The 49,335-nt window shown below is 41.8% G+C and carries 45 protein-coding genes; 20 read left to right on the plus strand and 25 right to left on the minus strand.

Going from position 1 to position 49,335, the window contains the following annotated elements; translation table 11 throughout:
* Positions 1-105: 105 nt before the first annotated feature.
* The 5 genes from WA1_RS22470 to WA1_RS22490 all read left to right on the plus strand — a co-directional run bounded on the left by WA1_RS22470 (position 106) and on the right by WA1_RS22490 (position 4,017).
* A complete protein-coding gene (locus tag WA1_RS22470) occupies positions 106-1,107 on the plus strand; it encodes a DUF4351 domain-containing protein (protein ID WP_066612971.1) in 1,002 nt (333 codons plus the stop codon).
* 93 nt (positions 1,108-1,200) lie between these two features.
* A complete protein-coding gene (locus WA1_RS22475; protein WP_017750213.1) occupies positions 1,201-1,419 on the plus strand; it encodes a hypothetical protein in 219 nt (72 codons plus the stop codon).
* Between the two features lie 130 nt (positions 1,420-1,549).
* On the plus strand, positions 1,550-2,383 hold the full coding sequence (locus WA1_RS22480; RefSeq protein ID WP_066612973.1) for a CHAT domain-containing protein: 834 nt from the start codon (positions 1,550-1,552) through the stop codon (positions 2,381-2,383).
* Positions 2,384-2,707: 324 nt separating this feature from the next.
* A complete protein-coding gene (locus WA1_RS22485; protein WP_066612975.1) occupies positions 2,708-3,721 on the plus strand; it encodes a DUF4351 domain-containing protein in 1,014 nt (337 codons plus the stop codon).
* Positions 3,722-3,813: 92 nt separating this feature from the next.
* Complete coding sequence (locus WA1_RS22490) at positions 3,814-4,017, plus strand: hypothetical protein (RefSeq protein WP_017744437.1); 204 nt, start codon at positions 3,814-3,816, stop codon at positions 4,015-4,017.
* A 22-nt stretch (positions 4,018-4,039) separates the two neighbouring features.
* Here the strand turns inward: WA1_RS22490 and WA1_RS22495 are convergent, their stop codons facing one another.
* The 7 genes from WA1_RS22495 to WA1_RS22525 form a co-directional block, all read right to left on the minus strand.
* Entirely contained in the window at positions 4,040-4,846 is an 807-nt protein-coding gene (locus WA1_RS22495; protein WP_017744436.1) for an Rpn family recombination-promoting nuclease/putative transposase, read from the minus strand.
* A gap of 314 nt (positions 4,847-5,160) precedes the next feature.
* Positions 5,161-7,212, minus strand: coding sequence for a CHASE2 domain-containing protein (locus WA1_RS22500; protein WP_017744435.1), 2,052 nt, complete (start codon positions 7,210-7,212; stop codon positions 5,161-5,163).
* Positions 7,209-8,663, minus strand: coding sequence for a hypothetical protein (locus WA1_RS22505; RefSeq protein ID WP_272819202.1), 1,455 nt, complete (start codon positions 8,661-8,663; stop codon positions 7,209-7,211). The genes WA1_RS22500 and WA1_RS22505 overlap by 4 nt, the downstream gene beginning before the upstream one ends.
* Entirely contained in the window at positions 8,650-9,588 is a 939-nt protein-coding gene (locus tag WA1_RS22510) for an AAA family ATPase (protein ID WP_017744433.1), read from the minus strand. The genes WA1_RS22505 and WA1_RS22510 overlap by 14 nt, the downstream gene beginning before the upstream one ends.
* The gene (locus WA1_RS22515) at positions 9,573-10,553 is read right to left on the minus strand and encodes a hypothetical protein (protein WP_017744432.1); all 981 of its coding nucleotides are present in this window, start codon (positions 10,551-10,553) and stop codon (positions 9,573-9,575) included. The genes WA1_RS22510 and WA1_RS22515 overlap by 16 nt, the downstream gene beginning before the upstream one ends.
* A 377-nt stretch (positions 10,554-10,930) precedes the next feature.
* The gene (locus tag WA1_RS22520) at positions 10,931-11,929 is read right to left on the minus strand and encodes a hypothetical protein (protein WP_017744431.1); all 999 of its coding nucleotides are present in this window, start codon (positions 11,927-11,929) and stop codon (positions 10,931-10,933) included.
* Between the two features lie 180 nt (positions 11,930-12,109).
* Positions 12,110-12,298, minus strand: coding sequence for a DUF6887 family protein (locus WA1_RS22525; protein ID WP_026134767.1), 189 nt, complete (start codon positions 12,296-12,298; stop codon positions 12,110-12,112).
* A 97-nt stretch (positions 12,299-12,395) separates the two neighbouring features.
* Here WA1_RS22525 and WA1_RS22530 point away from each other — a divergent pair, with 97 nt between their 5' ends.
* The gene (locus WA1_RS22530) at positions 12,396-13,412 is read left to right on the plus strand and encodes an SDR family oxidoreductase (RefSeq protein WP_017744429.1); all 1,017 of its coding nucleotides are present in this window, start codon (positions 12,396-12,398) and stop codon (positions 13,410-13,412) included.
* A gap of 121 nt (positions 13,413-13,533) precedes the next feature.
* Here WA1_RS22530 and WA1_RS22535 read toward each other — a convergent pair whose 3' ends face one another.
* The gene (locus WA1_RS22535) at positions 13,534-13,749 is read right to left on the minus strand and encodes a hypothetical protein (protein WP_017744428.1); all 216 of its coding nucleotides are present in this window, start codon (positions 13,747-13,749) and stop codon (positions 13,534-13,536) included.
* A gap of 135 nt (positions 13,750-13,884) precedes the next feature.
* On the opposite strand from WA1_RS22535, the gene WA1_RS22540 reads away from it, so the two are divergent.
* Complete coding sequence (locus WA1_RS22540) at positions 13,885-14,913, plus strand: DNA cytosine methyltransferase (protein WP_017744426.1); 1,029 nt, start codon at positions 13,885-13,887, stop codon at positions 14,911-14,913.
* On the opposite strand, the gene rtcA is transcribed toward WA1_RS22540, so the two are convergent.
* From rtcA to WA1_RS22565, 5 genes are all read right to left on the minus strand, one after another.
* Positions 14,914-16,053: an RNA 3'-terminal phosphate cyclase gene (gene rtcA / locus WA1_RS22545; protein ID WP_017744425.1), complete on the minus strand. Its 1,140-nt coding sequence runs from the start codon at positions 16,051-16,053 to the stop codon at positions 14,914-14,916.
* Positions 16,053-16,661: a 3-isopropylmalate dehydratase small subunit gene (leuD, locus tag WA1_RS22550; RefSeq protein WP_017744424.1), complete on the minus strand. Its 609-nt coding sequence runs from the start codon at positions 16,659-16,661 to the stop codon at positions 16,053-16,055. The genes rtcA and leuD overlap by 1 nt, the downstream gene beginning before the upstream one ends.
* Positions 16,662-16,810: 149 nt before the next feature.
* Positions 16,811-18,217: a 3-isopropylmalate dehydratase large subunit gene (gene leuC / locus WA1_RS22555; protein ID WP_017744423.1), complete on the minus strand. Its 1,407-nt coding sequence runs from the start codon at positions 18,215-18,217 to the stop codon at positions 16,811-16,813.
* Between the two features lie 165 nt (positions 18,218-18,382).
* Positions 18,383-19,051: a class I SAM-dependent methyltransferase gene (locus tag WA1_RS22560; RefSeq protein WP_017744422.1), complete on the minus strand. Its 669-nt coding sequence runs from the start codon at positions 19,049-19,051 to the stop codon at positions 18,383-18,385.
* 216 nt (positions 19,052-19,267) lie between these two features.
* Complete coding sequence (locus WA1_RS22565) at positions 19,268-20,629, minus strand: FAD-binding oxidoreductase (RefSeq protein WP_017744421.1); 1,362 nt, start codon at positions 20,627-20,629, stop codon at positions 19,268-19,270.
* A 477-nt stretch (positions 20,630-21,106) separates the two neighbouring features.
* On the opposite strand from WA1_RS22565, the gene WA1_RS22570 reads away from it, so the two are divergent.
* From WA1_RS22570 to WA1_RS22585, 4 genes are all read left to right on the plus strand, one after another.
* Positions 21,107-21,397, plus strand: coding sequence for a nucleotidyltransferase family protein (locus WA1_RS22570; RefSeq protein WP_017744420.1), 291 nt, complete (start codon positions 21,107-21,109; stop codon positions 21,395-21,397).
* A complete protein-coding gene (locus WA1_RS22575) occupies positions 21,394-21,735 on the plus strand; it encodes a HepT-like ribonuclease domain-containing protein (RefSeq protein WP_017744419.1) in 342 nt (113 codons plus the stop codon). The genes WA1_RS22570 and WA1_RS22575 overlap by 4 nt, the downstream gene beginning before the upstream one ends.
* 272 nt (positions 21,736-22,007) lie before the next feature.
* Positions 22,008-23,873: an aminopeptidase P family protein gene (locus tag WA1_RS22580; RefSeq protein ID WP_017744418.1), complete on the plus strand. Its 1,866-nt coding sequence runs from the start codon at positions 22,008-22,010 to the stop codon at positions 23,871-23,873.
* Between the two features lie 255 nt (positions 23,874-24,128).
* Positions 24,129-25,787, plus strand: coding sequence for a hypothetical protein (locus WA1_RS22585; RefSeq protein WP_017744417.1), 1,659 nt, complete (start codon positions 24,129-24,131; stop codon positions 25,785-25,787).
* 132 nt (positions 25,788-25,919) lie between these two features.
* Here WA1_RS22585 and WA1_RS22590 read toward each other — a convergent pair whose 3' ends face one another.
* The 6 genes from WA1_RS22590 to WA1_RS22615 form a co-directional block, all read right to left on the minus strand.
* On the minus strand, positions 25,920-26,444 hold the full coding sequence (locus WA1_RS22590; RefSeq protein ID WP_017744416.1) for a DUF2141 domain-containing protein: 525 nt from the start codon (positions 26,442-26,444) through the stop codon (positions 25,920-25,922).
* Positions 26,445-26,736: 292 nt separating this feature from the next.
* Positions 26,737-26,973, minus strand: a complete 237-nt coding sequence (locus WA1_RS22595) for a hypothetical protein (RefSeq protein WP_017744415.1) — start codon at positions 26,971-26,973, stop codon at positions 26,737-26,739.
* 329 nt (positions 26,974-27,302) lie between these two features.
* Positions 27,303-28,085 (minus strand): methyltransferase domain-containing protein, encoded by a 783-nt coding sequence (locus WA1_RS22600; protein WP_017744414.1) that lies wholly within the window; start codon positions 28,083-28,085, stop codon positions 27,303-27,305.
* A gap of 27 nt (positions 28,086-28,112) precedes the next feature.
* Positions 28,113-29,450: an ATP-binding protein gene (locus tag WA1_RS22605; protein WP_017744413.1), complete on the minus strand. Its 1,338-nt coding sequence runs from the start codon at positions 29,448-29,450 to the stop codon at positions 28,113-28,115.
* A gap of 71 nt (positions 29,451-29,521) precedes the next feature.
* Positions 29,522-30,799 carry a tellurite resistance TerB C-terminal domain-containing protein gene (locus WA1_RS22610; RefSeq protein ID WP_017744412.1) on the minus strand — a complete coding sequence of 426 codons (1,278 nt, stop codon included), beginning with the start codon at positions 30,797-30,799 and terminating at the stop codon, positions 29,522-29,524.
* 52 nt (positions 30,800-30,851) lie between these two features.
* Positions 30,852-32,165, minus strand: coding sequence for an ATP-binding protein (locus tag WA1_RS22615; RefSeq protein WP_017744411.1), 1,314 nt, complete (start codon positions 32,163-32,165; stop codon positions 30,852-30,854).
* A 184-nt stretch (positions 32,166-32,349) separates the two neighbouring features.
* On the opposite strand from WA1_RS22615, the gene WA1_RS22620 reads away from it, so the two are divergent.
* Positions 32,350-32,670 (plus strand): TMEM14 family protein, encoded by a 321-nt coding sequence (locus tag WA1_RS22620; protein ID WP_026134764.1) that lies wholly within the window; start codon positions 32,350-32,352, stop codon positions 32,668-32,670.
* Between the two features lie 127 nt (positions 32,671-32,797).
* Here the strand turns inward: WA1_RS22620 and WA1_RS22625 are convergent, their stop codons facing one another.
* Positions 32,798-33,637, minus strand: coding sequence for a prephenate/arogenate dehydrogenase (locus WA1_RS22625; protein WP_017744409.1), 840 nt, complete (start codon positions 33,635-33,637; stop codon positions 32,798-32,800).
* Positions 33,638-33,786: 149 nt separating this feature from the next.
* Here WA1_RS22625 and WA1_RS22630 point away from each other — a divergent pair, with 149 nt between their 5' ends.
* From WA1_RS22630 to WA1_RS22640, 3 genes are all read left to right on the plus strand, one after another.
* A complete protein-coding gene (locus WA1_RS22630) occupies positions 33,787-35,352 on the plus strand; it encodes a pentapeptide repeat-containing protein (RefSeq protein WP_017744408.1) in 1,566 nt (521 codons plus the stop codon).
* A gap of 35 nt (positions 35,353-35,387) precedes the next feature.
* Complete coding sequence (locus WA1_RS22635; protein WP_017744407.1) at positions 35,388-35,981, plus strand: DUF1517 domain-containing protein; 594 nt, start codon at positions 35,388-35,390, stop codon at positions 35,979-35,981.
* A gap of 71 nt (positions 35,982-36,052) precedes the next feature.
* A complete protein-coding gene (locus WA1_RS22640) occupies positions 36,053-36,946 on the plus strand; it encodes a hypothetical protein (protein ID WP_017744406.1) in 894 nt (297 codons plus the stop codon).
* 99 nt (positions 36,947-37,045) lie between these two features.
* Here WA1_RS22640 and aroF read toward each other — a convergent pair whose 3' ends face one another.
* From aroF to rpsO, 3 genes are all read right to left on the minus strand, one after another.
* Positions 37,046-38,104, minus strand: coding sequence for a 3-deoxy-7-phosphoheptulonate synthase (gene aroF, locus WA1_RS22645; protein ID WP_026134763.1), 1,059 nt, complete (start codon positions 38,102-38,104; stop codon positions 37,046-37,048).
* Between the two features lie 174 nt (positions 38,105-38,278).
* Positions 38,279-38,761, minus strand: coding sequence for a PAM68 family protein (locus WA1_RS22650; RefSeq protein ID WP_017744403.1), 483 nt, complete (start codon positions 38,759-38,761; stop codon positions 38,279-38,281).
* Between the two features lie 12 nt (positions 38,762-38,773).
* Entirely contained in the window at positions 38,774-39,043 is a 270-nt protein-coding gene (gene rpsO / locus WA1_RS22655; protein ID WP_017744402.1) for a 30S ribosomal protein S15, read from the minus strand.
* A gap of 232 nt (positions 39,044-39,275) precedes the next feature.
* Between rpsO and WA1_RS22660 the strand changes: the two genes are divergently transcribed.
* The 5 genes from WA1_RS22660 to WA1_RS22680 all read left to right on the plus strand — a co-directional run bounded on the left by WA1_RS22660 (position 39,276) and on the right by WA1_RS22680 (position 46,481).
* Positions 39,276-41,702 (plus strand): response regulator, encoded by a 2,427-nt coding sequence (locus tag WA1_RS22660; RefSeq protein WP_017744401.1) that lies wholly within the window; start codon positions 39,276-39,278, stop codon positions 41,700-41,702.
* A 157-nt stretch (positions 41,703-41,859) separates the two neighbouring features.
* Positions 41,860-45,066: a PAS domain S-box protein gene (locus WA1_RS22665; protein WP_017744400.1), complete on the plus strand. Its 3,207-nt coding sequence runs from the start codon at positions 41,860-41,862 to the stop codon at positions 45,064-45,066.
* Positions 45,038-45,415, plus strand: a complete 378-nt coding sequence (locus WA1_RS22670; RefSeq protein ID WP_017744399.1) for a response regulator — start codon at positions 45,038-45,040, stop codon at positions 45,413-45,415. Before WA1_RS22665 ends, WA1_RS22670 begins: the two co-directional genes overlap by 29 nt.
* Positions 45,416-45,652: 237 nt before the next feature.
* Positions 45,653-46,090 carry a hypothetical protein gene (locus WA1_RS22675; RefSeq protein WP_017744398.1) on the plus strand — a complete coding sequence of 146 codons (438 nt, stop codon included), beginning with the start codon at positions 45,653-45,655 and terminating at the stop codon, positions 46,088-46,090.
* Positions 46,091-46,193: 103 nt separating this feature from the next.
* Positions 46,194-46,481: a Mo-dependent nitrogenase C-terminal domain-containing protein gene (locus tag WA1_RS22680; RefSeq protein ID WP_017744397.1), complete on the plus strand. Its 288-nt coding sequence runs from the start codon at positions 46,194-46,196 to the stop codon at positions 46,479-46,481.
* A gap of 18 nt (positions 46,482-46,499) precedes the next feature.
* Here the strand turns inward: WA1_RS22680 and WA1_RS22685 are convergent, their stop codons facing one another.
* Together WA1_RS22685 and WA1_RS22690 are read right to left on the minus strand one after the other, a co-directional pair.
* Positions 46,500-48,167 carry an alpha-amylase family glycosyl hydrolase gene (locus WA1_RS22685; protein WP_026134762.1) on the minus strand — a complete coding sequence of 556 codons (1,668 nt, stop codon included), beginning with the start codon at positions 48,165-48,167 and terminating at the stop codon, positions 46,500-46,502.
* A 109-nt stretch (positions 48,168-48,276) separates the two neighbouring features.
* Entirely contained in the window at positions 48,277-49,131 is an 855-nt protein-coding gene (locus tag WA1_RS22690; protein ID WP_017744395.1) for a cyanophycinase, read from the minus strand.
* Between the last annotated feature and the right edge of the window lie 204 nt (positions 49,132-49,335).

Here is a 49,335-nt window from a genome sequence, read left to right on the forward strand (position 1 = left end):
TCCCCGCCCGTACTGACCAAAAATGCTTCCTGTGGAAATGCCAGTTAAAATTACAATTTCTGAGAACTTTTTATTAGAATAGATGTTCTGTATAGCAATTGAATTATGACCTCAAAAAGAAAAAGAGCCGATAATGATTCACCGTGGAAAGAAATTTTAGAAGCATACTTTCCCCAAGCCATGCAATTTTTCTTTCCAGAAATAGCAGTATTAATTAACTGGGAACGTCCCCACGAATTTCTAGATAAGGAATTTCAGCAAATCGCACGTGATGCAAAACAAGGTAGGCGATATGTAGATAAATTAGTCAAAGTTTGGCAACTTCAAGGAGAAGAAATGTGGTTGCTGATACACGTAGAAGTCCAAGCCAAATCGGAAGACGACTTTGCACAAAGGATGTTTTCTTACAATTTGCGGATTTTTGACAAATTTGCGCAACCAGCCATCAGTTTGGCGATTTTGTGCGATTCCGACCCCTCATGGCGACCAAACCAATATAGTTACAGCTACCCCAAGACCAAGCTAAACTTTGAATTTGGAATCGTCAAGCTTCTGGATTACCAAAACCGTTGGACAGAATTAGAAGCCAGCGACAACCCATTTGCAACAGTGGTCATGGCACATTTAAAGACACAACAGACAAATAAAAAACCTCGAGAACGGAAAAGTGGGAAATTTAGCTTGATGCGACGATTGTATGACTTAGGATTGAAAGAAAGCGATATTCGTAACTTATATCGATTTATTGATTGGGTTATGATATTACCAAAAGGATTAGAAGCAGAGTTGTGGGAAGAATTTAAGCAATTTGAACAGGAGCGGAGTATGAGTTATATTACCACAGGTGAGCGCATTGGTTATGAACGGGGAAAGGTGGAAGGAAAGCTTGAAGGAAAGCTTGAAGGAAAGCTTGAAGGAAAGCTTGAAGGTGAACAGAAACTTATCCTACGGCAATTACAAAGACGGGTAGGAAAGTTACCACAATCGGTGATAGAAAGCATTCAAACCCTTTCAACAAAACAATTAGAAACACTTGGTGAGGGTTTGTTAGATTTTAGAGCGATTGAGGACTTACTGAACTGGTTGGCAGCAAATCAAACAGCATAAGGTAAGCTTTTGGAAGGTTCCACTTCATGTAGCAGCAGATTGTCAAGAACTGTGAGAACATGAGAGGAAGCGATCGCAATCCTTTAGATTCAGATGAACATAGCTGACTTATTACCCACTTTGCAAAAGCTGTCTCGCGCAGACAAACTGAAAGTGATGCAGTTTTTAGTTCAAGAAATGGCAACTGTTGAAGAAATATTGTCGCTGCAACCTGGTAAAACTTATCATGTAGGGTCACCATACAACTCTCATGAGGCAGCTCAAAAATTAGCTACACTGCTAGAAGAAGATAAACACACAAGAGATGCTTAATTCTCAAAGATTCCCCTTTGTTGAAGGTCGTGATGTATTTGGAGACATAGATTTCGTACCACAATTACCTTTGATATTAGGCGATCAAAATTCTACCTAGGCGGTATTGCTTTGTGGAAGGATGAGTGATATGGTAACAGAGTATCAAAAGCGTCGATGGTCACAAGAAAAAAATTCTCTCGAAAAACTGCACGGACTTCAAAGTGAGAAAATCGAAAGAATACGAAAGGCTTTGATTGTAGAAACAGATCCATCACGTAAGTTTCAGTACGAACAGCAAATTCAAGAAGAGGAACGGGAACTTCAAGAGTTGAGCGATCGCATAGACGAAATTGAGCAGCAACTGCAACCAGTTTTACCTACCCCAGTCAAGTCGGAAACGCAAAGAAAAAATCAAAAAATATTGATTTTAGCAGCTATTCCGCAACCTGATAATTTACCGTTAGATAAAGAGATTCGGGAAATTAGAGCAGCGATTGAACGAGCGGTAAAACGAGATTTATTTGAAGTGGAGACCAGAACTGCTGTGCGTCCTCAGGATATTCGCAGGGCGATCGCGGAAATACGCCCTCAAATTGTTCATTTTTGCGGTCATGGGACAGAGGATGGGAGTTTGGTGCTAGAGGATGATGGCGGGAACCACAAACTCGTACCAGCAGAAGGGTTGGCTGCATTGTTTAAATTACACGCAGAATATGTAAACTGTGTACTACTCAATGCTTGTTATTCAGAAAAAGCAGCAGGGGCGATTAGTCAGTATATTAACTATACTATTGGCATGAATCAGCCCATTGAAGATCGAGCAGCAATTGTGTTTGCTCAGGGGTTTTATGATGGTTTGGGGTATGAGAGTTTAAAGAGTCAAAGTCTTTTTCAAAGGGCTTTTGATGAGGGTATGGTTGCGGTTCAAATGGACAACGTTGTAGACGGACAAATACCAGTTTTCTTTACAGGAGTGTCCTAAGTCTAGAACCACACCGTACTCTTGTGAATCTTATGGCCTTACCCTCTCCTAGTACTCTGGAGATAAAATAATTGAGGCGAATAGAATTCGCGGCTATATAAACAAAGTCCGCCTTCGCGGACTAACCGGAAAACAAAGTTTCAAATTTTCTTTTGGTCTTTTGTGATTCTTGAGACTCTTGTGATTCTTGAAAAGATTGTAGCTCTTGTGGTATGAGCGTCCCCGCCCGTACTGACCAAAAATGCTTCCTGTGGAAATGCCAGTTAAAATTACAATTTCTGAGAACTTTTTATTAGAATAGATGTTCTGTATAGCAATTGAATTATGACCTCAAAAAGAAAAAGAGCCGATAATGATTCACCGTGGAAAGAAATTTTAGAAGCATACTTTCCCCAAGCCATGCAATTTTTCTTTCCAGAAATAGCAGTATTAATTAACTGGGAACGTCCCCACGAATTTCTAGATAAGGAATTTCAGCAAATCGCACGTGATGCAAAACAAGGTAGGCGATATGTAGATAAATTAGTCAAAGTTTGGCAACTTCAAGGAGAAGAAATGTGGTTGCTGATACACGTAGAAGTCCAAGCCAAATCGGAAGACGACTTTGCACAAAGGATGTTTTCTTACAATTTGCGGATTTTTGACAAATTTGCGCAACCAGCCATCAGTTTGGCGATTTTGTGCGATTCCGACCCCTCATGGCGACCAAACCAATATAGTTACAGCTACCCCAAGACCAAGCTAAACTTTGAATTTGGAATCGTCAAGCTTCTGGATTACCAAAACCGTTGGACAGAATTAGAAGCCAGCGACAACCCATTTGCAACGGTGGTCATGGCACATTTAAAGACACAACAGACAACTAAAAAACCAGGAGAACGGAAAACTTGGAAATTTAGCTTGATTCGACGATTGTATGACTTAGGATTCAAAGAAAGAGATATTCGTAACTTATATAGATTTATTGATTGGGTTATGATATTACCAAAAGGATTGGAAGCAGAGTTGTGGGAAGAATTTAAGCAATTTGAACAGGAGCGGAGTATGAGTTATATTACCACAGGTGAGCGCATTGGTTATGAACGGGGAAAGGTGGAAGGAAAGCTTGAAGGAAAGCTCGAAGGAAAGCTCGAAGGAAAGCTCGAAGGAAAGCTCGAAGGCGAACAGTTAATTATCTTACGGCTACTACAAAGACGGGTAGGAGAGTTACCACAATCGGTGATAGAAAGCATTGAAACCCTTTCAACAAACCAATTAGAAGCACTTGGCGAAGCTTTGTTAGATTTTACAGCTATTGAGGACTTACTTAACTGGTTGGAAGCCAATCAAACAGCGTAAGGTAAGCTTTTGGAAGGTTCCACTTAACGTAGGGGCGGGTTGTAAAGAACTGTCAGGACATTAAGGGAGCGATCGCAATCCTTTAGATTCATATGAACATAGCTGACTTATTACCCACTTTGCAAAAGCTGTCTCGCGCAGACAAACTGAAAGTGATGCAGTTTTTAGTTCAAGAAATGGCAACTGTTGAAGAAATATTGTCGCTGCAACCTGGTAAAACTTATCATGTATGGTCACCATACAACTCTCATGAGGCAGATCAAAAATTAGCAACACTGCGAGAAGAAGACAAATAAACAAGCGATGCTTAATTCTTCTTTAATTAACACCTTCACCTTCATTAGAAGTCTGTTGTTCTATTACACGCCGCACTTCCTCTATACTCAATTCTAGCTCCTGCGCCACTTCTTCCACAGTCCGCCCTAATTTTAGCAACAGGCTTACTGTTCTAAATCTTTCCTTCTGAACACCTTCGTCAAACGCTTCCTGATAAACCCGTGTTTGCTTTAAATCACTCAATTTAAACATTTCCTCTATCTCCTTCCGACTCATATTTGGAAACTTGTAGACCAAGATAGTCTCTATTAATTGTAGTAACTGCTGCTGTTGTTGTGTTAGGTTTATTTCTTGCTTGGTTCTATTGATTAAACTCCTTGCTTGTTCAATTGCTGTATCTTCATCTTCAATGACTAACTTGACAGTCGCAATGCTAATGGGTAGTGTTCCGGTTTCACCTAAGTCCTCAAGGTAGAGTCTGCTAACACGTTGACTGGTAAAGAATTCATGATAGTGTTTTATATCTGCTGTATCTAAACTCCTAGTTGGATATATTACAACGGCACGCCAATTATTTACTGGTTGATTTTGTCGTAAGTATAGACAAATTTCTGCAAATAATCGAGCATAAATTTGTAAGTCTACCTGAAATTGAACTTCCACAAAGTAAAATGGATAGTCACCTTCTTGTTTAGGAAGAAATACACCATCAATTCTAAAGGCTGTTTGCTTAACTTCTATTGATGAAAACTTGTATACATTAGCTGCTTCTAATGGTTCGCCAATCAGTTCAAAGAAAATGTTTGGAAATTCCTGAAACAAGCGATAAAATATACTATCTGTTTTCATGAAAATTTACCTTTCAACATAAAACAGTACATGAAAAATTCGAGTTGGGTTCAAAAGTTAATTATAAAGGACAAGACCTTTCATTGCTCAATATTTCCCAAAAAAGTAACTTTTGGACTTGACAAGCTGATAATATAATTTTTTTATGTCGTCGTTTTATAATTCAGTGCAACGTCCTTCTCGCAAATCTTGCAATGCCTTTTGGGCTAATCGCCTAATGAATTACCATTCATTAGTTCTGACACAGAAGAGAACTGAGCACCGTCACGACTACCCGAAAACCGATATTGTCGTTCATGCGATCGTGCAAAGTCCTATTGCGATTTGCCGAGCGACAGTTTCTCAGGTTGTTGTTCCACCCTACTCAATTTAATCAACACAACTACTAGCCCAGCGCCTGAGAAGCTGAAAGCAGGAGGTACAAATGGTAACCAACGCTTAATTGGAGAAATAAATAGAACAAAACAAATCAAGTAGAGACAACAAAGACTTATTCCCACTGCTAAGATTAATTTTCGAGGTTGTGTGTACAATTGAAATATTATAGCTCCAATCAGTGACCAACACAGAATCCACAGGATATCGTATTGTATATTCCAAACTTTTAATAGAGGTCTAGTACCTAATGCTGCATTAACAAGCTGACTAATCATTTGTGCTTCAATAAATAATCCCCGTATTTGTGAATCTGCTCCTCCAGTAGAAAAGGGAGTGGAGAAGGTATTGTCAAATCCAGTAATTGGTGTACCAATCAAAACTATTTTGTCTTTTATATCTTTTTCTTTTACACCCTTTTCCAAAACTTCACGAATAGTCAGGGTTTTAGCAATACTACTAAGAGAACGTTTATTTTCTGAATCTTGTGTATATCGGTAATACAAGAAAATTTGATAAGCATTTAAATTTCTGAAATTATATCCACCTTGAGAAATATTATCTAGTGGTTGTAGAATAGTTTCACCAGATTTAAACAGTCCATCATCTCCTCCAATATATTTATATTCTTTCTCTTCTTTAGACAAGTATTTTTGAGCTATAAGGAAGCTAAAAGAATCCATGTACTCTTGTTTGCGATTCTTACACTCGGTTGATTTTGTAGATGGTGTATCTGACGGCGTTGGCCATCGTATAATCTGTCTGCGAATGACTTTATCAGAATCACTAAGAACATTACCTAATCCTACTTGTTCTATGGGAACGTCAGGAGGAGGATCTAAACCTTCATTTTCTTCATAAACCTCTGGAAAATCGCAAATAAAAACTAAGCGTTTATCTGTTTGTGTGGAGTTAATTAGCTTCTCTAACCCTCCTTCTGATTTAGCATAACGCCTATAGTCATGTATACCTATAGTTCGTGGATTGTATTTAAGTAATCTATCTAGGAGTTCATAAGTAAATTTATCTGCTAAAGACCTACCATTTTTAGGAGACTCAAGTCTTGCATAGTACTTTCTATCTTCTGAAGTCATTTTAACAATTAATAATTTATCATCTTGCTCTTCAACTGGTTGGCTACGCATCATCAGATCGAAAAAGAAAAGCTCCGATGGTTGAAAAAAACCAGACAAACGTAAAACCATTATAAGAATAGTAAAGCCTACACTTGTTAAGAACGTAGTACTTAGACTACGCCAATGAATGTTTAATTGTCTTTTAGCTTTTTTCTGTAACTGTTTGGGAATAAGCAAATTTACTCCAGCAACCTCTACAACATTTCCTTTTTTAGGGACTTCTCTCAGTCGATCTGTTGCATCTTTCAAATTACCACGGGCAAAGTCTCCCATTGCACGGGCATAAATCAGTAACGGTTGGAACTTAGCTAATGGTTCGGCAAATGTTTCTGTTAATGACTCCATTCGTACCAGTTCTGCTGTATCCTTCTCATCTAACTGCGAGAAGGCTAATGCCAATTCACGAGCTACCTCGCTAGGTTGCGTATATGATAGGGCTACCCAACGTTGAGCTTGAGCAAGGTCATAAGTATCAGGCTCGTCACTCAAAAGCTGCTGTCGTACATAAACAAGTAAGAAGTTCGAAAGTTCATAAATTCGCTGCTGACCAAACTTTTCATCGTCTTTCAATTGACTTAGCAGCATATTTCGCACTGCCAAATCTATCTCGTAGAGCTCATACCCAACTTCATCACATAGGTTAGAAAGCAATATGTCTGCTACGGCTATCCAAGGAATACCTAGAACTTCACCATGAATATCACGCTGGAAGTTAGCCCATAACCGATATAGCAAATCTGGTGTGAGTGACAAAGGAAAAGCAGCATGATACGCCAAATACAAATGCCCTTTTCCGAAGCGTTTTTCAAAAGACTTAATGCGTTGCTTAGCAACTTCAGGTCTTACTTTACTCATTTTTTCCGCCTCTTAAAGTTCGTTGAGCGTCCACGCAGCACACTAATAGCATCCTGTACACCTGAGCGAGTAAGTTCAAACATTGGAACTAGATGTGCTATCTCATTAGCTGTTGTACCAAACCAACGCTTTTTTGGCATAGGATTTAGCCAAGCAATGTAACGTACTCGCTGTTTCAACTGAACTAGAAATTCTTGAGTTAGTTCGTACCGTTCCTTACTATAACCACCACGAGCAGCACCAGCATCACTAAAAATCAACACAGCAGATCGATCGGAAATAGAAGTAACGATATTACTGACTAACTCTGCTTCCAAGTGATTGGGATCGTGATAAAGATAATTTAAGGGACAATTGTGAAAATAGTAAATACCTGCTCTGCCCAAACGACCTCCTCCCAGTGCTGTTTTGACTAACCGATGAGACAGTGCATGAAAAGGTACCATTGAGCCATCTTGATCTATGAGTAATAGCAGTTCTGCTCGGTTGATCCGACGGGGAACTAACACAAGTTCTAGCAATAACCCTTTATGTCCAATCTGATGAACCGTTGCTTCTACATCCAACTCTGTCGCTGCTCCCTCACGTATCGGGCGGCGTAAGTAGCGCCAAATCTGTTTCATTTGCCGCTCGGTTATAGGAAAATACTCACTAGTCAGAATAGTGTGACTTTCAAAAATTTCCTCATTTCTGCTAGTGGACTGTAGCACTGCTTGAGCTACTTGCACTTCATCTTTTGTTGCTTGTGTCAATGTTGTAGGTAGAACAAAGGAAGAAGGTTCACTTGGAGTTGCTTTTGAAAAATTGTTATCATTACTAACTTTTTGTTTAGAAAGCAGCCACTTAGTTATCCATGTATAAAACCTATATGTAAAAGCAGCCAAACTTGTCCCAGTAACGAATACTAATCCCACGCCCAAAAGTATCTGGGCGATCGAACTCCAATCTACCTGGCTTGGTTTTGGAGCAATCGTTCCGACTGGAGTTGGGCTTGGATTTGCTTCTTTTGTTTCAGTTGGGTTAGTAGTTGATGTGGGTGCGGAACTTGGACTTGTTGGATTGTTAATTATCGAAATTGGATTCTTGTTCATGAAAAATCCAATACCCGAACTAATAATCCCAACCCCGATAATAAAAGCACCTATCAAAGCTAAACAATCAATCAGGCGGTCAATCTTACGCTTTTCAATTGACTTTACTAATGTTTCTGAACCTGGTACGAGAGTTTCGCTACCCATGAGATGTTCAAAGTAATACTCAAATATCCTCTGTTCTTCAGTGGATTTCACCCACAAAGTTTGACACAAACGTTTCAAATTGGCTTTGTCACTAATCCCAAAACCTGCTTGCATAGCTTGCAAAACAGATTGATATTCGTCAATCCCAATTGGCAAACCAGCTTCCCGCAACTTATTAAACAATTCTACAAGAGGCAATTCATTCACGTTCACGTTTTTGCCTCAAATAACGTACATGGTCTTCCCAACTTTTCAGCAACACGCCACCAAAGGGAAGTTTACCATCTAATTTTGCCAAAATCTCATCTTCCGGATAGCGACGCAAAACTCGGAACCAGTCAATCAATTCACTCGTACTGACTTTTTTGCTCGCTTCTCCTTTATCTTTTCGCATTTCCTCTCGCAGTAATAAAAAGCGGGTGACGGCTTGAGCCACTAACTTGGGTGATGAATCAGGAAAAAGTGCTTTAATAATATTGATTAATCTTTGAAGATTAGGAAACTCCAAATAGTGAAACAGACACCTTCTCAAAAAAGCATCCGGTAAATCTTTTTCATCATTGCTGGTAATAAAAACGATAGGCGGTGCTTTTGCTTGTACTTCTTCTCCTGTTTCTTCAACTATAAACCGTTGCTCGTCAAGCTCTAATAATAAATCGTTAGGAAAATCGATATCAGCTTTATCAATCTCATCTATTAAGACGACACTTCGTCGGTCATTTTGAAACGCACGTCCCAAGGGACCCCATTTAACATAAGTGCTTGGGTCGTCAATCCGGGGAATATCTTCTTCTTTAATTACACGACCTGCAGCTGCTAATTGAGCATCCCGCAAGCGATTGACTGCATCATAAGTATAAAGCCCATCTTTTGCGCGACTTGTGGATTTAATATACCATGCTTCCAAGGGCAAACCAAGTTCATACGCCACAGCACGAGCTAACCTTGTTTTCCCGCATCCCGGTTCGCCCTTGAGTAAGAGCGGTCTTTCAAGGTAGATTGCCAAGTTAACAGCTTCTACTAGGTCTTCATTTGGTAAGTAAGGAAACAAGACCTGACCCGTAGCATCTTTGTCTCCCACCCGTGGCTGAACTTTGCCTGTATACTCAAGAGGTTTGTCAGTTAGTGTTTTAGCCATCTGTCTTTCTCTTCATACCAATTGCAGCCACACATCTTGCAGATTTCTGAGAAGACTAATTCTGGAATTCCATTCTCAGTTTTGTCTAAAATCACTTGAGCGGGATCGTCCCATTTATTGATTTCTTTAATAAGAGGTAGTGTATCAAACTCTTTGTCTGTTTCCACTGTTTCAATCCAATCTGTGAGGGTGCGATCGCCAAAGGGTGCGAGCGCGGGTAATTTGATAGGTATTCTAGGTTCCCAAGTTGGTTCTAACCGTTCGACAAACATAGTATTCCCACATCCCACACGCCCCTCATAATCTACCAAAAACATCAGCAACTGAAACTGATGATCTTGAGATACCTCCTTTCGTGGTTTACTGGCTAATGGCAACCAAAACTCTTGAAGTAACTCTTGTAAGTATGCTTCTGGCATACAATCTACATAGTGCAAGATAAGGATAACATTCTGGGTTTTCCAGCACTGAAAAACTCGTTCGGCTATTTCCGTTGGCGAATGTTGTTCCAAACCCACCCTACGACCGAGTTCCCGCCACAATGCACCAATATCTCGTTTGCGCCCCAGTCGGTCGAGTTCGATGCGAATCGCTTTACCCGATGTACCAAAAAGAATGTGTTGCGTCATAAGTCGATTCAGCAACCAACTCTGTCCGTATTCTGGATACCCGTGAATTAAAAAAGCTTTAATGGATGGGGTTTGCTGGAATTTTTTAAACGATCGCACTTGTTCTCGATAGCCTAGTTTTATTAAAGCATCGTATAAAGCCTCACTACAAGCTTTTGCCTCGACATCGCTCATCTGTTGCTCAATCTTGCTCCGTTCAGCTTTGTCTTTCTCAATCTGCTTGTTTAGAGCGAAAATCGCCTTGGGATCTGTCGCCAGTATTGTTTGTTCCTGAAAAAACAGGATTTTTTCGTCTATGAGGTCAAGCAATTTCTGTAGTTGTTCGCGTTGGCTCATCTTACTATTGATAGGATTATGGCAGTTGCTTTCAGGACTTAGCTACAACACTCAAGGCGATCGTTACAGATTTTTAGTATACACCTGAAATAGACATCTGGTGGAAAAGACGTAGGGGCGCGGCGGCCTTGCGCCCCTACCAAGACTTTCGGGTAATGCATAATTAATTTCACCAGATGTCTAATACATTATCCATCTTGTGGGATGGAAGTCCTCCCCGTTTTTCAATCAACCTACTCCCAAACCGCCATAAGATTACCGATCTTCTTCTCCTCTTTCTTTGCGGACTTTGCGTCTTTGCGGTTCATTTAATTAGGTAAACTTCGAGCGAGATAAGAGTAACTCAATGGGCTGCAAGAAAGATCCTCTCAAGCAACCTATGCTGTAAAATAGGGATATTTCTCTTTGAGTAACTGGTGACAGCGTTGCTTGACTTGAAAAGCAGCACTGGGAATCCACTCTTGAAAGTGTTCTGCGATCGCATTCAACTCTTCTTGACAAGTTTGTATCTCGGCTTCGTGAATTTTCAGTATTGTTGAATTTATCAAATTTTGAATTTTTATAATTTTCCCACTTCCTTGAACCACTAATGTCTCTACACCGCCTTCAACCACATCAATAAAATTGCTCACCCAATTGGCTAATTCCTCGTCGCTAGTCTTGCGATTGAAGTGGTTTAAGCTTTTCAGATCTAGGGCTTGCTTGAGAATTGGATGTTGGGAACCCATATGGTTGAGTAAGCTCTCGCATTCACCACAGAGAGCGTAGAGTGCAACAATTATTCTTCTCATTTCTTGTGAATCTTCACTCTCTCTGCTTTGGTAATACATAGCAAGATAGCCTTGAGCTTGCTCGACGAGAGCGGGGATTTTTTTCCGACCAAAACCATTCATCGATTCAATAAATCTTGAGAATGGGGTGATTTCCGTTCTGGTCTGAACATTTGAACTGGCGATTTCAGGATTATTTTTGTTCCATTCTTCACAAGCCAATACAACTAGTTCCTTATGAGGTAATTGCTGGATATTTAGCTTAACCACTGATATCGCTTCCCCAAACAATTGCTGTTGCTTGTGTAGTTCTAAAGCTTTTTGTTGAGCTTCAATCTGTCTTTGTCTTTCCCTTTCTTGACGAGTCTGGGCTGCTTTTTTTGCCGACTCTCTCCGCTTTTCCGAAAGCTTTTTCCAATGCTCAAATTCTTCACTAGCTTCAGCTTCTACAACTCGTTCTAGTAAATACAAACAAACTGGCGATGCACTCCGGTAAACGGGGTTTTTAGAATTCTTATCCTCGCTACCAAGAAACTTCTTGATTGCTGCATCTGTCCATCCACGAGCTGCTTTGAGATCTGTTTTAGTGATATACTCGGCTGTCATCTAACAATATAGCGGGCATTGGGCATTAGGTCTTAGGCGTTTTTCCAATTTCCTCCTCCTTAGTTATTTTAGCGAAAGATGAATCAAAGCTTCACAAAGCTTTATATGAAAGGAACAATTGGAAATATATAGTTGTGTAATTTCAGTTGGACTACAGGAAGGGACTCAGCCCAGTTCCCTTTACGGCTCTCCACCTTGCGCCCGTTTTTCTTCTATAATTTGCACAAGCTCATCAACCGAGTTAAGCCGTCTGCCTTCTTTGTGAATCCGTTGTCCTAACGCATGAAGCGCCTCAGAGTCATTACGATGCTGTAAAACGTAGTTTCTCAATTCCCGGATGCTCATTTGTTCAAAGTTTGGTCTAATCACGATAGTCCCAATATCCCCCTCATCTGTCACTCTAGCGAAAGATGAATGAATGCTTCACAAAGCTTTACATGGGAGGGAAAGAGTAGTGATAACAATTATGCAATTAAAACCTATTAATCAACAAGTCGTTGCTGTCGTCGGTGCTTCTAGTGGGATTGGACGCGAAACCGCTTTCAAGTTTGCCCAAAGGGGTGCAAAAGTCATGGTTGCTGCACGTAGCGAATCGGGGCTAAAGTCTTTGGTGGAAGAAATCCAAAGCTTTGGTGGACAAGCAGCATATGTTGTGGCTGACGTGAGTGATTTTGAACAAGTTAAAGCGAGCGCAGACAAAACTGTCGCACTTTATGGAAGACTAGATACATGGGTTCATGCTGCAGCAACAGGTGTACTTGCTCGCTTCGACCAGATCGCACCAGAAGAGTTTCAACGCGTTATAGACGTTACCTTAATGGGACAAGTACACGGTGCGATGGCAGCACTCCCTTATTTAAAACAAGAGGGAAGAGGAGCATTAATTCATATTTCCTCAATGGAAGGCGTCCGCAGTTTACCACTGCAAAGCCCCTACTCTGCAGCCAAGCATGGGGTTGAAGGATTCTTAGAATCCCTACGCGTTGAGTTGCAACACGAAGGATTGCCCATTAGCGTGACATCCATAAAACCATCAGTGATTAACACGCCTTATTACAACAAAGTTCGCACTAAGCTAGGAGTTAAGCCAACAGGGATACCCCCATATTACCAGCCCAGCATTGTTTCCGACGCTATTCTCTACACAGCCGAACATCCCACTCGTGATTTTATCGCAGGAGATGTTGGCAGAGTCTTGGATGTGTTGCAGCGCCTTTCGCCTGAACTTGTAGATTCGATACTGACGCTGATTGGTTTTGCAGGACAGCGTACTAACGAACCAAAGTCAGAAGATGCACCAGATAATCTCTATGGACCTGTACCTGAGTATGACAGAGTAAAGGGGGACTTTGACCAATTGGCGATACCAACTTTCTTAGATTGGTTAGATATGAATCCACCTCTGAAGTGGGGTGCTGTTACCTTTGCTGCATTGGGTGTTGCAGCTTTGCTTGGTGGATGGCGTCCTGGGGATAGAGTGTGAGATGACGTTGCTGAATCAATGTATGAATCCTAGTTAAACCCGCAAGATTTGCCCTCACCCTAGCCCTCTCCCTTTGGGAGAGGGGACAAGAATTCAACCCACCTTCCGCACTCGCGCATTGTCACACTACGAATTTTGGACGTTTGAGGATTTGGGGTTGGCGATCTTCGCTGCTTACCGTAGGTATGGCCATCGATAATTTCCCCATCTTTGTATAAAATAAAGCTTTTATCGTTAGTAAAAATTCGAGAAAACCGATTGTGACAGTAGGGGTGCGGAATGGTGGTTCAACTCCCTTCTCCCAAAGGGAGAAGGGTTGGGGATGAGGGTAACTCATACTGTTATTCAGCAACGCTCAAATTCGCAATCAATATACTAATCCAGAAGCCAAACTCACTATTTTTCGCCTGCATGAAACTGGAGCCTGCGGTAGTATCCGCTATAATTAAAGACCGACCTTTGGGGTTAGACATTGAAGAGCAAACTTTCCTACCTCGATTTTATTGAAACAGAGCTACGACTACCTCCACCAGAAAGCAGAGAACATTTAGTCATTGATTTATTTGCTGGGTGTGGTGGACTTTCTTTAGGATTTGAAGCAGAGGGGTTTAAAACTATTGGTTATGAAATTTTAGAAGATGCTTGTACGACATACAGGCAGAATCTACATGGTTTATGTTATCAGGTTAATCTAACACCTCTATCCGATCTAGTTGATAGTGTAGCAGTTATCATAGGCGGACCTCCCTGTCAGCCCTTTAGTGTAGGTGGACATCAACTAGGTTTAAAAGATAGTCGTGACGGCTTCCCTACTTTTATTTCTGCGGTTCAACGCTATCGTCCAAAATTAGCGTTATTTGAAAATGTGCGAGGAATTCTATTTCGTAATAAAGAGTATTTTGAAGAAATTGTTTTTGCTCTGCAAGAACTTAATTATACTGTTGAATGGCAAATATTAAACGCAGTAGATTATGGTGTGCCACAAAAAAGAGAACGTCTTTTTTGTGTTGCTCATAAAGGGTGTTGGAGATGGCCAGAAAAAACTCATCTTAATTCACAATATACAGCCGGTGATGCTTTAGGAGAATTAGCGTATTCAGTGCCGCATAATTCAAGATTTCTAACTCCTAGCATGGATGAATATATTAAGAAATACGAAATAGCATCTAAATGTATAAAGCCCAGAGATGTGCATCTAGATATCCCTAGTAGAACAGTCACTTGTCGTAATTTATGCGGCGCAACGAGTGATATGTTACGCATACGCTTACCCGATGGACGTCGAAGAAGACTGACAGTTCGCGAAGGTGCTCGTCTTCAAAGTTTTCCAGATTGGTTTGAATTTCAAGGTTTTGAAAATAGTCAATTTAACCAAATAGGAAATGCTGTCCCTCCAATTTTGGCAAAAGCTTTAGCTCGTTCTGTCAAAACATATTTGAATGCCAACAAGCAAAAATCAAAACAAATTTATCAGCGTCCATCTGCGTGCATCTGCGGTTAATTATTTTTTCCTGTCTAACGGTTCCACAACAACTCTTTTCTCCTCTTCATCTACTGTTACCTTTGCCAATCCAAATAGCTCAATAATAGAAGCATTCGTCGTTAAGTGATTGCTAACAACAGCGACTCGGTACTCACTTCTGGTTGATGCTAAAGCAGCTGGCAATAGTAATTGATCTCCCAAATGTTCATCCACTGGTGCGCCTGTTTCATGAAAGTTCAAAAATTCCTCACAAGCTACCTCAGCAACTTTTTCTGCAGGCAAACCAATACGCCCCAAACCGGTGAACCCAGCCAAACTATTTTCATACTCAGCAGTCAGAAACAAACCAGCCCCTGGTGCTACACCTTTTGCATGAATTGGCTGTACTTTTACCTTCAATTGTTCTTCACGCAATATATTCTCAGCACGACTCGCCATTCTTTGGGGAATATGGGAGGGAAGTTGGGTCACAACTGCTAAACCCCGTACTTGTTGCAAGTCGCCCCGTTTTAATAAGTTAATACCATTCAGATTGCGATCGCTTTTAGCGCAAGCCGTACCCGGCTTATCGCGAAGCGCAAGCTGTACCCAGCTATCGCCTTTGGCGCAAGCCGTACCCGGCTTACCGCTACTCACAGACAATTCGACTTCTCCACCACCTTGAGGATACCATCCCCAAGCATTGATTTGCATCGCAACTTGCACACCCATGCGATGCAGTATTGGAAGATACACTTCTTGAATGTAAGTCATTGAGGGGCTGTAATTGACATGGGTTCCACCTCGCAGCATCACTTGGGAATTGCCATTTGCAAGCACCAACGGTAATAGTACAGTTTGTAACACCATAGCAACAGCACCTGCTGAACCACCCTGCCGTGCTTCGCTCACGTCAAAAGTATAATTTCCTACTTGTACAGCACTACCAGGAATAAACTCCAAAGTCATGGAACCCATCGCATCTCCCCGGACTTTGGCACGACAAATTATTGCTGCAGCACGAACCGATGTCAGGTGTTGTGCGGCTAGCCCTGGCTTATCGCGTCCAGCACGAATGTTATTTATCCGGATTGGATGACCGGTAATGGCAGATAAACTAAGAGAAGTACGGAGTATTTGTCCTCCGCCTTCTCCATAAGAACCGTCAATGTCAATCATTAACTTGCAACAGACTCATGCCACCCAGTGTAAGGCAGTTTTGTTGCAGTTGCCCGAATTTGGTCTCTGTTAGCCACTAACTGACCGCAAGCATCCCAACTCCCAGATAGAAACATATTTCTGGTACTGTCATTTATTGAAATGGAAGCTGAAAAGTCACCACACTGAACCTGCAAGCTTTCCAAATTCACTGAGATGGTGACTTGAGAATTAGCAGCAAGCCTCTCTTGCAGTTCCTTGGCAGTCTCTGTATCAACGGTCACACAGGGAATTCCTATGGCAACACAATTCCCAAAAAAGATTTCACTAAAGCTTTCACCAACCACTGCTTGAATGCCCCATTTAAAAAGCGCTTGTGGTGCGTGTTCTCGTGATGAGCCACAACCAAAGTTCCGGTTAACCACTAAAATATTGGCTCCTTTGTACTGAGGCTGGTCAAAAGAATGTTGTCCTTTTAATACTGCACGGTCATCAGTAAATACGTGTTCTCCCAATCCATCAAAGGTGACGCACCTTAAATATCTGGCGGGAATGATACGATCTGTGTCGATATCATTTCCTACTAAAGGAATTCCCCGTCCTGAAACAAATTTGACTTCACTAATCATAATGAGGATTTTGGATTTTAGATTTTGGATGAGGGGATTTTGGATGACTCCTATCCCGCTCGAAGATTATTTAATTAAATGAACCACAAAGACGCAAAGAGCGCAAAGATAGAGGCAATTCCCTACTCCCTACTCCCTACTCCCTATTTTCACGACAACAATTCCCGCACGTCAGACACTTCCCCTTTAATCGCTGCTGTAGCAACCATTGCAGGACTCATTAACAAAGTCCGACCGGAAGCAGAACCTTGCCTTCCTTTGAAGTTGCGATTGGAGGAAGATGCACTCATCTGTCTTCCCTGAAGTTTGTCGGGATTCATCGCAAGGCACATTGAACATCCGGGTTCGCGCCACTCAAATCCCGCTTCTAAAAAGATTTTATCGAGTCCTTCAACTTCAGCTTGTTGCTTCACCCTTTCCGAACCTGGGACAACAAAGGCTTTTACTCCCTCTGCAACTTGACGACCTTTGGCAATTTTAGCCGCTTCTCGCAAATCGCTAATGCGTCCGTTGGTGCAACTTCCAATGAAGCAGACATCAACTTTAGTCCCCTTGATGGGTGCGCCTGGAATCAGATCCATATAATGGTAAGCTTCTTCAGCAATAAACCTTTCCTGTTCTGGCAGTTCTTCGGGCTTGGGTACGAGTTCGTTCACTCCAATCCCTTGACCCGGTGTAATACCCCAGGTAACGGTTGGGGGAATGTCAGCAGCATCAAAGACAACGACATCGTCGTACTCTGCATCAGCATCGCTGCGGATGGAGTTCCACCAAGCAATGGCTTCATCCCAATCTTTTCCTTTGGGGGCAAAGTCTCTATCCTTAAGATAATCGTAGGTGATTTGGTCGGGATTGACGTAACCGCAACGAGCACCACCTTCAATGGACATATTGCAAACGGTCATCCGTTCTTCCATGTTCATTTGCTCAAAGGTTGTGCCTGCATACTCATAGGCATATCCTACACCGCCTTTGACTCCAAGAGTTCGGATGATGTGGAGAACGACATCTTTGGCATAGACACCTGGTTTTAAAGTGCCGTTAACTTCAATTTTCCGCACTTTCAGCTTTGATAGAGCTAAGGTTTGAGATGCTAAAACGTCTCTAACTTGGCTGGTTCCAATTCCAAATGCGATCGCTCCAAATGCACCATGACTTGATGTGTGGCTATCTCCGCAAGCGATGGTCATTCCCGGTTGGCTTAATCCTAGCTCTGGAGCAATCACGTGAACAATACCCTGACTTCCAGAACCTATATTATAAAATTTTATCCCATTTTCTTGACAATTTTGCTCTAGCGATCGCATCATTTCTTCTGCTAAGCTATCTGCAAACGGACGTGCCTGATTGTCAGTGGGAACAATATGATCCACAGTAGCGACAGTCAATTCTGGAAAGAGTGGCTTTAGACCCCGTTCCCGTAACATAGCAAAAGCTTGAGGACTAGTCACTTCATGAATTAAGTGCAATCCAATAAAGAGTTGTGTATGCCCTGAAGGAAGTATACCAACAGTGTGTGAGTCCCACACTTTGTCAAATAAAGTACATTTACTCATAAACCCACAATCTATATTTTTCGAGACAATCAAGTTTTTACTGAGAGAATTTAGCTTCCGCAGAAGTCGGGATTTTTATCTTACCATCAATGCCTTACTGGTTTATACATAGCGTGCGATTCAACGTCATCTTTGTATTGTTGATGTAATACGGCTGAACCCCATCTAAAGCTGTCCTTTTTGACAAACAAAATATAATCCACTAATATTCTGACTGGGTATGTAAGCATCAATTTGACGTACCAATTCTTTCATTAATCCCTTTTTTACCAGTTGCTCATGAGTTTTCTTCCAACCACTCTCTTCATTTTCAAACCAATTCAAACGATAAGAGAAACAAAGTAATCCACTCGGTTTAGTGACACGAATCATTTCCGATAAAGTTTCTACGGGTGCATTCCCTGGACTACATAATGTTCCGGCACTAATGACAATATCAAAATGGCAATCGGGGTAAGGAATTTCCGGTAAAATTGAATTGCTCAGTTCTTTATAGAGCTTTTTACTTTTGGCAGATTCGAGCATAGCTTGCGACATATCAATACCGTACCAAGAAGCTTCTTGTACCCCAAGATTCTGAAACAGACGGGCTTGATCGCCAGTACCACATCCTACATCTAAGATTTGGAGATGCTCACTGGCGATCAGATTTGAGTAAAGAAGTTCGCAACATTTTTGGGCGGCAAAAGTACCACCCTCAAAAATTTGATACTTTTTGTCATACCACTGAATTAACAACTCTCGGTTGCTTGCTTGCTCCCCATTCTGTGTAATTTTTTTGTATTCTTGCCAATCCTCTTGAGAGAGCATTGTTCTTTCTTTTTTTTCTTCCATACTGCCTTCTTCTATTTTAATCTCTGTTGATTTATAGCGTTTCCTAACCTGCTGAGATACAAATTTATCAGCGTTTATCCGCGTTCATCTGCGGTTAATTCTTTTTTCTGTACCTCACGAAAGTGGGAATTGCTATATCGACTATTTTAATAAAACAATGGCTAAACCTTTTAAGTGGGCATACAAGGGTAAAGTGTTGGCTATCTAATACTTGGCTTATTTACGCGCCCGCTGTACTAGGACTTTACTCTTACCGGGATTCATTAACCCGTGAGGATCGACCATCTCCTTAAACTTCAGTTGTTCTGGATCGATCGCTTTTCTCCCACCGTCCTCAATAATATATGTGTGGGGATTGGCAATAAACACTCCTTGCTCTTCGTGATAGCGGATAATTTCGTTAAGTCGTTCCTCTGTTGTAAAACGGACAAGTTGCAAAGCACCAGGAACCACATGACCGTGTTGGCGAACAAATTCTAAATGCATAGTTACCTCATCGCCAAAATGATGGTACATATGCTCGACAACTTGCAGATTCGTATCGACAGGGAATATACTTTGCAAGTAAGTCATAGAAGTATCCACAGTCCGAGCGTGTAATGTCGTGTGATTCCAGGTAAACTCCCCTAAGTTGACACCCTTGCCGACATCTTGTGCTAATTTTTGATACGTTATTTTACCACCAAATTGCCCTACCAATCCTGGCAGTAATTCAAAACTGGATTCTGCAATGTTTAACAAAGCCGCATGGGTACCATCAGGGATATGCTGTTTGATGGCAGTAAAGTAATGCGGAATTTGGGCTGCAAAAATAGCAATTTCTTTCTTAATCATTCCATCAGCCTCAGCCAAAGAATGACCAAATCTCGCAGCTTGCATAAAGTCATCAAATGTGACAATGACTTCTACCCAGGGATACGCTGGTCCCAAAGGAATTTCCAACTCAGTAATAATACCATTAATGCCCCATGCATGGTTTACCTTTTGCACGTCATCACCGCGCAATTCCATCACTCGTGGTTCATCTTCTAAAGTGACAACTCTTACAGCTTGAAGATTACCCCTGTCTCCTAAAAAACCGTACTGTATCGATCCAATTCCCCCACTACCCCCTGCAATAAATCCACCAATTGTCGCCGTGCGGTATGTAGAAGGTACCATTCGCATTTCCCAGCCGATTTCTCGTGCTTGTTTATCTAATGCTGCTAACTTTACTCCAGCTTGCACGCGTGCTATTCCCGGTTTTACCCAAAGTATTTCGTGCATTCGGGTCATATCTAAAATAACGCCTCCATGTAGGGGAACGCATTGTCCGTAATTCCCCGTTCCTGCACCTCGCACCGTTACTGGGACGCGATGTTTGACACAAGCTGCTGCTACTTTTAATACTTCTTCTTCGTTAGCAGGGCGCACGACAACATCGCCTACTTTTCCCTGTAGTTTGGGTACGAGCACTGGGCTAAAGGTATGGTAATCTTGAGATAATTTTGCTACTTGATGGGAATCAGTGATGAGTTCAATACCTTCTAATGAGGTTATAAGAGCATTTATGTCAAAAGATTTTACGGGTGTTGTCATAATTATTAACCCAAGTTACTAGTTATTCAGACGGGCGATAAGCGAAGCTTAACAGCTAAAGCCGTTAAGCTAAAAGCACTTTAAGCAATAAAATCCCCGACACTAGAAATAATGTGGGAGGCAATACTTGTCGGTTAAGCCGTTTTTTCCTCCCCTGCACCCCCTCAACCCCTGCACCCCCTGCTTGTCTTCCGCGACAATTTTCTTAACTGAGCAGTATTGATGTGGGAGGGATATTATGTTAAATGAAACAATTGCAGTCTATGCTATCATTGATGACTTGTTAAAGGCGATTGGGCATACTCTGGCACGGATTGATAGCAGATACTTCACCCGGATTTAGAGGCGAGGTTTAAAGTTCTGACGACCTTTTGCCCATCGCGCTTTTTGCGATCAAAGCCCCATTAAATATTTGAATGGTACCTGAATGTGCCAAGCTAGAGGTAGAGATTTATTGCAATCATTTTGGGTTAGGCTATGGGCATTGATGAAATACTGAAAGCTTATCGGCAAGATATTTTGAGAATTGCGGCTTTGTATGGAGCGTATAATGTGCGGGTGTTTGGTTCGGTGGCTAGAGGAGAAGCAAGACATGACAGTGATGTAGATTTTTTGGTAGATATTGAACCACAGCGAACCTTGTTAGATCAAATTGCTTTGATGCAGTCTTTGGAAGAATTGCTAGGACGTAAAGTGGATGTAACTGAACCAGAAACTTTACATGAGTTGATTAAAGATAAAGTGTTGCAGGAAGCTGTGGCGTTATGAGAGATGATAGACTGTACTTGAGCAACATTTTTGAATGTATCGAGCGGATAGAGTCTTATACCTGTGATGGCAAAGAAGTATTTTTACAAACCACAATAATTCAAGATGCGGTAATTAGAAATTTTGAAATTATTGGGGAAGCAACGAAGCGGTTATCTCCCGAAATCAGAGCCGCTTATCCAGATGTTCCTTGGCAGCAAGTAGCTGGTTTTAGAGATGTACTGATTCATGATTATTTAAAGGTGAATTTAAATCGAGTTTGGGGCGTGATTGAGCAGAATTTGCCCCAACTAAAGGTAACTATTGAGGTGATTTTGCAAGAATTGGGGAAGTTGTGAGATAAAGCTTTAGTTATTTGACTATAGTTAATTTTCCTTGCCAATTTAGAGACACTGGGTTTGAAGTGATTGATGCTGGTTCAAATTTTCGAGAAGAAATCAAAGGAAGTCAACCCAAAAATCAGATCTGCTGCATCTGATAGCTCAGCTGGTTCATAGACGCGTGCTTGCGTTAAATGTAAAAATTTATACTTTTGCCAAAGTCAACTCACCCACACCTTTGAATGACAGGTTAGAATGAATACAGATAAATGTATTAAATCCTATCATTCATGACGCCCTCAGACTTGTTAACAGCTCCAGCCTCTACCTCGCTCCAAGCGAAGTTAACGAATTTACGTGCATTGATGGAAGCGTGTCAGTTGGATGCTTACCTGATTCCCTCTGCTGATGAGCACCTAAATGAGTATCTCCCAGAAGCAAAACAGCGACGAATGTGGCTCAGTGGCTTTACGGGTTCTGCGGGGGATTTTTTGGTAGGACGAGAATCGAGTTGGTTGTTTGTTGACTTTCGCTACCACGAACAGGCCGATCTAGAGGTTGATTTATCTTTGGTTCATGTCTCAAAATTGGGCATGGAAGGACAGAAAACTTTGGTGGAAACGTTGGAAACTTTAGGACAAAAATTTTCTGGTTTTCGCTTGGGTTTCGATCCCTTTACTATTCCTATTGAACAATATCGGACGTTTCAAAATCAACTGAAATCTGCTGGGGTGGAACTGGTATCAGTAGATAAGAATTTGGTAGATATCATTCGTTCCCAAAGTCCTTGGGTTGAATCAGAACCTATACCTGCTTTGGGTGATTCTAGGGTGTTTTGCGTACCCAATGAAGTCACTGGGGAAACAACAGAGCAGAAGTTGGGTAGAGTTAGGGAAGCTATGCGATCGCACAAAACGGATATCTTCCCGATTACGAAGTTGGATCAACTCGCATGGCTGTTTAATTTAAGAGGTTGGGATATTCCCTACAATCCCGTTTTTATTGCTTATGCGATCGTGACTCCAAATAAGGCATTTCTATTGACTAATTTGGATCGTATTGACGCCGAAGTTCAGCAATCTTTGCAAAGCAATGTAACTTTACTTCCCTACGAGAAATATATAGAAACTCTAAATGCATTAATTTCTCAAGAAAGCCAGAGCAAAGTCCTTTTAGATCCCAAGCAGACAACGATGGGGACTTATCAGCTCGTAGATAAGCATCGAATTGTAGAAACTGCCAATCCCATTGAGGGAATGAAAGCTCGAAAAAATACGGTTGAAGTCGAGCAAATGAAGGCGGCGAATCTGAAAGCAAGTCGCGGAAAGTTACGAACTTTAAAGTGGATATCGGAACAACTCTTAACCGGACAGCAATTGAGTGAGTTGGATGTCGCAAATGCGATCGCTCAATTCTACCAACAACAACCTGGCTTTCAAGGGTTAAGTTTTAATACAATCGCCGGTGCAGGAACGAACAGTTCCATTGTTCACTACGGTACACCCAGTCCCGACGTCTTGCTGACGAATGGTCAATTCTTCTTACTCGACTCAGGAGCGCAGTATTTGGGAGGGACAACAGATGCCACCCGAACTATTATTGTAGGTGAACCAACACCCGAACAAATCTTACGTTATACTGAGGTTTTAAAAGCACACATTAACTGTGCTATGCAACGGTTTCCCAAAGGAACAACAGGTGTTCAACTTGATGGGATAGCCAGATCTACCATGTGGATGGAGGAACTTGACTACGGGCATGGTACTGGGCATGGTGTTGGTGCTTTTTTAAACGTCCATGAAGGACCAAATGGCATCAGCAAGCGAGCCTCTGAACCTTTAGAACCGGGTATGGTAACGAGCATTGAACCGGGGTTTTACTTACTCAATTGGGGAGGAATTCGTATTGAAAACCTCTACGTAGTCAAAAATTTAACACCAGAGTTAGAGCTTCAAGCAGATCCAAGCAAAACCCCTTGGTATGGCTTTGAACCTCTGACATACATTCCTTTCGATAAACGCTTGATAGCGCTAGATCGATTGGAGCCTCGACAACGTCAGTGGTTGGAAAATTACTATGTAGCCGTTGTGGAGAAGTTAACTCCGATTTTAGAGCCGAATGAAGTAGACTGGCTGAGAGAAGCGTGTCAATTGTAAGGGACTTCCAAATCAAAAAAATTCCAGAAATCTCTTGTGGTGCGGGCGTCTCGCCCGCAACTGGTATAGGACGGGCGGGGACGCCCGTCCCACAAGATGGATAATTTATTTCTTGGAAGTCTCTAAGTAAACTTAGTCCTAACTCATCAGCACAAATACTGCCTAGTTAACACCTCGTACCAATGATTGCTGGTACGAGTAAGTAACCTTGCCAACAGCAGTACCAATTGTAACCTATAAGCGAGCGATCCAGTTATGACTAATTTTTCTCCTAACGTACCCCCTCAGTATTTAGAAGGCTTAGAAGATACGCCTGATGAGGTGAAAGCAATCATTCGCTTAGAACCTCGCGAACCGGAAAGCGACCCAACTTTGGGAATTCCTGTTTCAGTTAACAGACAGGGTAAACCAGCCCATCGCCTTGTGACGATTGGTGATTCACTTACCCAAGGCTTCCAAAGTGGAGCAATTTTTAATACCAGTTTGTCTTATCCCATGCTGATTGCTCGCGAACTTGGTTGCAGTGGGCAATTTCGCTATCCTAAATACGACAGCCCTGGGGAAGGCTTACCTTTGAATTTAGAAAAATTGACTAAAGATTTAGGCGATCGCTTTCGGGTAGCTGATGGTATCAATGCAATAGACTTTGCTATGATATTGCCTTGGCTGCGGACTTATCTTGATGCTAACGAAGACTATTGGGAGGGGCGGGCTAAAAATTCTTTTCAATCTCCAGAAAAGGGGTTAATCAATCATAATTTAGCCATGTATGGTTGGGATTTACGGAATACACTTTCTCGCACAGCCAAAACTGCTCAAGACATCATTCTTAAGAATCCCTTCAAGGATAATGATGAGTTTAATTCTATGAGGCAAGTTCCCGAACACGCAAATGAAATTGCCACGTTACGGGTTTTAAATACAGCCAGAGATAAAAATGGAGTCGCTTTAACTCCTCTTGGTGCGGCAAAAGCTTTGAGCCAAGAAGGAGATGGAATTGAAACTCTCATTATTGCGATTGGATCGAACAATGCTTTGGGTAGTATTTTAACATTTAAAGCAGTTTGGTCTGAGTCAGACTTTTATACTGATATGAGCGTTAACGATCGCTATACAGTTTGGCAACCCAGTCATTTCAAAGCTGAGTTAGATTTGATTGTTGAGCAGGTAAAGCAAATCAAAGCACGCCATGTGATTTGGGCGACAGTCCCTCATGTTACAATTCCACCATTTGTTAAAGGTATCAATCCTGGAAAGGAAGGAAAAAAAGTTTCGCCCGGTTCTCGTTATTACCCCTACTACGTTCCCATTTGGTTGGATGAAGAAAAATTTGATGTCAAGCGCCATCCTCATCTAACTGCCAATCAAGCTAGATCGATTGACAGTGCGATCGATAAATATAATGAGTCTATTGTGGATGCAGTTCGGCAAGGGCGACGCGAAGGGAAAGATTGGTACGTGTTCGAGATGGTTTCAGTGTTAGATCGGTTGGCGTATAAGCGTTACTTAGCGGAAGAAGATCGTGCAAATCGCCCAAGTTGGTGGACTGCTTACGATTTACCTCCAGCTTTGGATAAGCTGAATCCAAAACCCGATACGCGATTTTTTATTTCCGATGCCAAAGGAAGACATCAAGGGGGATTGTTCTCGCTAGATGGCATTCATCCCACAACAATTGGCTATGGTATCATGGCGCAAGAAGTGATTGCAATCATGCAACTAGCCGGAGTGGAGTTTTTTAACAGTCGTGGCGAACGACGAACCAGTCCAATTAAAATTGATTTTGCCCGCTTAATTCAAGAAGATTCTCTCATCTCCAAGCCTCCAACTACCATAGCAGCCGTGCTAGATTTTGCTGGTTGGTTAGACAGCATGACTGGTTTTATGTCGCAGATGTATAAATCAAATCTGTAGAAACACGGACATTCAATGTCAATTTTTTTACTTTCCAAAACAACTCTCAATGACGCGAGTGGCAGATAGGTAGCGAGATGGCCAACCGCAACAATGTTTTGTGTCATTGTCGCGGTTGTGGCTATGAGTGTCCTAACCACCTAAAAGATAATTCAACTGAATTTGAATGTTTGTAGTTGAACCCGCAACTAGGACAGCCGCATCGTTAAACCTGGGTGGACCAGTCCGGATAACTGGATTTTCAGAAAATCCAAATCCTTCAATTGGAATTCCCAAACCATTTCGATTTGCTTTGTTGTCCTTATTGGTATCATGGAGAACAGCAACAGCATAACTGCCTGGTTGTAAATTCTTAAAGGTAACGGACAATGGCGTTGCTGCGATCGCTACACACTGACTTTGTATAGCGCTGGAACTGTTGCTCGGAAAGCCTCTACTACTTGCAAATAAACTTAAACAAACTTGCCCTTGTCGGTTTTTCAATCCATTAATCTCAACGGTTAACTGACTCTTTTGTGTGAGTCGGGCAAAGGATGGACTCGCTATTCCTCCAATCACTGGAAATATCAGGGCAATAGCTAGAAATTTCAGCATCGGTTGTCTTACTTTTATTTCTTTTGCATTGAGGATAGCGGGCAATTTATTAGATTTGTGCATTAGCATCTCCTTTACATGGTTTTTATATTTTTCTGTCTAACGCTCGGTAGTTTAAAAGCATAACTCTTAAAATTACCTACCAAACGCTCAGTAGTAGGTAGGGCTATGCCGCACACAAGCTTTATATGGTGGGCAATGCCCACCCTACAAAGATCGGTAATTTGAGAGCGGACAGGGAGTCATCACTCAGTTCAACATTGCAAAAACGCCTATCACACAAAGATGATAGGCGTTTCTAGACTCTTTCTAATGCAAAATTCCCCCGCACCACAGGCATGAGGGACTCTGATATTTAGGGAGCTGGGGGGAACAAAATATTTGCGCTGGGCAACCCTGCGAGCAAATCAGCTGATGGGAGTCCACCTGCAAGTCCACTTAATAAATCTAGGGTTGGTATCCCACTAGCTGAAATTAAACCACCTTGTACGTCGAGTATTTCCCGTTCTGTAAGTTGGTCAAGGAAAGTTTCAGAATCGTGGAAAAGCTCAGAGCCAGCCGAGTTTAAATCGGAGATATTAATATTAGCCATATTTCCTCTTTAGATTTTTTACAACAAAAGAAATGTGTGTCTGAATCACTTATATTATGTCCTGAAAAGGCTTATAAATTAAGAGACTGTGTAACATCCTTTAGAAAAAAAGCACTGAATTTTTAACACTTTAATGATTGTTTGGAAGCTGATTTTAGTTTCTGCATTTGCGGATAAAACAACATTATAGGTGTCAAAGAACTAGCTTTAAACAGTCTCTTTTAAAAAGAAATAAATGATAGAATTATTTCTAATTTTTTAATGAAGGAAGAAGGAAGAGAAATTAATATTATTCCCTCTTCCCTCTTCCTTCTTCCTTATTTCGGTCATCATGCAAAATCTCCAAGACGACCCCATATTAGTATACGTTTATAGGGAAAAAAGAACGGGTTTTCATCTTCTAGATACTTCATCAACTTCTCTCGATACCTTTGTAAAAAACGCTCGTATGTTTCTGTATCTAGTTGTTGCTCATAAGTAGTCAGTAATGTTCCACGATACCACTCTATAACTGCTTCTCGTGATGGTAATACGTGTCCGTATATTTGCAACCTCACAAATTGTTCTACAAACCCCAATTTATAAAGCAACCGCGCATACTTTTCTGGTGATAGCACCTCTAAGCGCTGTACATATCCCCTCAGTTCTTGACTAAATTCCTGTGCTACTTCTGCAGCTACAGTGTGTACTGGTTCTGAATCCATTGCAGGAACTTGTACAGCAAGTTGTCCGCCTAACTGCAGTTTTGCACGTAACTTTTCAAATAATGCCTCGTGTCCTGTTACCCACTGCAAAGCAGCATTAGAAAACACTAAATCAAATTTGCCCTGTACGGAGTTTTCTTCAATACGTCCTTGCTCAAAGCACAACCCGTGTCCCTCAAACTGACGTGCTGCTTGCAACATGTTCTCTGAAGCATCCAACCCGATTGTCTCTCGTGCTGCTGTTTTTTCATGTAAGTATTTTGTCAACTTTCCCGTTCCACAACCAAGATCTAAAACTCGCATACCTTCTTGGCTGCGTACCATATTGACTAAGTCATAGAATGGGCGGCTTCTTTCTGCTTGAAATTTTTCATACTGAGTTGGATTCCATGTATCACTAGTTACCATATTTTTCCTACCTCAGAGCATGGAGCGTCACAAACTTATTTCTGCAACATCATCATCTTCATCCACATTAATATTTAGATTTTTACTCACAGAAGTGGGTTTAAAATCATTACCATGAATGAGTTGCTTAAAAGTAAAACTAGGATTTTGGTAGAGAACATTCACGACACTAATAAAATCTCGTACAATTTCACCTGGAGTGAGCAATGCTTCTGCACCCAAACGACTGACAATTTCTTGGACAAACTCTTTCAAGTCTCGATTTGATAAAGTTTTTTCATAACCATAATTAAAAGCATGAATCTCAGCTAATCTTTGCAAAAGCGTGAGAACTTCCTCTTCTACAAGCGGATGAAGCCGCAGCACGGGTCCCAAAAATTCCTGCACGCCTGCTTGTGACACAAAACGACTTTCTTTTGTACGTCTTCGCCAAGCAGAATCAGAAAAAAGTCCCCGATTTGGATCTTCTAAAAATCTTGTCGTTCCACCAATAATAATACCGAGATGTTCTGCCTTACATTGCATGGTGTCGTTAAACATTCCCAGCAATCTGTTGTAATTTTTCTCACGAGTAACGCTAGTCGGTATTTTGTACAAATACACAGCTTCATCAAGCAGAACAATAAGCCCTTTATAACCAATTTCAGCGACAAACTTAGCCAACAACTTAACGTAGTCATACCACGTTTCGTCATCAATAATGACACGAACGCCTAAAGCTGCTTTTGCCTCAATTTTTGTAGTAAATTCTCCCCGCAACCATTTGAGGGCAGCATTCTTTAAATTATCCTCATCTAAACGGTAGCCCCGCCAGTAGGCAACAATAACGCTACCAAAATCAAAACCGTGAACTAAATCTTCAATATACTGAACAACCTCTCGGATTTTTTCTTCAACTTTGTCATCAAAACCTTCATCATTGGGACGCATTCCAGTTTCTTTTGCCACCTCTTGTTGGATTTTGTTAATCCATCCTTCTAAAACAGAAACTAAAGCACCACCATCAGGGCGAGTTTTTGTAGCTAGGTGACTCATTAATTCTCGATAAGTTGACAAGCCTTCGTTGTTACTTCCTGCAAGCCGACGTTCTAAGGATAAATCGGCATCAGCCACTACAAAACCTTGCTCCATAGCATAGCTGCGGACTAACTGCAGCATGAAGCTTTTCCCAGAACCATAGTTCCCAATCACAAAGCGAAACGCTGCTATACCTTCGGCTATATCATTAAGATTTTGCAATAAACTTTTCAGTTCTTTTTCTCTCCCAACTGCTATATGCTCTAAACCGACTCTTGGTACTACCCCCGCACCAAGAGAGTTCATTAAAGCAGTAGATACTTTTTTTGATATTTTCAGCTTTGCCATATAAATCACCTCGTTCTATTCTCGTTGTTTGGCTTAGCTCCAGATACGAGAATATAAATATGTAGATGCATTTAATTTCTTGAGGTTTGCCTAGCCATTATATCTTGGTGGATTGCGATCGCTTTTCTGACATCTCTTATGTACTCTTGATAAATCGCAGGATTATCTGATGCTGTATCAATTAACAGTTCACCAATTGTATCTCGAGCGAGTTCGTTGATGGAGTCAATTAGCAGATTTGGCATTGTAATGTTGTCTTCTGCGATCTTTTTTATTGTAGGATTGGGATTCTCCTGTTCTAGTATAGCTTTTAAAACCTGAATTTCATAATTTGGTAACTGTTCTACGAATTTAGCCCATTCTTCAGATAAATCTTCTGAATTATCTGCTAAAATATTCACTGGTTCTAAAGAATCCATTAATTCAGAAAAGGGGAAAAACTCTGCTTCTCTGTCTTGTTCATTGTTATCAAATAATGGATCGGAAGTTAAAGTTTCCATCTGTTGGAGCAACTCCCAAACTTGGTTTTGTAACTGGTCGCGTTCCTCTAAAAGTAATGAAACTTGTCCTTGTAACTGTTCTAGTTCTTTTCGTTGCTCCATGAGTTCCGCATGCAAAGAATTTAAGCTAGCTTCTATGCTTTCTCGCTCAGCTTTTTTAGCTGTGAGTACTTGAGATTGCTGTTGTTCTTGCACTTCCATCTCATGAATTTCACTTCGCAACTCATACAATTTTTCTTCTAGTTGCGGCTTCAGCCTGTATATAAGGGTAATACTACTTTCTAGTTCTTGTTTTTGTTGTTGGAGTTCAAGAAGCTGATTTTGTAACTGTGCTATCTCACCACGAGACACATTACAATTTAATTCTAAACGTCGCTTTTCTGTATTGAGAGCAGAAAAAGAATGATTCAAGTCTGTTTTTGTTTGATCTAGTGTATGTAGCTGGTTTTGAAGATAATGAATTTCTGATTCTAACTGTTGTTTTTCTATAAAAAAAGAGCTAAGCTCTCGATGGAGGCTATCTCTCTGAGTGCGACGTTCTACAAGCTGATTTTGTAATTTACTTGATTCCGAATATAGTAAAGCGTTGTGTGCTTCAAGTTGCTTAATATCTGAAACAATGCGAAATTTAAGCCCCTCAAGTTCTTGAATTCTCCTTTGGAGAGAATCCAAAACAAGCATTTCATTGTTTCGGCGTCGTTTATCTACAAAAAATGCAGCTAGATAGGTTGCAGGTACAGTGACTAAACCTGTAAGAAAGGCTTTATTAAAATCCCAACTCAGGAAGAGGCTGAGACTAAAGCTCACACTAAAGGCAATTATACCTATAATGAACCGATTACTGTTCATAGTTGATTGGTTACTGCTGATTTTTAACATAAAAAAGAGGATTGGTCACTGGTCACTGGTCACTAGATATTGCCAAATCTGATTTTAAGAAGTCAACAAATTGCCGCGCCGTCCTTCCGGAACGACCGTTATGACGGGTCGCCCATTGTAAAGCTTGACGTTCTAAATCCTCTTGAGATATATCAATTTCAGCTTTGAGTGCCAAATGATGGACAATTTGCAAGTAAGTTTTTTGATTGGCAGGTTCAAAAGTCAAGGTCAAACCAAAGCGATCGCTAAAAGAAAGCTTTTCCTGCATGGTATCCCACGCATGAATTTCGTCATTTTCCTTAGGAGACGGTCTATCGGCAAAAAATTCGCGAATTAAGTGACGGCGGTTGGATGTGGCATATACGACGACATTTTGGGGTCTTGCTGTCAAGTTCCCCTCTAAAACCACTTTGAGTGCTTTAAAAACATCATCATCTTCCTCAAAAGAAAGGTCGTCCACAAAAATAATAAATTTTTGTGGCAAACCGCGTAACTGTTCCACAATTTTTGGTAAGTCCTTTAATTCAGATTTCGTTACTTCCACCAAGCGTAAGTTCTGCTTGCCATATTCATTTAACAAAGCTTTGACTAGAGAAGATTTTCCCGAACCACGACTCCCATACAGCAGTACGTGCAAGGGTACCTGTCCTGACAATAAAAACTCAGTATTTTTTAACAAAGCTTCCTTTTGAGCCTCATAACCAGTCAATTGATTCAAACGAATTGGATCGGGATGGTATATTCCAACAAACTGTCCTGCCTCCCAGCGCAAAGCTTGACACTCTGCAAACAAACCAGTACCGGATTTACGATAATATACAGCCAATTCTTCTACTGCGTCAGCCCAATTTTCTAAATGTTGTAGTTTTTCTCTGATGGATAATTCGTTATTTACCACCGCCTCCTCTGGCTCCACATACCACACGACTGGTGATATAGGTAAATATGCTCCAGTTTGCACCCACTGGCTTAAAGTCGCGCTACTGCATTCATAAAGACTTTGCAGCGCTTGTAAATCGTGCTCTGCTGCTGCTATCAAAGAATATGGCAGCCTCTCGAATTCTTGCTTTTGAGCAAGTCGAGAGAAAGGATTGTCATCTCTCAGGATTTGAGTCACGAGATAATCTTCCCAGTTTTGACTTCTTGCAGCTAAGCATTTGAAGTAACTGCCGTAGGCTTGAAGACAACCTCGCGCATCCGCATCAATATAGCGTATAGCTTGCAACAAATCAAGAAACGCTTTCCCGGCTTCGTTTTGGAGAACAGATTGGTAGAGTAAAAGAGATGCTGCTTGGCGTTGGAGGAATTGAACCTTTGCAACTACTTGATTATCCATCAATTAATACCATTTTGGATGAGTGGATTTTGGATTGAGAAAGTCTTATCAGGACTTAATTTCAGCCAACTATCTATCACATTCTTTTTTCAGTTTGGTATATTAGTAGTGGTGTGGGTTGAGAGTTATGGTAGATTTTCTACCAATGCTTGCAGCAAAATCAAAATCTACACAGGTTTTAATAATGACTTTAGGTATTGTTGCAGCCCTTGCCTATGGCATTTTAGTCATTCTTGGTGGTATGATTGGCTACTTTAAGAGTAATAGTACTGCTTCGCTTGTCAGTGGTAGTTTAAGCGGTGTATTACTAATTTTTGCCGCTTTTGTCCAATTTCAAGGACAAAGTTGGGGGGTGATTTTAGCATCTTCTGTCACTGCTGTTTTAGTAGTTTTCTTCGCATTCCGATTAGCTAAAACGCGGAAGTTTATGCCAGCAGGATTAATGATTACCCTGGGTGCATTAGCACTAGCAATCATGGTGAAGCAATTGGCAGCGTTTAAGTAAATGCGAAACTCACTTATATTCCACAAAGTCTTCAAATATCTCTTGTGGTACGGGCGTCTCGCCCGTCACTAGTAAGCCCGTTCCACAAGATTGGGTAATTTGGGGCTTGGAAATCCCTAAGTTCAAATCAATCAACAAACTTAGGCCTTTCCTTGCTTGTTGCCTGTAATTGTTGTTCCAAAACAGCCCAATTTTCCTGCTCGATCGCACTCATTAATTCGTCTAAATGATGACGGTATTGTAAAAGCGATCGCAACAACTGCTGTCGATTATATTTTGCCATCATCAGCCCTAATTCTGGGTTTCCCCCACCCACTCGACTTGTATCTTTAAAGCCGGAACTAGCGAATTTTTGAGCTAATTGTAAAACTTTTGCATCTGTTTCACTCATACAAGCAGCAATTAATGAGGAACTGACCATCACGGGTAAGTGAGAAATCCAGCTCACTGCTTGGTCGTGCTCTTCTGGAGAACAAGAATAGAGATTTGCCCCAAGTTCCTGCACTAATTTTTCCACAACTGAGAAAGCATCTGGGGGTGTTGTGTCTAGTGGTGTCAGAACATAAGGCTTATCTAAAAACAAATTCCGCAAAGCTGCTTCTATACCACTTTCAGCCGTACCCGCCATTGGATGTCCGCCCACAAAATTTTCCCACCGAGGTGCGATCGCTTCAACTATCGGTGTTTTTACTGAACCAACGTCAGTGACAACTGCATTTGAAGGTAAATAAGCAATTAGCTGCTCAAAAGTGGGAATAATAAGCCCTAGAGGTGTACAAATAAAGACTACCTCTGCTGTTGAAAGCAGGCTGATGTCTACTGAGGCAACATCCACACCTCCGAGGGTCATTGCCCTCTGACAGGTGGATTCCTGGCGACTCACACCCAAGACATAATGTCCCTGCGATCGCAAATCCAAACCCAAAGAACCGCCAATTAATCCAAGTCCTAGAATACCAATATTCATCTAAGTAACTGCGTACTAATCAATGACCAGTGACCAGTGACCAGTGACCAGTGACCAGTGACCAGTGATCAGTGACCAGTGACCAATGCCCAATAATTAATTTTTGCATACTACCAACTCTTGAAGTTGGCATTTCAGGAGTAAATTCAATGAATGTAGAGGAATTTTTAGATAAATATGCATCAGGGACAAGAGATTTTTCAGGAATTGACCTTTGTGAAGCCAATTTAAGTGGGGCAAAACTCAGTGGTGTTAATCTTAGCAAAGCTGACTTGAGTGTGATCGACCTGAGTGGTGCGAATTTAAGCGAAGCTAACTTGAGTTATGCCAAGTTGAATGTTGCAAGACTCAGAGGGGCTAATCTCAAAAACGCTAACTTGAAAGGTGCTATTCTCAATGTCGCTAATTTGATTCGAGCCGATTTAAGCAATGCCCAACTTAAGGGGGCTTCTATGATTCGCAGCGAATTAATTCGTGCCAATCTCAGTCATGCTGACTTAATGAAGGCAAACCTCAAAGGTGCTGATGTGCGAGAAGCTGCACTTAGGCATGCCGTCCTGCGAGAGGCAAATTTGAGTGAGGTAACATTTAAGGATGGTTTCCTTACAGGAGCAAATTTAGAACTGGCAAATTTAAAAGGATCTGACTTAACTCGTGCGGATCTCAGTGGAGCAAATTTCCGCGATGCCGAACTTAGACAAGCAATTCTTTCTCAAGCAAACCTGAGTGGGGCTAATCTAAGCGGAGCCAATCTTCGGTGGGCAGATTTAAGTAGGGCTAATCTCCGGTGGGCAGATTTAAGTGGGGCAAAACTAAGTGGAGCAAATTTAATTGGTGCAGATCTAAGTTATGCCAATTTAACCAATACAAGTCTGATTCACACCGATTTAACCCATGCAAAATTAATCAAGGTGGAGTGGGTTGGTGCAGACCTTACAGGGGCAGTTTTAACTGGGACGAAATTATACGCTACTTCAAGATTTGGATTAAAAACGGAAGGAATTATTTGTGAATGGGTAGACCTCAGTCCGACAGACGATCGGACAATTATACATAATTTTACCTCTCTTGACTCCCGTGACTTTTTTAATGAAACTCCGCCAACCATCAGAATTATTGTCGATAAAACCATAGACCATGAAGCAAATTTTGCCATTGCTGGTGCTTATTATCAAATTGCCCAGCAATACCCAGAACTCAAACAACCTCCTAGTATAGAAGTAGGGTGTCGCCGAACTGTTTTCACCTTCCGTATGGATAATGACGAAAGTTTATTACCCACAGCTTATATAGCTATTCTTCCCTTTAAAGATACATCAACCGCCCACAAAAATATCTATACCCTTATAGAGATGATTTCTGGTGAAGACACATCTGGGCTAGGTTTAAGATTGGACTCCATTGAAAAAGTTAATATGCTCTTAGAACAAGCAATAGATAATGCTACTATTATAAAGAAAATGAAAAAAATTTTGGAAATCACAGCAAAATTTAAGTTTTTTCAAGCTCCCACTCAGATAGTTTTAACGAATTCTAGTGCTCAAAATTTGCTTTTATATGATAATCCGTACTTTGGTAAAAGATTTTTTAATAGCTCAGATGACAGTCATTACATAGCTTATGATTGTTCTACTGAAGTCTCCAAAACGATCACACCCTCATTAAGTATGATTGTTGATTTTTTTAAGGGATTTCATTTAACCAGTAACCAGTAACCAGTGACCAGTGACCAAATATCCGGAGAAAAAAAATGCGAGATACATTCAATAAGATGATAGGTCGAACTCGCTACGTCGTTTGTCGCATTATGTTACATTTAGGCGGGTCTGACGTAGCACCCATTTTGGGAATTCTAAATCGCGGCGCAAGGGAAGCAGTAGATGCTGACGGTGACATGGAAATCTTGGGAGAAGGTCTGGTAGAAGTTTCCCAGACTCTTTTACAATACGATGAATACTGGCAATCAGCAGCGAATCAAGGCGACGTATTTTGGAGTGAAGGAGAGGCGGGAGATTATGTAAATGAACTTTTTACCGACTCAGCCCAACGTTATTTGAGCGAACCCGATTATGGTGATAATTACAGGGACAATCAACCGCTATCTCTCCCTGTTACCCGCAATGTCGTTGTCATGATTACGGTAGCATATGAGGGTGAAGCTCCAGACTTAGAAACTGACCTTGCGAATATACAAGCACTCAAAGAGGGCTTGAAGGCATTCATCAATTTGCATTACAAACATAAATTACGCGCAATTCAGGTACATTTCTCGCCAGCCCGGTTGGGTGATGAACTGACAAGCGACCAACTTTTACAATATTACCCAGAGTTGATACCCCTGTAGTTTTGGATCGGTCGTCCACACTTACCACAGAATCGAGAAATTGTTAAGCTTAGAACAGGAAATTTATCATTATGATCGTGACAGTCTTGCGTAGGTTCACCGTTGTTTTTTTAGCCTTGAGTTTGTGCTTGACAACCGTTGCTTGCGGCGGTGGTGGAAACCAAGCTACAACGCCTGGAGGAAACAATAATCAAACTAGTAGAACAACTTCTAATAGTAAATTGGCTGATGGTCAGTATCCTGTACAGCAAGCTCAGTACAATGATGCTGATGGGGAGTACACGTTGTTTCTGTTAAATGCTACACCCCCCAACTTTAGGACACAAAATTTACAAATGGCAAGGTTGACTGATGACCAAATCAAGCAAGGTCAAAAAACCTACTTGAAGGTAGAAAACGGTCAGCCTGCATTATACATAACAGAAGATTTCAAAATTGAATACGTTCACAATGTTACCGAGACGAAGACCAACCCTCAAACCGGTCAACAAGAAACAGTGGTCGTTCGTCAAGAAAACAGCTTTTGGGCTCCTTTTGCTGGGGCTGCAGCAGGTAGTTTAGCGGGTCAGGCTATTGGTAGTCTTTTATTTAGACCTCAATATTATGTTCCCCCTGCATATCAACCTGGTGGAGTCATTAACGGATACGGTGGCTATGGCAGCAGCTATAATGATGCAGTTCAAAGTTATCGTACTCGCTACAATGCGCCACCAGCTGTAGAGAGAAACAGAACTGCTTTCCGGACAACAGGAACATTGAGAAGATCTTATCCAGGTACAGATACAACACGTACTGCACCACGTACTGCTCCTGGTAATCGTGCTACCGGTTCCGGTTATGGTGGTAGCACTCTTAAACCTTCGGGTTCTAACACTTACCGACGCAGCCCCAGTGGTAGCGGCTTTGGTAGTGGCGGTGCAAGTCGTTCTAGGTCTGGTGCTGGTTTTGGTAGCAGAAGGCGCTAGTAACCTGCTTACTTTCATTCCCAGGCTCAGCTTGGGAATGAAAGTAAACTAAGGTGGATATTGCCCTAGTCACTGGTCACTGGTCACTGGTCACTGCTCTTAAGCCACGATCGCAGTAGGTTTGGGCCAACGACCAAAAGCTTTACCAACGACAGCCAATTCTTGCATCAAACGGTCAAAACGCTCTGGTGTCAGAGATTGAGGCCCGTCAGATAGGGCTTTGGCAGGGTTGGGGTGAACTTCTATCATTAAAGAGTCACATCCAGCAGCGATCGATGCCATTGCCATGGATGGTACGTATGCAGCCCAACCAGTCCCGTGACTGGGATCGATCATAATCGGTAGGTGAGTTAGGTTTCGCAGAACTGGTACTGCAGATAAATCCACAGTATTGCGAGTGTACTGGCGATCGAAAGTCCGAATTCCTCGTTCGCATAAAATGACATTTGGATTGCCCGCAGCTAGGATATACTCAGCTGCCATCAACCAATCTTCAATAGTTGCAGCCATTCCCCGCTTGAGAAGAACTGGTTTGGGTTGTGCGCCTACTTTTTTCAGAAGGGAGAAGTTTTGCATATTCCTTGCTCCTACCTGAACAACGTCCGCGACTTCTGCGACGACATCCAACTCAGCCGCGTCCATCACTTCTGTAATGATGCCCAGTCCTGAGACTTCCCGTGCTTTTGCTAACAATTCCAAAGCACTCTCGCCGTGTCCTTGGAAAGCATAGGGTGAAGTCCTGGGTTTGTATGCCCCGCCACGTAGAAACTGAGCACCAGATGCACTCACTCTGCGTGCAGTCTCTACAATCATTTCTTCATTTTCTACCGAACAAGGACCAGCCACAACAACTAAGGGGTGATGTTCGCCAAAAGTCACTGTTCCGTTAGGAGTATTGACCGCGACTTCAGAAGCTTCCCCGTGACGAAATTGGCGGCTAGCGCGTTTGAAAGGCTGTTCAACCCGCAAAACCTGCTCTATCCAAGGGCTGATTTCTTGAATTTGTAATGGATCTAAGCCAGCAGTCTCACCGACAAGACCAATGACTATCTTGTGCTTACCAACAATTTTTTCTGGTGTCAGCCCCCATGTGCCTAGTTCCTCGCTCAGACGCGCGACTTCCGCCTCAGGGGAACCAACTTTCATGACTACGATCATGCCAATCTTCCTGATTAGATGTGATGAGATGAGATTCTTCTTAGAAAACGATATACCGTTCGGGAATAATCAGTATAAACCTTTAGCAAAAGTTTTAACAACTGGGAGTGGTGAGTGGTGAGTGGTGAGTGGGGACTGGGTATTATATATTACTTACTCCCTACTCCCTACTCCCTATTCCCTACTCCCTACAGTATTTCTTCGCCGAGTTTCGCGCCAAACTCCCACCATCCGTCCCCAGTTGGTTTTGAACTCATTCCAACCCAGTAAACCGCCGACTCTATCTTCATCCCAAGAGGCTGAGAGAACACCGTAAGTGATCCCCAATACCCCCAATCCAAAAAATCCCATATCAACCAGTAATACGGCGATGGGAGGCAGTTTAATGCCAGCATAAGTTAACAGCAGATAGCTGGCAATGAGAGTGCCGATTCCTAAAGCAGTTGGAACACCACAAAAGCTAGCCACTCTGCGAATCATCCGTTGGCTGACAATTTGGGGGATTGCCATTTCTTCTTTGGTAAAAGGAGCCTTTTTAGCGTCCTTTCCCTTTGTTTCTTGCTTAGTTATTGGCTGTTCGCTTTTGTCTTTTGGGGGCTTGCGGCGCTTTTTGTTTGGTTCAAAGGGCAAGCGATTTTGTTCGGATTCAGCAGGCATAAGCGTTTATCTCTATCCACGAATACCGAGACGCCCGATGAGAGCTTGATAATGCTCCCGGCTACCTTGTTGAACATAAGCTAGAAGGCGCTTGCGTTGACCGATTAATTTTAACAATCCCCGACGGGATGAATGGTCTTTCTTATTGGATTGGAGATGTTCGCTAAGACGGTTAATTCGCTCTGTCAACATTGCGATTTGAACATCAGCAGAGCCTGTATCAGTTTCGTGAACTTGATAGTTGGAGATAATTTCTTGTTTGCGCTGTTGCGTTAATGTCATAATTCAACTTGGTTTTAGATTTTTGCAGCAGTTTCCTATAATATCACAGCTATCAGCTATCACCAGCAATTGCTAATTGATAACTGCTCAATGAGTGTTGAGTTTTACGAAGCACCCAGAAAACTTTAACACAACTTAAGATAATCTTATGGTGTTATGTGTGACAAGCTGGTGTTTGATTTAGATTTATTTTAACAGCCAATTTTTATAGAGTGCGGATACGCACACAGCTATGAGAATTCTTGTAGTAGAAGACGATGAGTTAATTGCCAAACCCCTTGTCCAAGCTCTATCGGAGCAACATTATGCTGTCGATATTGCTACTGACGGTGAGGCAGGTTGGGAGTTTGTAGAAGCTTTTACTTACGACTTGATAGTGTTGGATGTGGGTTTGCCAAAGTTGGATGGCATTAGTCTCTGTCGGCGAGTGCGATCACGTGGTATTCACTCACCCATTATTTTGTTAACTGCTCAAGATAGCAGTACAAATAAAATAGCTGGCTTAGATGCTGGGGCAGATGACTATATCACAAAACCTTTCGATTTGCAAGAACTTTTAGCTCGTATCCGTGCTTCAATGCGACGGGGAGGTTCGGCTTTACCTCCAGAATTACAGTGGGAAAATCTCAGGCTAGACCCCAGCATATGTGAAGTTCAATATAACAACAAAACGCTCCATTTAACTCCAAAAGAATATAGCTTACTCGAACTTTTTCTCCGCAATCCCCACCGCATATTTAATTGTGGTGCAATTATAGACCACCTGTGGTCTTTTGAAGAACCTCCCGGAGAAGATACGGTGAGAACCCATCTTAAGGGATTGCGAATGAAGCTAAAGAAAGCAGGTTTGGCAACTGATCCCATTGAGACAGTATACGGTATTGGCTACCGCTTGAAAGCCCCAGAAGTAAAAGAGAAAGAGAAAAAGAAAAAGGGGACAGGGAATAGGGGACAAGGAGAAATTCCCAATTCCCAATCCCCACTCCCGACTCCCGACTCCCCACTCCCCACCCCCCAAGACCTGAAGTACCAAACTCAAAAAATCATTGCAAATGCTTGGGAGAGAGCTAAAGAAAAGATAGGCGATCGCATTACAGTTATAGAACAAGCCACTACAGCCCTGTTTCAGAACGATCTGAATGAGGAGTTACGCCTGCAAGCACGTTCTGAGGCTCACAAGCTAGCAGGTTCTTTGGGTATGTTTGGTTTTGAATTCGGGTCGCGTATAGCCAGACAAATCGAAGAACTGCTGGAAGTTGAGAAACAACTGATTGGGGAGCAAAAGTTGCACCTGTCGGAACTAGTTGTATCGCTACGTCGGGAGTTGCAACTCACAACCGCCAATCACCAACCTGAGGAATCATCAGTTGATGGTCGTCCTTTAGTGTTGTTGGTGGGATTGGAGAAACCACTAACTGATGAGTTGGTAAGGTCAGCTGATACTTGGAATGTACAAACATTTATCATCTCAAAGCCGGGACTGGTTAAAAAACACTTAACCAATCGACGCCCTGATGCGGTGGTATTAAATTTACCAGGTACTATTAGTGAAGAAGGTTTGCAGTTGCTAGCAGAATTAAACTGTTCTGCACCTCCTGTTCCAGTTTTGGTTCTGACAAATCAGGATAGTTTACTTGACCGCGTAAAAATAGCTCGCTTGGGCGGACAGGGTTTTTTACAAAAACCAGTCGCATCGGCTATGGTATTGGAGACAATCGCAAATTTGCTACAGCGCAATCGCCAAGCTACAGCTAAAGTCTTGTTTGTAGATGACGATCCGCTTATCTTGAATGCGATGTGTTCTTTATTACAACCTTGGGGATTAAAAGTTTCCACCTTGGAAAACCCTTTAGAATTTTGGGACACTTTAGAAGCAACAGCCCCAGACCTGTTGGTTCTAGACGTAGAAATGCCCCAAATGACTGGAATTGAACTGTGTCAGGTTGTGCGAAACGATCCCCGCTATTGTGGCTTACCAGTGCTGTTTCTGACATCTCATACAGATGCAGAAACTATGCGCCGCGTATTTGCTGTTGGTGCAGATGATTACGTCTGCAAACCTATTATCGGGCCTGAACTGGTAACTCGCATCCTCAACCGTTTGGAACGCTCCCGTCTTTTAAGGAACCTGGCTGAAACAGACGCTTTAACAGGAGTTGCCAATCGCCGTCAATCAATTCACGAACTCAACGAATTAATGAACTTATCGAGTCGTCACAATCAGCCTTTCTGCTTTGCTGTTCTCAAAGTAGACCGCCTCCAACAAATCAATCAACAGTACAGTCATGCTGTTGGCGATGAAGTGTTATCGAGATTGGGAAGAGTTTTGCGACGCGTATTTCAAAGTGATGTTGTTTGCCGTTGGGGAGGTGCAGAGTTTGTTGTAGGAATGTATGGAATGACACAAAAAGATGGATGGCAGCGATTGGAGGAAATCGCAGAAAATATCAGTCAAGAAAATTTTATCGCTCCCGATGGGAGTCGTTTTCAGGTAACATTTAGTGCAGGGCTATCCCAGTATCCACAACAAGGTACTGATTTACAAGCACTCTATCAAGCGGCATTTGCAAGATGCGATCGCCCGTTTACGTCCCAGCGAGCTTTAACTCGTGTCCGTGAAGCAGAACTGCGAGGGGATGCTGAAGGTGTCCGAGCATAGGGTAGTCTCTTCTTATCAGAATAGCCCAATTAAGTGTCAAACCTATAATGTTCATGAGGAGTAGAAAAGACAACGAAATTGCTTTAGTTTCCACAAATGAAGCTGCCACAGTTAAATCAGGATAAAATGTGTATGGATTTATACAGGACAAGAAGCAATGACCAATGGCAAAAATTTGTGGATTCCGATAATTGTAGGCGCTAGCGTTATAGTTCTCAATTTGTTATTTTGGCAGGAGTTAATTCATCAAGAAGACGTACATATAAAGAATAATGTTAAATTAGCAGCAGCAAGCATCAGCCACGAAATCGAAGTTCAAATCCAAGAACGAACCTTAGGATTAGTTCGTATGGCTAGACGTTGGGAGATTGAGGGTGGAACTGCAAAACCAAAGTGGGAAGCGGATGCTTTGAACTATTACCGAGACTATACTGGTTTTCAAGCACTTGAATGGGTAGATGAATCAAATTATGTCCGTTGGATTGTTCCTTTAGCCGGAAATGAGGCAGCACAGAACCTGAATTTAACATCTGAGGAACGTCGCCGAACTGCTTTGGAAAAAGCAAGGGAAAGTCGCAAAGTCACAATGACTCATGTTGTCAACCTTGCTCAAGGCGGTAAGGGTTTTTTGATGTATGTACCCCTGTTTCCAAAGAAGAATTTTGGTGGTTTTATTATCGGTAGTTTTCGCACTCAAACTTTGTTGAATGCTCTTTTAGATAAGAATGTGCGGCAAAAATATGCGATCGCTATTTTTGATGGTAATGATAAAATTTATACAAATCAAGAAAATCTTAGTCACAAGATTCCTGCTAAATGGCAACACAATACAGAAATTAATCTCAATGGTGTAACTTGGAACCTAAAAGTTTTACCTACACCAGCTACCGCAGTTACAGAAAGTTCTCCCCTTCCCAACGTTGTACTGGGTGGAGGCTTATCAGTAGCTGTGTTACTTGCGTGGGGAGCATATCTCACCCAACACTCCCGGCGGCAAACACAGCGAGTGAAAGCGATAAATCTGGAATTAACTCATGAAATTACTGAACGCCAACAAGCAGAAAAGGTGCTGCAAGAATATACAAGAGAAGTGGAAGATTTATACAACAATGCACCTTGTGGCTATCACTCAATAGATAAAGATGGCACTATTGTCCGCATTAACAATACCGAATTGACCTGGTTGGGATATACACGAGACGAAGTCATAGGGAAAAAGAAATTTGTTGATGTTATTACAGCCTCATGCTTGCCAACATTCCAAAAATCATTTGCACTTTTTCAACAGCAAGGCTGGATACGTGACTTGGAATTTCAGATGCTTCGTAAGGATGGTACAGTTCTACCCGTGCTTTTGAGTGCAACCGCCATCAAAGATGCAGCAGGTAACTTCCTCATGACGCGGAGTACAGTTTTCGATATTACTGCACGCAAACAAGCGGAAACAGAACTACGCAACCTCAGCACTGCTTTAGAAAGCGCTGTAGAAGGAATTTCCCAGTTCAATCCCGAAAGACGTTACATCTACGTCAACCAAGCTTATGCCAGCATTGTTGGCTATCAACCCCAGGAAATGCTGGGTATGGAATGGCAACAAACCATCCATCCAGAAGACCAAGAAAAGGTCATGACGACATACCAAAAAATGTTAGAAACTGGCAAAGCAGAAGTTGAAGCCAGAGGAGTGCGTCAAGATGACTCGGTGTTTGATATGCAAGTCGTTATGGTTAAAGCTTTGGATCGACAGGAGAACTATAAGGGATATTACTGCTTTGTTAAGGATATTAGCCACCGTCGCGAAATTGAACGGCTCAAAGATGAATTTGTCTCAGTCGTCAGTCATGAATTGAGAACCCCTCTGACCTCGATTCGTGGTTCTTTGGGTTTAGTCGCCAGTGGTGTACTAAATACCCAACCTGAAAAAGCTCAACGGATGTTGGAAATTGCCGTCAATAACACTGACCGTTTAATTCGGCTGATTAACGATATCCTCGACATTGAACGCATCGAATCAGGCAAAGTCGCAATGACCAAACAAATCTGTAATGTGACCAGCTTGATGCACGAATCAGTAGAAGAAATGCGGTCTATGGCAGACCAAGCAGAAGTCACACTCTCTGTGTCTCCCATATCAGAAAACCTGTGGGCAGATCCTGACCGAATTGTACAAACTTTCACCAACTTACTCAGCAACGCCATTAAATTTTCACCCCCAGGCGGCATTATTTGGTTTAGTGCCAAAATAGAGGGAAGTAGCGAACAATCCACCCCTACTCCCTACTCCCACTCTCCCACTCCCTCAATTCTCTTCACCATCCGCGACCAAGGGAGAGGGATACCTGCTGACAAAATAGAAACTATTTTTGGACGGTTTCAACAGGTTGATGCTTCTGACTCACGTAAAAAAGGTGGCACTGGCTTGGGTCTTGCCATTTGCCGCAGTATTATACAGTGTCATGATGGACGCATTTGGGCAGAAAGTCCTGTAGGAGAGGGCAGCATTTTCTACATCTTATTACCTTTGTATCGAGAGGAAGAGCCAATAATTCCATCTGTTCCAAATAGCAATGACAGCCCACTAATATTAGTGTGCGATGATGACTCCTCAGTTCGGGCTGTCATGCAGGCTATGTTAGAACAACGAGGTTACCAAACGATATGTGCGGCTTCCGGTCAAGAAGCAGTAGATATGGCGATAAAACAGCAACCGGATGTGATTTTCCTAAACCTCATGATGCCCGGTATGCACGGTTGGGAAACTTTAGGGGTGTTAAAGCAGCAATCACAGACTAAAGATATTCCTGCGATCGTTCTTAGCGGTTTAATGCCAGATGCCAGAACCACCCCCCATCCAGATGTCACTGACTGGATTGTGAAACCTCCAGATGAAAGGTTATTGTTTCAAGCTTTGGAACGAGCACTTGCAAGAGAAAAAAGCCAGAGCCTGAGAGTACTGATTGTAGAAGATGATACAGATTTGGCACAAGTGTTGATTGCTACGTTTGAACGCTACGGTGTTGAAACTTACCACGCTAAAACAGGACGAGAAGCCCTGCGTTTAAGCCAGCGTATTCTCCCCGATTTACTGGTATTAGATCTAGCACTACCAGAGGTAGATGGCTTTGCTGTGGTAGACTGGCTGCGACACCACAGGCGTTTGTGCTTGGTTCCTTTGGTTGTTTACTGTGCTAAAGACCTAGATAATTGTGACCGAGAACGATTAAAACTGGGACAAACTCTATTTTTTACTAAAGGACGCGTCACACCAGAGGAATTTGAAGAACATGTCATGACTTTATTAAATCGAATTATTCCAGCAATTAAGGGGGATAGCAGTGACAGCGAAACGGATTCTGATTATTGATGATGAAGAAGATATTAGGGAAGTTGCCCAACTCACCTTAGAATCAGTAGGGGATTGGGAAGTTTTTACAGCTGAATCAGGTATGAAAGGGCTGCAGTTAGCTGAAGCTGAAAAACCAGATGCTATTCTCTTGGATGTCATGATGCCGGATATGGACGGAATAGCGACTTTTCAGAAACTGCAGGCGAATCCCGCGACGCAGGACATTCCCGTAATTCTACTGACAGCCAAAGTGCAATCGTCTGACCAGCGACGATTCGCAGAACTTGGTGTTAAAGGGCTAATTGCCAAACCTTTCAATCCCATGATGTTAAACGACCAACTGACAGAGGTTCTGGGTTGGTGTTAGATGTTGCAAAAATTTTTCCCTCTCCACAGGTTCTTCATTTTTAGACTCTAACTTAAATATCAGGTGACCTCGGTTTGGAAATGGAGACTGCAATGAATCACTAACCAGTGACCAGTGACCAGTGACCAGTGGCTACTCACCACTAACCACTAACCACTAACCAAATAACTTTGTTAGTTATTCATTTGCAGTTTTTATTTTTAATAAAAACAATTAACTTTAAAAAAGGATATTGTAATGTACGAGCAAGACTTTGAGAGGGAATATCAAGAATTTAACGCTGCTATCAATTTGTTCGTCAATATCTTAAAGTTTAAAGACAGAGACCTAGTAGAAACCTGCGAACAAGTTCTGATGAATCTCATGGGTTCTAAGTATACACAGAATATCATGAATGCAGCTCTATTTCAACTAGCAGGAACTGCTCCTGATACTTGTCAGTGGATTTGGCAAAACTTTCCTTACCTTGATGCTTGTATTACTTTAAAAGAGTATGTTGTCATGCTCGCCGTGCAAAAATTAATTAGTCAAGGTTTTGTTTTAGGTCAAGATTTTAGTACTACGGCTGACGGTGAACTTTTAGTTAATCAAAATGCACGTGCTGTCTTAATGCAAAGTATTTCTGATGCTGACCGTGTTTTTGTGACAGAAATTTTAGATGCCGCTAACCAGTGACCAGTGACCAGTGACCAGTGACCAGTGACCAGTGACGACTATCTACTAACAACTAACAATTAACAACTAACAACTAACAACTAACAACTAACAACTAACTATTATGCTACTACAAAATTCACGTCATTTCGTTTTTAATCCTATTCAAGCAATACGCCAGTGGCTTGACTCCATAGAAATTAACGATTATAAAGTTGCTCAACAGCTTTGTAAAACAATTCCAGCCCAGTGTCCGTTTGAACGCAAATTTAAACTCTTTAATCGCACCATCTTATATATTCCACCTCTGTGTAAGCTAAATCCTTTCTACGAACAATTAGTGATGCTTCGCTTGAAGTCTTTAGTTTATCTTGCAGATGTTTGTGGAGAAGATGTTACCGTCTATTGTTAACTGGTCACTGGTCACTGGTCACTGTACTAAGACTTTTGCTTGATATGCCTCAAGGTTGAGTATGATGCGATCGTCACTAGCTTCGAGATCGTAACCTTCTATCCACTCATGCCATTTGCCAGCACAGGGAAAGTTAGAAACGCGATATTCATCATAATTTTGCTCGGAGAAATTCGCAACGACAACAACGCGGTTCCCCTGTTCGTTCCAACGAACATATGCCAAAATTTTAGCCTCGAAATTTTCATGGAAAAATTCTATATTGTCGTTCTGCAAAGCAGAATTTTGTTTGCGTAAGGCAATAAGTTTTTTATAGTGCTCAAATAAATCTCGGTTTTGGTCTTTCTCTAGCAACGGCCATGCTATCTTTTTAGGCTGAGTGACGTTTTTACTTTTGCGCTTGTGTTCTCCAAACTCTTCACCCATCCACAGCATAGGAATACCCATTGCTGTCATAAGTAGTACGGCTGCTAACTTGGTTCTTTTAAATGCATCTTCATCAAAGATACCACGATCGCCTAATTCTCTCAATAAGTATTCGCGATCGTGAGTTGCCAAATAATTTATAACGTTTGTTGTTGCTGCATAACCCTGTCGCCTGGGGTCTAAAACTTCCTTTAGTTTTTCTGGTTCAAACATTTCTCCACTAATATGTGGTAGAACAAAATAGCGAAAACTTTCATGCCAGCAAGAATCTAAGGGTCCTTCTGGAGTTGTGATTTTGCTGGTGTCGGGAATGTGTTCGGCTATATTGAAAATCGGTTTGGATGCAGTGTTATTTTTGGATTTTTGCGCTAGCCAAGTTAAAAACTCATCGTTAGCCAATTGTCGCACCGCATCAAAACGAATTCCATCAATGTGATATTCTTGAACCCAAAATCTTACGATATCTCCAACGTACTTCCAGGCGGGCTTAACGTCTAACTTTTCATCGTAGTTGTTGTAGTTAAACTCCGGTCCCCAGTAATTAGCAGGGTCTTCCGGATAATGCATATGTTCGTAGTACCAATAATTTCGGTCAATCAGCAAGAGAGGGCATTCTTCATCGGTATGGTTGTAAATTCCATCCATGAAAATGCGAATTCCTCTGCTATGGCATTCGTCAATAAAGCGCTTTAAATCTTCTGTTGAACCATAACTAGATTCTGTAGCAAAGTAATGGCGGACTTTATATCCCCAGCTGTAGTCACCAGGATATTCATTAACTGGCATTAATTCGATCGCATTTATTCCCAATTCGCTGAGATAATCTAACTTTTCGATAGCATCTACATATCTTCCACGCTTGTATGGATCAACTTCGCCGCCAGTGAAATCCGCAACGTGCATTTCGTATATAACTAATTCATGATTGTTAGGTAATGGTGTGCGATCGTGCTGCCAAACATAGGTATCAACAATCTTTTTTCCATCTTTGATGCGTACTATAGCAACTTTTCTCTCTTCATCAACATCTGTTGCATAGGGATCGATAACATCTATCCATCGATCTGGCTCAAATTGGGGGCTTTTTGTTTGTATGCGAAATTTATACTGATACACTCCATCTTCAAGTTCTACTTGCGTGCGAAAATAACCATCCTCACACTTATCCATTGGTATCTCTTTCCAGTCTGAGAAAGAGGCAATAAGAGCAGTACTTTTATTGCGGGGAGCAAATAAATCAAATTCAATTAAACTTGTCATTTTTGGGGATCGGGGAATGGGCATTGGGTAAGGGGTCATGGGCTGGTAACTGTAAATAGACAAGGTAGAATCTTCTTCCTTGTCCTCCTTGTCTCCCTATTCCCTATTTCTATGCAGCTGGTGTAACAATTGGCGTCAAGGTATTTGCCGTAGTATAACTATCCAAGATAGGCTTGCGAGTTTTTAAGTCAAATTTGTAACCGTGTGGCAGAATATGAAGTCGTGCTCCGCAAATGGCTAAGGGTTCATCCTTTAAAATGTCATCAACATTGCTGTGCATGACTGATGAGTCATCAACAACTGTAATACAACCTTCTCCAACTACTTCAAATTGGTTATCGGTCACTATCATGGCTGTATTCTCGTCAATACCAAATCCCAAGACAGCAGGCTGCTGTGCTAAAGCAGCAATTAAGCGTCCTAACCGCCCGCGTTGTGAGAAGTGCTGGTCTATAACTACTCCTGGTAAAAAACCCATACCAGGACCCATATCTACAATATTCATCCGAGGATTTGTTTCTGAGTCACCCTCTACAATCATCACGTCAGGCATAACCGCAGCACCCGCACTTGTTCCCCCTACGACTATTCCTTCAGAGTAACGATTGTGGATAGCTTGATCGAGATCGGTATCTTTCAGAACACTTGTGATCCGAGCTTGGTCTCCTCCTGTAAAAAATATACCAGTAGCTTTATTAACTGCTTCTAATGCTGTAGATGAAGACGCATCATTGCGAGTTTCAGTGTCAAGTATACGAACATTCTCAGCTCCAAGGCGTTCAAAGACTCTAATATAATTTTCTCCAACTTCTCTTGGCAGCTCTGTCGCTGCCGTCATAATAACAATCCTGGCTTTTGTACCTCCTGCACGGCGAACAAACTCTCGAAGAATTTGACAGTCGGCTTCTTTGTCTTCCGCACCTCCAATAATGACCAACTGTCGTTTGATTTCACTAGCTACCATATAGCCACCTCATAAAAGTTATTATTTCTAATAAAACATGGCTATCAATAGCAGGAAAACACCCATTTGGTAGATTAAAATACAGAAAATAAATCTTTACTATAGTAGACGCCAAAAAATTAACTTTGTAAATATTTTAGATAAGTAAATATAATATTTGTTGAGTGAAAACCTCTAAGGGACTTCCAAATAAAAAAATATCCC

Origin of the sequence: Scytonema hofmannii PCC 7110, from assembly GCF_000346485.2 — a bacterium.
Classification (GTDB): Bacteria; Cyanobacteriota; Cyanobacteriia; order Cyanobacteriales; family Nostocaceae; genus Scytonema; species Scytonema hofmannii.

Excerpts from the sequence above, each read along its gene's own strand:
- WA1_RS22520 (WP_017744431.1), bottom strand. The coding sequence starts at position 11,929 with ATGACAGCCGAGTATATCACTAAAACAGATCTCAAAGCAGCTCGTGGA.
- WA1_RS22680 (WP_017744397.1), top strand. The coding sequence starts at position 46,194 with ATGCTACTACAAAATTCACGTCATTTCGTTTTTAATCCTATTCAAGCA.
- WA1_RS22470 (WP_066612971.1), top strand. The coding sequence starts at position 106 with ATGACCTCAAAAAGAAAAAGAGCCGATAATGATTCACCGTGGAAAGAA.
- aroF (WP_026134763.1), bottom strand. The coding sequence starts at position 38,104 with ATGATCGTAGTCATGAAAGTTGGTTCCCCTGAGGCGGAAGTCGCGCGT.
- WA1_RS22685 (WP_026134762.1), bottom strand. The coding sequence starts at position 48,167 with ATGACAAGTTTAATTGAATTTGATTTATTTGCTCCCCGCAATAAAAGT.
- rpsO (WP_017744402.1), bottom strand. The coding sequence starts at position 39,043 with ATGACATTAACGCAACAGCGCAAACAAGAAATTATCTCCAACTATCAA.
- WA1_RS22500 (WP_017744435.1), bottom strand. The coding sequence starts at position 7,212 with ATGAGTAAAGTAAGACCTGAAGTTGCTAAGCAACGCATTAAGTCTTTT.
- WA1_RS22570 (WP_017744420.1), top strand. The coding sequence starts at position 21,107 with ATGGGCATTGATGAAATACTGAAAGCTTATCGGCAAGATATTTTGAGA.
- WA1_RS22660 (WP_017744401.1), top strand. The coding sequence starts at position 39,276 with ATGAGAATTCTTGTAGTAGAAGACGATGAGTTAATTGCCAAACCCCTT.
- WA1_RS22630 (WP_017744408.1), top strand. The coding sequence starts at position 33,787 with ATGAATGTAGAGGAATTTTTAGATAAATATGCATCAGGGACAAGAGAT.
- WA1_RS22565 (WP_017744421.1), bottom strand. The coding sequence starts at position 20,629 with ATGACAACACCCGTAAAATCTTTTGACATAAATGCTCTTATAACCTCA.
- WA1_RS22510 (WP_017744433.1), bottom strand. The coding sequence starts at position 9,588 with ATGGCTAAAACACTAACTGACAAACCTCTTGAGTATACAGGCAAAGTT.
- WA1_RS22620 (WP_026134764.1), top strand. The coding sequence starts at position 32,350 with ATGACTTTAGGTATTGTTGCAGCCCTTGCCTATGGCATTTTAGTCATT.
- WA1_RS22585 (WP_017744417.1), top strand. The coding sequence starts at position 24,129 with ATGACTAATTTTTCTCCTAACGTACCCCCTCAGTATTTAGAAGGCTTA.
- WA1_RS22600 (WP_017744414.1), bottom strand. The coding sequence starts at position 28,085 with ATGGTAACTAGTGATACATGGAATCCAACTCAGTATGAAAAATTTCAA.
- WA1_RS22495 (WP_017744436.1), bottom strand. The coding sequence starts at position 4,846 with ATGAAAACAGATAGTATATTTTATCGCTTGTTTCAGGAATTTCCAAAC.
- rtcA (WP_017744425.1), bottom strand. The coding sequence starts at position 16,053 with ATGATTGACATTGACGGTTCTTATGGAGAAGGCGGAGGACAAATACTC.
- WA1_RS22475 (WP_017750213.1), top strand. The coding sequence starts at position 1,201 with ATGAACATAGCTGACTTATTACCCACTTTGCAAAAGCTGTCTCGCGCA.
- WA1_RS22590 (WP_017744416.1), bottom strand. The coding sequence starts at position 26,444 with ATGCACAAATCTAATAAATTGCCCGCTATCCTCAATGCAAAAGAAATA.
- WA1_RS22625 (WP_017744409.1), bottom strand. The coding sequence starts at position 33,637 with ATGAATATTGGTATTCTAGGACTTGGATTAATTGGCGGTTCTTTGGGT.
- WA1_RS22650 (WP_017744403.1), bottom strand. The coding sequence starts at position 38,761 with ATGCCTGCTGAATCCGAACAAAATCGCTTGCCCTTTGAACCAAACAAA.
- WA1_RS22635 (WP_017744407.1), top strand. The coding sequence starts at position 35,388 with ATGCGAGATACATTCAATAAGATGATAGGTCGAACTCGCTACGTCGTT.
- WA1_RS22580 (WP_017744418.1), top strand. The coding sequence starts at position 22,008 with ATGACGCCCTCAGACTTGTTAACAGCTCCAGCCTCTACCTCGCTCCAA.
- WA1_RS22640 (WP_017744406.1), top strand. The coding sequence starts at position 36,053 with ATGATCGTGACAGTCTTGCGTAGGTTCACCGTTGTTTTTTTAGCCTTG.
- WA1_RS22615 (WP_017744411.1), bottom strand. The coding sequence starts at position 32,165 with ATGGATAATCAAGTAGTTGCAAAGGTTCAATTCCTCCAACGCCAAGCA.
- WA1_RS22575 (WP_017744419.1), top strand. The coding sequence starts at position 21,394 with ATGAGAGATGATAGACTGTACTTGAGCAACATTTTTGAATGTATCGAG.
- leuC (WP_017744423.1), bottom strand. The coding sequence starts at position 18,217 with ATGAGTAAATGTACTTTATTTGACAAAGTGTGGGACTCACACACTGTT.
- WA1_RS22485 (WP_066612975.1), top strand. The coding sequence starts at position 2,708 with ATGACCTCAAAAAGAAAAAGAGCCGATAATGATTCACCGTGGAAAGAA.
- WA1_RS22560 (WP_017744422.1), bottom strand. The coding sequence starts at position 19,051 with ATGGAAGAAAAAAAAGAAAGAACAATGCTCTCTCAAGAGGATTGGCAA.
- WA1_RS22530 (WP_017744429.1), top strand. The coding sequence starts at position 12,396 with ATGCAATTAAAACCTATTAATCAACAAGTCGTTGCTGTCGTCGGTGCT.
- WA1_RS22605 (WP_017744413.1), bottom strand. The coding sequence starts at position 29,450 with ATGGCAAAGCTGAAAATATCAAAAAAAGTATCTACTGCTTTAATGAAC.
- WA1_RS22480 (WP_066612973.1), top strand. The coding sequence starts at position 1,550 with ATGGTAACAGAGTATCAAAAGCGTCGATGGTCACAAGAAAAAAATTCT.
- WA1_RS22535 (WP_017744428.1), bottom strand. The coding sequence starts at position 13,749 with ATGAGTTACCCTCATCCCCAACCCTTCTCCCTTTGGGAGAAGGGAGTT.
- WA1_RS22675 (WP_017744398.1), top strand. The coding sequence starts at position 45,653 with ATGTACGAGCAAGACTTTGAGAGGGAATATCAAGAATTTAACGCTGCT.
- WA1_RS22515 (WP_017744432.1), bottom strand. The coding sequence starts at position 10,553 with ATGAGCCAACGCGAACAACTACAGAAATTGCTTGACCTCATAGACGAA.
- WA1_RS22610 (WP_017744412.1), bottom strand. The coding sequence starts at position 30,799 with ATGAACAGTAATCGGTTCATTATAGGTATAATTGCCTTTAGTGTGAGC.
- WA1_RS22690 (WP_017744395.1), bottom strand. The coding sequence starts at position 49,131 with ATGGTAGCTAGTGAAATCAAACGACAGTTGGTCATTATTGGAGGTGCG.
- WA1_RS22595 (WP_017744415.1), bottom strand. The coding sequence starts at position 26,973 with ATGGCTAATATTAATATCTCCGATTTAAACTCGGCTGGCTCTGAGCTT.
- leuD (WP_017744424.1), bottom strand. The coding sequence starts at position 16,661 with ATGATTAGTGAAGTCAAATTTGTTTCAGGACGGGGAATTCCTTTAGTA.
- WA1_RS22665 (WP_017744400.1), top strand. The coding sequence starts at position 41,860 with ATGACCAATGGCAAAAATTTGTGGATTCCGATAATTGTAGGCGCTAGC.
- WA1_RS22490 (WP_017744437.1), top strand. The coding sequence starts at position 3,814 with ATGAACATAGCTGACTTATTACCCACTTTGCAAAAGCTGTCTCGCGCA.